This window comes from Pseudomonas hunanensis, assembly GCF_013393325.1.
In the GTDB taxonomy this organism is placed as follows: Bacteria; Pseudomonadota; Gammaproteobacteria; order Pseudomonadales; family Pseudomonadaceae; genus Aquipseudomonas; species Aquipseudomonas putida_P.
In genome coordinates, this window is the sequence record NZ_QJRC01000088.1 from 1 (window position 1) to 57671 (window position 57671).

Genomic DNA, 57671 nt, shown 5'->3' on the forward strand with positions numbered 1-57671 from the left:
TGAATCGCCCCTGGTTTCCTAGACACTCTCCAAGCTCAGAAAATAGCGTTTCTCATACTCTACTGGCGACAGCTGCATAGCACTGCTGTGTCTGCGCCTTGGGTTATAAAACATTTCAATGTAATCGAAAATATCACTTCGGGCTTCGTCACGTGTTGCGTAGATTTTTCGTCGGATTCGCTCCCGCTTCAAAAGCTGGAAAAAGCTTTCGGCTACGGCATTGTCGTGGCAATTTCCCCGCCGACTCATGCTGCTGATTATATTGTTGGCCTTCAAGAAGCTTTGCCAGTCTGAGCTACTGAATTGACTGCCTTGGTCTGAATGGATCATCACTTGCTGCCGTGGTTTGCGGCGCCACACGGCCATCAACATCGCGTCAAGCGCCAGGTCGCTGCACATGCGGGGCTTCATTGACCAGCCAATCACTTGGCGGGAAAACAGATCCAGGACTACCGCTAGGTACAGCCATCCTTCATAGGTGCGGATGTAAGTGATATCGGTTACCCAGACCTTATTCGGCTCACTGACTTTGAACTGCCGCGCGAGATGGTTGGGAGAGGCCACTGTTGGCTTTCCACCGTAAAACCCTGGACGCCGCCGATAGCCCGTTTGCGAACGCAACCCCTCTGCCTGCATCAAGCGTCCGACTCGATTGCGCCCGCATGTCTCTCCCAGCTCACGCAGGTCATCATGAATTTTGCGGTAGCCGTACACACCTCCGCTTTCGAGCCAAGCATGTTTGATCAAGCCAAGCAGACGATGATCTTCTTTTGCTCGGGCAGATTGAGGCTCGGTCAGCCAGGCGTAGTAGCCGCTGGGATGCACCTTTAGGGTTTGGCATAGGCGCCGCACCGGGTGATCCGTCGAGTGCTTCTTGATGAAGGCGTACTTCAGTTGCACTCCTTGGCAAAGTACGCGGCGGCCTTTTTTAAGATGTCTCGCTCTTCAGTCACGCGCTTGAGTTCTGCGCGAAGCTTGCGCAGTTCGGCTTGCTGCTCATCGTCTTGCTGACGCTGCTCTTGGGGTTTGCTGTAGAGCTTGATCCAGGCGTAGAGGCTGTGAACAGACATGCCCAGGCGCTGGGCAACATCGGCGACAGTCTTGCCTTTCTCGGTCACTTGCTTGACCGCTTCGATTTTGAATTCTTCGGGGTAACGCTGACGACTCATGACACCTCCTATTTGGGCCTCATTATGAGGCTTGGAGGTGTCTACGAAACCAGGGGCGATTCAGAAGGCAACCTCCTTGTAACCGACGCCCAGAAGAAGACCTTTGGAGGTAGCATTTCGCGCCTATCCAAAAGTGAACACATTCCTAATGACGTACTGGAGAGGTTCCAGGCCTTGTTAAAGGACCGAAACTGGTTGGTACATAGCTCAAACGCAGATAGCAAGAAAGCTCTGGATGACGACGTTGCCTACAGCGATCTTCACAGAAGGCTGCAATCTATGTTGGACGAAGCTGGGCGACTACTGAAGGAAATCTCCGCGCTTTCGGAAAAATTCGTGTTGAGCCATGGTGTATCAGTGGAGGCTCTAGAGGCCCGGATCGCCGAAAGACTGGGCGAATGGCAGAGCTAAATAAATGCCCCTGTAGACCTAGAGCCAGGCGTAAAGGCTGTGCACGGTGCATGTCCAAGCGCTGGGCGACATCTGCGGGGCACCTTCTATTTGGGCCTCTTATGAGGCTTAGAGATGTCTAAGGAAAGCACCTCACATACGATCAACGCATTCAGGTCCTGCGCCCAGCGTATGCACATGCAAAAGCATTAGCCGTATTAGGTTCACCCAACCTATCCGAGCAATGGCTCACTAAACCTGCCATGGGGCTTGACGGCAAAGGCCGATTGACCTGCTCGAAGACCAAGACAACCTAGAACTCCTTGATGACTTCCTGGGCCGACTTGAATACTGCGTTTACCAATAGCTCATGCGAGCCCAGACACATCGGGAGCATCAATTCTATCGTAGTCCTGCTGCCTTAGTTCATTGCGTCGCTGAATTAGGCTGTCCAAGAGTTGGTCTTCAAATGACTTGTAACGCTCAACTGCACCATCCTCACCGAAATATAATTTCTTGGGATCTGCGAAGCCACCATCTGGCTTTATTACCGAATAATGCACATGATCACGGATTTTTCGGAGAGGGTGAACATCTCCAATCACACCGATCGGATCACCTCTTTTTACATATTTACCGAGAGGGAAAACGCGCCCACCTATTGGCCCCTCAGAATCCAGATACATGTGAAGAATCCTGTGCTCATAACCATTCTTATCTTTTATACGCACAGTGCCATACTGACCGCCTGAAAAAATTACTTCTCCGCTAACCGGTGATCTAACGATAGGTCTCTCCCACGTTGGGAGATGCTCTGTATTATACCTGACGTCAATATCAATGCCTGGCGCGCCGGATGGTTTTTCTCGTGCTAAATGTTCAGCAAAGCCCTGCCCCACGACTTCGACTGAGTTTTCCAACAAATCAGTCGGTCGAAATCCCCATACACGAACAACATATGCATCAGATCGTTCCGGCGGCAGCGAATTTAGACCAGCCAAATAATTAAAGCGAAGCAAGTCATTACTATTATGGAGAGTCAAAGTCCTATCAGGCATAGCAGCCTACCTATAAGCAATAATATCGAGCTCAATTTTAATGTCATCAATCACAGAAAGAGGTTCGCCCTCATCAGACTGCGACGCCACCAAAGCAGTCCACTGACCAATAACAGATCTACCGACGACAGAGCGCCCGCCACAGCTTGCCTCTCTATGATCTGGGCGACGGGACGTCACACTCCCAAACCAAAGACAAGCGCTGTTATCTTGAGATAAAATTTTGCTTTTACCATCAAGCTGGATAATTTCAGCCGATGTCGGAAGATTGTAATTGAGGCACCAAGAACCTACAGCATTAGTCTTCAAGAAACTTCTTGCTCCCCTTATCCGGACGCACTTTAGATCGCCAAATTGCGAGGCTGGAACGTTAAATATAAAACTTCCCGTTGCTACGCCTTCTTGCCATCCTTGAGCACCACATAGTGTACGCAGTGAAAAAGAAATAGAGGTAACAATTTCGCGCCCTGAAAGACTAGCTAGATCCTCAGTACGCTCTCTGATCCAAACTATAAAATCGGAAAGCGAAGCCGCTGGACCAGGAATGGGAACTGAAATACCCAATATCGACTCAAAACCTTCCCTTACTGCCACCGCCCGACTGTAAGCACTTATAAAATCCCTTTCGAAGAGAGCCTGATTCTCAAGCATTCGCTCTCTATAGTTCAGACCAACTCCTGGCTGAACCGCAAATGCGGCCCGCTTTTTCCGCGCGCTGACTTCAATTTCGAATAGATCGCCTTTCGCCGCCTCATTAACTAGCTCGTATTTTACTCGGCTATCTGCTACCTCTTTCATTTTTGAGTGGAACACCACGCTTGGATTTGTAGAAAATGTATCTGCCTGAGCAGAAATCAACTCACAGCTCAAGGTATTCTCAGCTAGTTCTTCAGCAGCTTTTCTTACAGCTGCAAAATTAGTATATGCTGACAGAGATGCTACTGAACCCGAGAGCTGGACACGCTCCTGTCCCAGTCTACTTCCAGTACCCCGGATACTCTCGGCAATGCGCTTAAGTTTAAGCGCCTCTGAAAAGCTTTGTTCTGAGGTATCGTGAAGTTCAGCTTCTAATCGGCTCGTATGACCTGACAGCGAGAACTCTCCAGCGGCAATCTGCCGTCGGCGGACTAACTCTTGTGCCTCCAGACTCTCAACTTCAAGCCAAAAATCAAGCGCCTTGGCCTCAAGATCCAACTTGAGCTCTCTTGCCTGAGCACATCTTGATACCAAAACTGCAGCTTCTTCTAACAGTTGCTCCATTGCAAAGCAGGATAAACTAGCTCCCAAATTTACCTGTATGGCACGTTCTATCAATTGTGCTTCCGGTGCGTGGAAAGCTGGATAATCAGTATCTTCGCCAGGAAGCAGCGAAGGAAATTTTTCCCTAATTTTTTTTGCAATCGAATCGAGATCCTCCACCGCTAATCCGCACGATATATCACTCATATCAACCTCCCTATATCTCTTGCCTCGCAGTTTCTATCGCCAAGCAGGAATCAAATCTAGCCCCTGCCATCGAGTACTTACCTAGAGACTGGGTTTTATGAACACAGTCATGTCTTATCTCAACCTTGAATTCATGCCCATCAGGGACAAGATCAGTTGAATAAATATCTGTCAAAAGCATGACTTTTCGATATGGAGCAAGTATCGGCTCAGAGTGCAATAGCTGGTTATTTGTCCCATTTAATATATTTAAAATGAAATTACCAATCCCACCCTCTTGATCCTTCCAGATTGTTCCGGCAAGAGAAAAAACCATTAAAATATGCTTATCAGCAACACGACGCTGGCGCAGGGATAAGGTAATCGCCATGTCTCCTTCAGTATCCTGAACTCCGCCTTTACATCTCCGCCCCGCAGCTATCCCAAATGATTGAGAAACACTTATAAACTGCATATCAAAAAATAACGTATATCTAGTGTGATTCGCGTCACCTGAATACCACTCTTCGGAAAGAACCATTCTGAAACCCTTCACCTCCTCTACAAACCAAATCGAGGGCAATGCGGGCGTGTTTTGATTGCCAGGGCACTCATGGTCTGTTACGCCGTCATATCGGAATGCGCGCTTATCAAACGGCCCTTGCGTGTCTACAGATCGATTACTTTGGCTACCCTCCATCGACCAGCTTACCAAACCCCTTCGCACGCAACTATTAAGCGGAAATGCGTCATTCTGTGAGTCGATCAAATCTGACTCAATAATGTGTTGCGCCGAGCCAGTTGATAGATCGTTTTCTTTCCCCTCGCACACGGGAATAAGAGGCGCCAAAATGTTTCGACTCATAGCAACTCCTTGTAATCGATAACAGCTTTCTGATTTCGATTATTAAATCTTAGAAGTAAATCACCATTAAATATCTCTACTACACTTCATTTACTACCGATGGCGCATCGAGAAATTTTCATGACTTTCAGAATAGCACCACTTTCGAAAATCGCCAGTAGGATGAAATCATCGCCACCTTAAATTATAAAGCTGCAACTTACATGACTGAAAAAACCACTGGTACACCCAAGTCCGCCAGACAAGCTATAACTTTCACCAAGAATACGAACTGCTAAAAAATACTAGGGAACATTGCATTCTCACGTAAGCGAAGAGAGTTATGGGAGAGTGTGCCAAGGAACTGTTAGCTTGCATGGCCCAACACCCGATTGTACGATTCCCGGCTGATATCGTTCAGGCCAGGTGAATTCCAGAGCGAGTACGAATTTGACCGGACTAACCGCTATTTGGTGAGGGGATTTGGTACTCGTTGGCCATCTCCTGATGATCAGCAAGCGGCTGCCGAGAAAGCTGATGCGCGAGGCGGGAAACGGCATGCCAACAAAAAGGAAATAGGGGCGACGCTGGACTTCGTCCAGGATGCTTCGGGATAAGGGTCGCTGGCGAGCCACGCCTGCGAGCACGGCTGCCAAGTGGCAAGGCATTTGAGGAAGTAGAAGGGAATGAAAGGCTTCAAAAAGGACAACCATTACGTACCGCAGTCGTATCTGAAGCACTGGACGATAGAGGGAAAAGTCCTTGCCTATCGTCTGCTAGTACCCCATGAAAAAAGCGCGATTTGGAAGCCGCATTCAACCAAAAGCGTGGCGGTGCTTCGGCATCTTTATACTCGTTTGTCTGGCTCTGAAGCCAGCGACGAAGTCGAGCGATGGCTTGAACGTGACTTCGAAACTCCTGGACTGGCATCCATCGAAAAGGTAGTGAGCGAGTCGCGGTTGACCCGAGAGGATTGGAACAATTTGTTCCGCTTTGCTGTTGCGCAATCGGTCCGTACTCCTGCGCAAATGCAGATCTTTATCAAACGCCAAAATGAAACGCTTGAGGCATTGCTAACTGAGGTCATGGAATCGTCAGTGCGCAAAATCGAGGCAGCGTCAGCCGCTGGAGTTCAACTTGAACCCCCTCCGGTTTTAGACCCACACTGCAAACTTCCGCTGAAGATTCATCGTGTGAAGAATGAGGATGGCGAAGAAGGCATCAAAGCCGAGATTCTGGTCGGGCGGAAGTTTTGGCTCTGGCAGATTGAACAAGTGCTCAAGGGCACTATCAATCGGATGCCAAATCATCGTTGGACCATCCTCCACGCGCCGCCAGGAGTCACCTGGCCAACGTCCGATAACCCATTCATGAGGGTAGGAGCTGGAGCGAATGGAACATTTAGTCTTGAAGGCGGTTGGGATGTTCCAGGCACACAGCTGTTCATGCCACTCAGTCCCAAGCATCTTCTGTTCACGTGTGTTGGCTCACCGTGCCCTCGGCGCGGCACCACGCTGAGTCTGGCTGAAGCAGCTTTTTTTAGGACGATGATTTTGACCGGGGCCCATTACTACTTGTTTGCGACAGATACGCGAGATATTGAAGAGTACAGGCCCCGTACCGTCTGTCCCGAGCAATTTAAAGCAGTGCGGAAGCATTGGGAGGAATGGCATGAGACTCAGTCGAGAGAGGAAGCCAATTACCCCGACCTGTAATGCGTGCGAGTCGCCTACGCTTCTATAAGGAGAATCCCGCTTTCACAAAGGCGCCGCTGGGATCGGTATGCTGGCCACTGCTCCCCTAGCATTGCAGCAAGAAAGCAGAAAGCCCGCCATCTGGGCCGGGCTTACAAGGGTCTCTGAGGGGAGACCATTGCCAACAGAGTTTCAGAGCAGACCTCTTCAGGTTACGCATTCTGCGCGGCCTACCTGTTCATCGTCAGGCTGAGGGTTGCTTCTGGTTGGATGCGAGACAGTTTTTAATATTTTTCAGAACCGAAAAGCTTCCCCAGCGGTAGGGTGAGACAGACTTTAAAACTCATTCCACCACGCTACAGGCCCCAAGATTCGTGCTGATACGAGACAGACTTTAATGTCTACGATCACAAAATTGGGTTTAGAGAATTAAAGCTGTCGCAGGAGCCGGTGAGGTCCATCTCATCGTCTCCTGCGAGGCTTCCGGCCCTTCGTCTGAAGCTTCGCCCCTTACCTTTTCTGCTCTTCAGGGACCCGCAACCCGTGCTGTTGCGAATCCAACCTGATGAAATGCCCCTTTCGGATGTTGAACGAAACCTTTACTTACAGTTCCACGACTCTGACTTAGATATTCTGAGGTCTGCGAGAGTTTTGAAGATATTCTAGGTTTTGTACGAAATTCCGGAAACCCAATTACTACCCCGCTGAAGCATTTTGTAGAGTTCGCAGCGTCATACGTTTCAACGTGTACGTTCTGGACCAAGCTACTTGCCCCTATTCTCATTTAAATGCACCGCATCTTTCGAAGTGGTGCATTTTTTGTTCCGCAAAATTATAGCTTTCAATGCTTTCAAAATCCGCGATTTTATTTTTCGCACAAAAGAATAAGAAATACCCTACGTCTTTGAATATTGACCATGCCCAGCAAATTTCCTTATCGTAATTCTTACATCAAAACAACCGTGATTGGATATTTTTCGACATTAAATATAAGACAGAAAAGGTTGCCAATTTCCAAGTCTACGGTCAATCGAAGGACGTGGAGTCTTAAATTTCGACCAGTGCCTAAGATAGGTTTCGACAGGTTTGATCACAGATACGAAGGGGTAACATATTGTGGTGACTGAAGTAAAGAAGCTTGTTCTTACCCATTATGAAAAACTGCAAGTTCGGGGTTTGTTGGATGAGGTTATTAAAGAGCCCGGAATGACAAATCAGTACAGCTTTATGGAAAAAGCAGTTCTGTATGCCCAAGAATTGCCACGAAGCATTCGTAAAGTATTCTACGACTTCAAACGAAAAGAAGAATTTGCGGCTCTTCTAGTTTCCGGGAATCCCGTTCTTCGACATGGTGCAGGGGCAACGCCAAAAGGGTATATTGAATTAGAAGAAGACTATTGTTTGAGTGACGCAAAAATCTTGCATGGCCTATACGGGTCATTACTGGGCGAAGGTATCGGATTCACTTCGCAGCGCGGGGGTAGCCTGTATAACAATATTATACCGTTTAAAGGGTATGGATGCATTGCCAATTCAAGTTCTGGGTCTGTTCTCGATTTTGGATTCCATGTAGAAGATGCATTTCACCCTGCTCGACCAGAGTACTTAGGGCTCGTGTGCATGCGTAATGATGAACGTGCAGCGACAGTTCTTTCGAGCATTGATGGCATCAAGCTTAGCGAGGAAGAAATGAATGTGCTATTTGAGTCGAGGTTTAGAATTTCTCACAACCCAATACACAACACATCTGACGTGGTCGAAGAAAACGCCCAGACAATTCTATTTGGCCATAGAGACGCACCCTGTGTAAAAATTAATGCAGCCACTTTGGATGTCGGGGAATATGAAGGCATCGAACGTCAAGCGTTGGAAAAACTCTTAAATCACTTTTCAGAAAATCGCGTGACACTCATACTTGAGCAAGCGGATTGTGTCTTCATCGATAACTACCGGTGTGTACATGCACGTGATTCGTTCAATGCTAATTACGGTGGTGGCGCCCGTTGGCTATCTCGGGTTGTATTCGCATCAAGCCTGAGGAAGTCCCGAGAAATGCGGGACTCGGTAGATACTCGCGCTATCAATGCATAGGGTGAAGGCCGATGCATATCCTCAATAGTTCACTGGCGATTGCCTTCAGCTTTTGGCTGGATGACGAAAATAAACTATATAGCAGTCAATGGTTGAGTGCGAAGCGGCCAATTGTAGTATTGGATTCTGGCGTAGGGGGGCTAACACTGTCCCGGCAACTGGAACTTCTACTTCCTGAGGCAAGTATACTCTATGTGGTAGATAATGAATGGTTCCCGTACGGTAGCAAGTCCGGGGCTGAAATTTCTCAAAGGGTACAGCATTTAATTGATCAGCTCTATACACAAATTAGGCCGTTAGCTATCGTTGTAGCGTGTAATACCGCTTCCGTCGCTATGAAGGACTATGGTCTAGACTCATGTGTTCAGCACTGTTTCTTAATAACGCCCCCCTAGAGGAAGCTGTTGAAATTTCCGACCAAAAAAATATCGTATTACTTGCCACTCCCGGCACGGTTAAGAGTAGGTATATTCGCCGCGCGATGGCCATAACAAGAAATCGGGCCAATATATGGCCAATAGCTGCGCAGCCGTTGGTAGCACTGTCTGAAGCCCGATTGGCAGGGCAGGTAGCAAGTTTTGCTAGTTTCACTAAGCTTGTGGATGACCATCTCACTACAAAACAGCGATTTTCAATTGACACAGTTATCCTTGGTTGCACTCACTTCCCTCATGTAATTAAAGACTTGGAAGGGATATTCCCATCCGTTCAGAATTGGCTCGACCCTGCAAAAAAAGTTGCTCTGCGGGTCGCATCTACAGTGAAAAAAAAGCACGCTTCCATTAGCCAGCCTTTAAAAGCTGTTATCTTTACAAGTAAGCAAGATATTATTGGCTATCGCAAGGTGTTTTCGAAAAATGGCTTCTGCACAGACATCAAAACCTTGACCGCTAATTTTTGATCGTTGGTTGGTCAGTCAACTAACATACGTTGTTAGAAACTGGAAATTTCATTGGTGCAGGCAGAGAACTTCAAATGTCAACGCAACGTCTTAGTGTCAGGTTTTTAGAAGTGGGGGATTTGACGCATGAATTTTCCAAATAAGAATTATCGTTGGGTAATTTTAGCTGTGGCTACTTTTGCACAAGCTAGCGCTTGTTTTTTCGTTCAAGGCTTTGGGGCTATCGCGTTAAATGTTCAGTCCGAGATGGGCCTCAGTAATTGGCAGATCGGCACATTGGTTTCGGCAGCACAGTTGATTCCGCTTTTTGGTCTATTGATTGCTGGCGAGCTATTGGATAGGTACAGTGAGCGATTTGTTGTTGGTGTAGGAACAGTAATCGTTGGCGTTTCATTGTGCTGCGCAGCGCTGGCAAATTCTTACACTGAATTGCTTATGATCCTAGTACTATTAGGTTTTGGATACAGCACGGCTCAGCCCGGAGGAAGCAAGTCTGTATCTAATTGGTTTCAAGGTAGTCAGCTAGGTTTTGCAATGGGTATTCGACAAGCTGGATTACCCCTGGGCGGCGCCATGGCCGCGTTACTACTTCCATTTTTTGCCAGCCAATACTCTGTTCAAACAGCTTTTTTGGTGGGCGGACTTGTAGCGTTGTTTGGTGCCATCTTATTTGTTTTGCTGTATAAAAAACCTGAGATAAGTCAGGGCATCGAAAGAAAAAAAATCAATCTAAAATTGGCGGCTGTGTCCCGACTGTCTATGGTAACCGAACCTGCCATGAGAAAAATCATGGTGTCCGGTGCTAGTCTCACTGCCTCACAGTATGCCATTTCAGTCTTCTTAGTTTTGTATCTTTATACCTCAGTTGGGCTTGATAGATCTACTGCGACGATGATGTTCTTCGTGGTGCTAGGGGCAGGCATAGTCGGAAGGGTTGTCCTAGCGGCTTGGAGTGATCATTGTGAGTCAGGAAGGTACTACCCCGTGATGACTTGTCTCGGTGCGGTAGCGGCCATATTGATGCTGTTACCCTTTTTGAATACAAAAAATTTGTTAATGCTAAGTGTTTTTATGGCGTTCACTGGTTTTTTTGCATACGGATGGTACGGTCCATGGGTAGCTTACATTGCAGAAACTGCTCCTGCTGATCGCAAGGGTTTTGCGCTGGGAATGGCCATGACAGCTAATCAGCTCTCCGTTGTATTGATTCCCCCGATTATTGGCTTATCACGGGATAGCCTTGGTACCTATGCTTATGGTTGGGGAACTTTAGCAATAGTATCTGTCATTGTGCTATTTACTACTTTCAACAGAAAACAGGGGAAATTAGACAAGAGAATGTGCAATTGAGGCGAAAAAAACAAAGCAGATTTTTGTGAGTAATGAGGGTTCTAGGCTCTTTTTGAAGAGTCTGAGAAGATGGTCAGGCAAGGCGAAACCGCCGAGGAAGCGCAGTTTACTGGAGTAAATGAGCATTCCTGGGCGGTTTTCAAAGGAGCATCACCGAGAATCAAGGCTTTTCAGACAGGGGCTAGGCTCTGTACGAAAAGAGATGTCGCAAACACCGAATAGAGCAGGCCAGCTAGACCATAGCTGCATAGCTTTCCGCGACCTTTTCGAGGAAACAGCGCACCCAGGCATACGATCAGGATCGTCATTCACAATCAATGGCTACGTTAACCTGGCCGCTTGCATCCTGATCTTGAATGGCCACTGCTGCGAACAGCTGCGGTCAGATCTGCATCGCCATGCCGTCCACATTCATCGCTGCCTGGCGCAGGGCCTCGGAGCGCGTCGGGTGCGGGTGGCAGGTGAGGGCGATGTCTTCTGCCGAGGCCGAGAACTCCATGGCCACGCAGAACTCACCAATCATTTCACTGACGCTTGGCCCTACCAGGTGTACGCCCAGTACTTCATCGGTTTGGGCATCGGCGATGACCTTGGCGAAGCCTTCGGTCTCGTGGTTGATCTTGGCCCGGCTGTTGGCGGTGAAGGGGAACTTGCCGACCTTGTAGGCGCGTCCTTCTGCTTTGAGCTGCTCCTCGGTCTTGCCCACGGTGGCCAGCTCTGGGCGGGTGTAGATCACGCCAGGGATGAGGTTGTAGTTGACCTCGTGGGGCTTGCCGGCGATGCGCTCGATGCAGGCTACCGCTTCGTCTTCGGCCTTGTGCGCCAGCATCGGGCCGGACGTGACGTCGCCAATCACCCACACACCTGGCACTGAAGTGCGGTGGTGCTCGTTACCGAGCATGCCACGCTTGTCGGTTTCCAGGCCCACGCTTTCAAGGTTCAGCCCTTTGGTATAAGGGCGGCGGCCGATAGCCACCAGCACGTAATCGGCCTGCAGCGATTCTGCGGTGCCGCCAGCGGCAGGCTCCAGCGTCAGGCTCACGCCATCGGCACTTGCAGTAGCCTGGGTCACTTTACTGCCCAGCTTGAACACCATGCCTTGCTTGGCCAGTGCCTTCTGCAGGGTCTTGGCGGTTTCCGTGTCGGTGCCTGGGCAGATGCGGTCGAGGTATTCGATGACGGTGACCTGGCTACCCAGCCGGCGCCAGACCGAACCCAGCTCAAGGCCGATTACGCCGGCACCGATGACGACCAGGTGCTTGGGCACTTGCGGCAGCGACAGCGCACCGGTCGAGTCGATGATGCGCTGGTTGTCGATAGTCACGCCTGGCAGGGGGGTTGGCTCGGAGCCGGTGGCGATGACGATGTCCTTGGCCTGCAGCGCAGTTTCGCTGCCGTCTTCGGCCTTGACCACGACCTTGCCCACGCCATCCAGGCGCCCCCAGCCTTTGATCCAGTCGACTTTGTTCTTGCGGAACAGGTACTCGATGCCCTTTGTCAGGCCGGTCACGCTCTCATCCTTTTGTTTCATCATCTGGGCGAGATTGAGGGTGGGCTTGACTTCGATACCGAGGTGGGCGAATTCGTCACCGCTGGCGGCTTCGTAAAGCTCGGAAGCATGCAGCAGTGCCTTGGAAGGCATGCAACCAACGTTCAGGCAGGTGCCGCCCAAGGTCGAGCGGCCTTCCACGCAGGCGACGCTAAGGCCCAGCTGGCCAGCGCGGATGGCGGCGTTGTAGCCGCCAGGGCCACCGCCGATGATCACCACGTCATAAGATTTCATGGGTTCAACTCCAGGATGTAGAAGCGCGAGAGGGGCATAAGGTTAAGCTGAGAAGGAAAGATTGTATACAATCCACTGCATGGATAAGAACAGTTGGTTCTAGACCATGGTCTTGTTTAGAGGAAACATCCCACCAATGAACTACTCTGTTGCGGCGACGTTCGAAATATCAGGCGTCGTAGTCAATTAGGGATAGGAGGGTTGTTCATGCTTGCTCAACTTCCACCGGCATTGCAGAGCCTGCATCTGCCGCTGCGGCTGAAACTGTGGGACGGCAACCAGTTCGATCTGGGGCCTAGCCCGCAGGTCACCATCCTGGTCAAGGAACCACAGCTCATCAGCCAGTTGACCCATCCAAGCATGGATCAGCTAGGCACCGCATTTGTTGAAGGCAAGCTGGAGCTGGAGGGCGATATTGGCGAGGCCATCCGCGTGTGTGATGAGCTGAGCGAAGCATTGCTGGCCGGTGAGGAAGAAGTGCTGCCGCAGAGGCTTGCCCACGACAAGAGCACTGACGCCGAAGCCATCTCTTATCACTATGACGTCTCCAACGCGTTCTACCAGCTATGGCTGGATCAGGACATGGCCTATTCATGCGCTTACTTCCGCGAGCCCGACAACACGCTCGACCAGGCGCAGCAGGACAAGTTCGACCACTTGTGCCGCAAGCTGCGCCTCGATGCCGGCGACTACCTGCTCGACGTTGGCTGCGGCTGGGGAGGGCTGGCGCGTTTTGCGGCCCGCGAGTATGGCGCCAAGGTGTTCGGCATTACCTTGAGCAAGGAGCAGCTCAAGCTGGGTCGCCAGCGCGTCAAGGCCGAGGGGCTAGCCGACAAGGTCGACTTGCAGATTCTCGACTACCGTGACCTGCCCCAGGATGGCCGCTTCGACAAGGTTGTCAGCGTGGGCATGTTCGAACATGTCGGGCATGCCAACCTGGCGCTGTACTGCCAGAAGCTGTTCGGCGCTGTGAGGGAAGGGGGGCTGGTAATGAACCACGGCATTACCGCCAAGCACGTCGATGGCCGACCGGTGGGGCGAGGTGCTGGTGAGTTCATCGACCGCTATGTGTTCCCCCACGGCGAGTTGCCGCACCTGTCGATGATCAGCGCCAGTATTTGTGAAGCGGGGTTGGAAGTGGTGGATGTGGAAAGCCTGCGCCTTCACTACGCCAAGACCCTGCACCACTGGAGCGAGAACCTGGAAAACCAGTTGCACAAGGCGGCGGCGCTGGTGCCCGAGAAGACACTGCGTATTTGGCGGTTGTACCTGGCCGGGTGTGCCTATGCCTTCCAGAAGGGTTGGATCAACCTGCACCAAATCTTGGCGGTGAAGCCATACGCCGATGGGCACCATAACCTGCCCTGGACGCGTGAGGACCTGTATCGCTGATTACTCAAGTCCCAGTGGAAGTGAGCGAGTGCGCTTCCACTGGGACTTAAGTAAAAACACGCTTTTAGAGAATCGGTGAAATCAGCCGCGCAATGCGCATCCCCAGTTGTTGCAGTCGATGCGTATCGCGGCTGTCCTCTGCAGTAATCTCCCGTGCCTGTTCAAAGTCATCGTTCAGCATGTGCTCGACCTGGTCGGCGAAGCTGCGGTCGACTGTCAGCAGGGTAATTTCGAAGTTCAGGCGGAACGAGCGGTTGTCCAGGTTGGCACTGCCAATCGCACTGACGTCGTCATCCACCAACACCACCTTCTGATGCAGGAACCCTGGCTGGTAACGGAACACGCGCACCCCTGCGCGTACCGCTTCAAAGGCGAACAGGCTGGAGGCGGCATAGACAATGCGGTGGTCCGGCCGTGATGGAATCAGCACGCGCACATCGACCCCTCGCAACACCGCCAGGCGCAAGGCGGCGAACACGGCCTCGTCAGGAATGAAGTAAGGGCTGGTGATCCACACTCTGCGGGTGGCGGAGTGAATTGCTTCAAGGAAGAACAGCGAGCAGGTTTCCTGTGGGTCTGCCGGGCCGCTGGCCAAGGCCTGGCACAGGACACCGTTGTCCGGGTAGGCATCTGGCAGGATCAGTGGCGGTAGCTGGCGCGTGGCCCAGTACCAGTCTTCGGCGAACGATTCTTGCAGGCAGGCCAGCACCGGCCCGCTAATCTGCACATGGGTGTCGCGCCAGGGTGAAAGCTGCGGGTGCTTACCCAGGTACTCGTCACCCACGTTGTGCCCGCCGATGAAACCGACCAGGCCATCCACCACCACGATCTTGCGATGGTTGCGGAAGTTGACCTGGAAACGATTGAACCAGCCGCGGCGGGTGGCGAAGGCATGGATCTGCACACCACCGTCACGCAGCACCTGGCTGTAACTGGCCGGCAAGGCGTGGCTGCCGACACGGTCGTAGAGCACGAACACCTGCACCCCTTCGGCGGCCTTGCGTAACAACAGTTGCTGCAGCGCTTTGCCAAGGGTGTCGTCATGAATGATGAAGAACTGCACCAGCACCACATCGCGGGCTTTCTCGATGGCAGCGAAAATGGCATCAAATGTGGCCTGGCCATTGATCAGCAGTTTCACCTGGTTGTTTGCCAGGCATGGCATGCGACCCAGCTTGGGCATGGCGCGCAAGGCTGCGTAGCTTTCCGACTCACGGGCAGTAAGGGCTTCCTCAACCCAGGGCCGCCAGTTGAGGTTGGCCATGGCCACGTGCATTTCCTGGTTGGCCTGGCGCCGCGCCTTGATGTAGGCATAGAACGATCGGGCACCGAAGACCAGATAGGGAATCAAGGTGAGGTAGGGGATGAAGAACAAGGGCATGGCCCAGGCAATCGCGCCTTGGGCAGTCCGCACGGTGAACACCGCGTGCAGTGCGGCTACGATCCCCAGCAGATGTATCAGGCCGAGTAGGTAACCAAAGAAGTAGGGGCTGTGGTAATCCATATGCATCCTGCTTGCCGAGTACACTTGAGGTAACAGAACACGTTCCCGGTCCGCCTTGCAACCCGAAGGTGGATTTGGCGTCTAAGGCTCAGCCCGGCCCGCTTGGCCGGCTTTTTTCCAGGAGCGTTCGTCCATGAAGATTCGTCTGCCACTGTTGGCGTTGGCCCTAGGTATGAGCAGCCCGCTGGTGCATGCCCAGATGCTGCAACCAGGTTTGTGGGAGCTGACCACCAGCAATATGCAGGTCGATGGCAAGCCGCTACCCGACATGGAATTCATGCTCGGCCAGTTGAAGAACCTGCCGCCAGAGCAGCGCGCAATGATGGAAGGGGTGTTGGCCAAACAGGGGGTAAGCGTAGGCGGTAAGGGTGTACGTTCGTGCCTGACGCCAGAACAGGTGGCAACCAACGACATCCCGCTGCAGGACCCGAAGTCAGGTTGCACGCAGAAGATCACAGACCGCACCGGTAATGTGTGGAAGTTTCAGTTCAGTTGCCCGAAGGCCCAAGGGAGTGGCCAGGCCACATTCCTCAGTGATCGGGAATTCACTACCCAGGTAAGCGGCACATTCAACGCATCGGGTGTGCAGCAGCAAGGCAGCATGAACACCCGTGCGGTGTGGCTGGGCAATGACTGCGGCACGGTCAAACCGCGCAGCTGACGTCCCATTGCCACTGGCTGGTTGCTACAGCGTCGTGGGCATGCAGGCTCTCTGCATGTTCCACGCGTAGTTTGAAGGCTGTGCTCCATTCCATTTGCCGTAGAGCCTTATGCAGGCGGCGTGCGGCGTCTTCACAGAACATCAGGTTTTGCCCGTTGGCCAACGCGAAGGCTTGCTCGTCTGCGCGCTTTACGGCGGTTTGCACCGCTGTCCCCAGGCTAGCCTCTATGCGGTCGATCAACTCGGTGATGGGCAACACCTGCTGATTGCTGTTTAGCCGTACCTGAACCTGCGCGGTACTGCGTTGGCTATGAGGCGTAGCAACAATCCCTTCGGCACTGCCAAGCCATTGCAGTACTGCAGCTTTTTCGATTTTCTGTTCGCTGAAGTGCGTCTGAAACTGCTGCTGAATCAGCTGCCGTGCGAGTGCAGCCGAGCATGGGCAGGTTGAGGAGTAAGGAACAGAAACGGATAGTTCCACGTGGAACACTTCATTTTCGATCCTGGCATCTACCGTTACGGCGTAGCTTTTCCAGCCCGCCAATGGGCTGATCAAGGCGGGCCTGTTCAGCAGATGCTCGAAGCTGAAGCGCAAGTAGGCTGCGGAAGAAAGGCTTGCGTGGCTGCTGAGGAAATCCTCCAGAAGCTGCCGGATGGCGAGTGGTGTGAGAGGCTGGTGTTCCAATGACCCCAGCGCAAGGTAAAGCCGCGACATGTGTATGCCGCGTGAACTGCCGTCTACCAGGCTAACTCCTGCGTCGACTTTGGCAGCCGCGGTGCGCCCTTCGAATTGCACTGGCAGGGCGATTCCGCACATGCCAACCCAATTCAATGGCACGGCATACGCTTGAGTTTGTGCGGCGATATCGGGGAGCTTGAGCTGAGTCATTTGGCTTTCCAAGCAAGTAAAGGCATCAACGGCAACCGCCGATCAAACTGCAATGCAGATTGAAGCGCTGCCCGCTGGAGCTGGATACGCGGTTCAAAGTGGTCCAGCCAACGCGGCGGCTGTAACCCACCCAGGCCTCTCCATCGCTGGCCAGGCCGGTAAAAAAGGTCAATGTGCCGTAGCGGCTGTTGGTTTGTGCCCACAGGCGCCGGCTGTCGAAGTCGTAGCCGCGCAGGTAGAACGTGCTGCCTTCGGTGCGCACGCTGTAGTAACTGCCTTTGCCGTCCTGGCAGGCGAGCAGCGTGGCGCTTCGCGTACAAAGCGCCAATGCACTGCCTTTTGGCATAGCCAGCAGTGAAGTCGGCATGACCAGCATCAGCAACGCCAAGACGCTTGGCAGATTCATTTTTCATCCCCGGTGAGCACTCGTCCGTCGAGAACGGCTTGGCGAAATTGTATTGTTACTTTATAACATTGTGCAATGCATCGTTTCGAATGCGTCTGCCTGAAGAGGTTCGCCATGCCCAATCGTCTCCCCGTCACCGTGCTGTCCGGCTTCCTGGGCGCCGGCAAGAGCACACTGCTCAACCATGTGCTGCGCAACCGCGACAACCTGCGGGTCGCGGTCATCGTCAATGACATGAGTGAAATCAACATCGACGCCAGTGAGGTGCAGCGCAATGTCAGCCTCAACCGCGCTGAAGAGAAACTGGTCGAGATGAGCAACGGCTGCATCTGCTGCACGTTGCGTGAAGACCTGCTTGAAGAGGTGGCGCGGCTGGCCGAAGAAGGGCGTTTTGACTATTTGCTGATCGAGTCCACCGGTATCTCCGAACCATTACCGGTGGCCGAAACCTTCACTTTCCGCGACGAACAGGGCCGCAGTCTGTCCGATATGGCGCGCCTGGACACCATGGTCACCGTGGTCGATGGCCTGAACTTCCTGCGCGACTATCAGGCGGCAGACAGCCTGGCCAGCCGTGGCGAAACCTTGGGCGAAGAAGACGAGCGGTCAATCAGCGATCTGCTGATCGAGCAGGTCGAATTCGCCGATGTGCTGCTGCTGAGCAAGATCGACCTTATCAGCCAACATGAGCGCGAAGAACTCACCGCCATTCTGCGCAGCCTCAATGCCCGGGCTCAGATCGTACCCATGGTCATGGGGCAGGTGCCGCTGACGCGTATTCTGGACACTGGCCTGTTCGACTTCGATCAGGCAGCCCAGGCACCGGGTTGGTTGCAGGAGTTGCGCGGTGAGCATGTGCCCGAAACCGAAGAGTACGGTATCGCGGCCATGACCTGGCAGGCACGACGTCCGCTTCATCCACAGCGCTTTTTCGACTTTATCCACACTCACTGGACTAACGGGCGGTTACTGCGTTCCAAGGGTTTTTTCTGGTTGGCCAGCAAGTATCAGGAAGCCGGTAGCTGGTCGCAAGCGGGCGGCATGATGCGCCATGGCCTGGCTGGCCGGTGGTGGCGCTTCGTACCGCGCGATCAGTGGCCGCAGGATGTGGATAACACCAGCGCGATCTTGAAACACTGGACTGCTGAGACCGGTGATTGCCGCCAGGAGTTGGTGTTCATCGGGCAGAATATCGACTTCGGAAAATTATCCACAGCCCTTGATGGCTGCCTGTTGACGGATCAGGAAATGGACTTGGGCCACATGGGTTGGTTACGCCTGCCCGATCCGTTTGGCCCATGGCACGAGGAGGCGGCATGAACGCGGCAACTCGGGCTGTGGATATCTTTCAGGTGCACGGCGATAGCCCGCAAGTTCTGGCTGAAGTGCTGCAGGACGGCGTGAACCTGGCCGTTTGGCGCCGGCGCCTGCCGGCACAGTTACAGGACTTTTCTGAATTGGCCATAAGCCTTGGTCAGCCCCTGGCTGATCAGCGGGTAATCGATGTGGACGAGCAGCAGATGCCAGTACTGCCCGATCTGCTGCGTGAAGCGTCGGATTTACTTGGCTATGAGGCCTTCGTTGCCGATGTGACGTGGTTGGTGGCGGCGTACACCTGCCTGGTTGGCGCACGTCGGGTCGGTTTACGTCTGCGGGTACTGGACGGTCCTATGTGCCCGCGCTTCCATGTGGATAACGTGCCATTACGCCTGCTCACTACCTATGCGGGTCCGGGTAGTGAATGGTTGCAAGAGCAGGATAGCCGGCGTGGAGAGTTACACACAGCTGATCTTCCTGTGGATAACATAAAGCGCCTGCAGCCCGGCGAGGTAGGGATACTGAAAGGCGAGAAATGGCAGGGCAACGAGGGCGCAGGCCTGGTGCATCGGTCCCCTTCAGGGCAACAGGGGCGGCTACTGCTCAGCCTTGACTGGCTGGCCTGACGGCGCATAGTGAGGCATCACCACCGCCTGAAGTCGCCCCATGCTGCAGAACATTCCCACCCATGTAATTGCCGGCCCGCTGGGCGCTGGCAAAACCACCCTGATCCGTCATCTGCTGGCCCAGCGCCCAGCCAATGAACGCTGGGCTGTACTGATCAACGAATTTGGCCTGGTAGGCCTGGATGCGGCCTTGCTCAGCCGTGACGAAGACGGCATAGCCATCGGCGAGGTGGCAGGCGGCTGCCTGTGCTGCGTCAACGGCATGCCATTTCAGGTGGGCCTGGGGCGCTTGCTGCGTAAATCCCGGCCCGACAGGTTGTTTATCGAGCCTTCCGGCTTGGGCCACCCATTACAGCTGCTGGCTCAGCTACAGCAAGCCCCTTGGGCTGGAGTGCTGACAATTCAACCACTTCTGATGGTTGTGGATGCCCTGGCCATGGCTAGAAACGAGCCCCTCACGGAGGCTCAACAGCAGGCTTTCGATGGCTGTGAGAACGTGGTTTTCAACAAGTCAGAGCTTGTGGATGAATCAGATAAGTTGTTGATAACTAATGAATTTATAAACAAGAAAATCATATGGACAGTGCAAGGTTGGCTGCCTCTGTCGGGCCTTCCGCAGGCATCTTCCCAGATTGTTGACAGCCCATTCCTAGATAACAAGATTGTCGACAATCTTGAAAGTGCCCCAGCATTACTCTGGACAGACCCCAGGCAGCCCATCTGCCTTAGCCAACAGGGGGAAGGAGGTTGGAGTATTGGCTGGCGTTGGCACCCTGGCCAACAGTTTTATCCACAGCGGTTACAGGCGTTCTTGCGCGTCTGGCCATGGCGACGCGCCAAGGGAGTTATCCACAGTGTGGAAGGCTGGCAATCATTCAATGGGCTCAATGGAGGCATGCCCGCCTGGCAGCCCAGCGAATGGCGCAGGGATACGCGTATCGAGCTGATTTTCGATCAGCCGCAATCGCAACCCGCACTGCATGCCGGGTTGAGCGAATGCCAAGTCAGCTGATCAGTTGCGCCAGCGGTTGTGCTCCTGGCGCCACTGCTGCATTTCGATGACATTGTCGGCGCGCGGTGGGGTCTTGATTTCGAACGGGTAGGGTGCCAGCTCGATCTGCACGCTGTGGGCGCCGAACTGGGTCACGGTACCGGGGTGGCGCTGCTCGCCCGTGACGGTGAACTCGAAGGCATAGATGCGTGCCAGGCGTTTACGGCCATTGGCATCCCGGACAAAGGCGATGCGCTTGAGTGCGACGGCGTCGTCGAGCAGTTCGAGGTCGAGCTTGGCGCAATGCTGTTTGACCCGCTCCAGGGCTTTCTCGCGCAACCCATGGTTGTGCCACAACCAGGCGCCTGCCGTGGCTACCAGCATCAGGACGAAGAGGTTCTCCAGGGTCAACATTTGCATATGCTCCAAACAGGTGTATCCAGCTTAACTGCGTCCCTGGCCTGTCGTACAGGTGGCAATCGCGTTCATACTGCGCTGCGTACAATCCTTGAAACAGCTTTGGAAACCACCCGCATGAAACGTACCCCGCACCTGCTCGCCATTCAGTCTCATGTGGTGTTCGGCCACGCCGGCAACAGCGCCGCGGTGTTCCCCATGCAGCGTATCGGGGTCAATGTCTGGCCGCTCAATACCGTGCAGTTCTCCAATCACACACAGTATGGCCAGTGGGCGGGTGAAGTGCTTGCCCCGGCGCAAATTCCTGCGTTGGTGGAAGGTATTTCCAACATCGGCGAGCTGGGCCACTGCGATGCGGTGCTTTCCGGCTACCTGGGCAGTGCCGAACAGGGGCGAGCGATCCTGGCCGGCGTCGAGCGGATCAAGGCGGTGAACCCAAAGGCTTTGTACCTGTGCGACCCGGTCATGGGGCACCCGGAGAAGGGCTGCATCGTCCCGCCCGAAGTCAGTGCGTTTCTGCTCGAGGAGGCGGCGGTCAGGGCGGACATCCTGTGCCCCAACCAACTGGAGCTGGACAGCTTTTGTGGGCGCCGCGCGCAGTCACTGGAAGATTGCGTGAACATGGCGCGCAGCTTGCTGAAGCGTGGGCCGCAGGTGGTGGTGGTCAAGCACCTGGCCTACCCTGGGCGCGCCGAGGACCAGTTCGAAATGCTGCTGGTGACTGCCGAACACAGCTGGCACCTACGCCGCCCGCTGCTGGCGTTTCCACGCCAGCCGGTGGGGGTGGGTGACCTCACCTCCGGTTTGTTCCTGGCCCGTGTAATGCTGGGCGACAGCTGGGTGCAGGCATTCGAGTTCACGGCTGCAGCGGTGCATGAAGTGCTGCTGGAAACCCAGGCCTGCGCCAGCTACGAATTGCAGCTGGTGCGGGCTCAGGACCGCATTGCGCACCCACGGGTACGCTTCGAGGCGCAGTTGCTGGCGCTTTAGATCGCGTCGGTTTTCAGGTCCTGGTAGCGCTTCTCCAGCTCCTGGCGGATCTGGCGCCGCTGATGGCCTTGCAGGAAGCGACGCTTTTCCTCGCTGCTATGCGGCTGGCGCGGTGGCACCGGCACCGGGCGGCGATTGTCGTCGACTGCAACCATGGTGAAGAAGCAACTGTTGGAGTGGCGCACCGAGCGCTCGCGGATGTTCTCGGTCACCACTTTGATGCCGACCTCCATCGAGGTGTTGCCGGTGTAGTTGACCGACGCGAGGAAGGTCACCAGTTCACCTACGTGTACGGGTTCGCGGAAGATCACCTGGTCGACCGACAGGGTCACCACATAGCTACCGGCATAGCGGCTGGCGCAGGCGTAGGCCACTTCGTCGAGGTACTTGAGCAGGGTGCCGCCATGTACGTTGCCAGAAAAGTTGGCCATGTCCGGGGTCATCAGGACGGTCATGCTCAGCTGGGCGTTTCCAGGTTCCATAGTGTGCTCACGGTGAGGTTGCGCTGAATCGGGCGAATGGAGGGCGTTATCTGCTGACACTGCTGTTCCCCTCTTATGAATTTGCCTTGCTGATACGGGACGTTGGCTGACGCGCTGTCGTCACGCTGATCATGCCATCAGCGGCGCTTTTCTAGCCGATCTGTTTCTGCATATTGCACCGGCTTTTTGCGGCGGGGTGCGATGTTAACCTGAGTACGCCCATGCAACATGGGCGTTCCTGCATTCAATACAGTATGTACTTGCTGCTCCCTCAGGTTTGCCTTGGCAGAGGAGCGGTCTGCCCAGGCATCCAGAAAAAGACGAGAAAAGGAGTATCACGCCATGCATGCCATCAGCTTCATCCAGGACCTGGCGGTCATCATGCTGGTCGCTGGCGTGGTCACCATTCTCTTCCATCGCCTCAAGCAGCCGGTGGTGCTTGGGTACATTGTCGCGGGCTTCATCATTGGCCCGCACACCCCGCCGTTTGGCCTTATCCATGATGAAGACACCATCAAGACCCTCGCTGAACTGGGGGTGATCTTCCTGATGTTCTGCCTGGGGCTCGAGTTCAGCCTGCGCAAGCTGTTCAAGGTGGGTGCCACAGCGTTCATCGCAGCGTTCCTGGAAATCGTGCTGATGATCTGGATCGGCTTCGAGATCGGTCGCTGGTTCGGCTGGAATACCATGGACTCGCTGTTCCTTGGCGCCATCCTGGCCATATCCTCGACCACCATCATCGTCAAGGCGCTCAACGACCTGAAGATGAAGAACGAGCGCTTTGCCCAGCTGATCTTCGGCGTGCTGATTGTCGAGGACATCCTTGGCATCGGCATCATTGCCCTGCTGTCGGGTATCGCGGTCAGTGGCACGGTCAGCTCGGGTGAGGTGTTCTCCACTGTCGGCAAGCTGTCACTGTTCATGATCGTCGCCCTGGTCATCGGCATCTTGTTGGTGCCGCGTCTGCTGGCCTATGTGGCCAAGTTCGAAAGCAACGAGATGTTGCTGATCACCGTGCTGGGCCTGTGTTTCGGCTTCTGCCTGCTGGTGGTGAAGCTGGAGTACAGCATGGTGCTTGGCGCCTTCCTGATTGGTGCGATCATGGCTGAATCGCGCCAGTTGCTGAAAATAGAAAGCCTGATCGAACCGGTACGCGACCTCTTCAGCGCCATATTCTTCGTCGCCATCGGCCTGATGATCGACCCCCAGGTGCTCATAGACTACGCCTGGCCGATCGTGGTCATCACCTTGGCGGTGGTGCTGGGCAAGATGCTGTCTTGTGGCATGGGGGCGTTCATCGCCGGCAATGATGGGCGCACGTCGCTGCGCGTGGGCATGGGGCTATCGCAGATTGGCGAATTCTCTTTCATCATCGCCGCGCTGGGCATGACCCTGCAGGTAACCAGCGATTTCCTTTACCCGGTGGCTGTCGCGGTATCGGCAATCACCACGTTGCTGACGCCGTACCTGATCCGCGCGGCCGACCCGTTGTCGCAAAAGCTGGGCAATATAGTGCCGGGCCGCCTGGCGCGGGTGCTGTCGTTGTATGGCGAGTGGTTGCGCAACATCCAGCCGCAGGGCGAGAGCGCCATGCTGGCGGCGATGATTCGGCGCATCCTGTTGCAGGTGGGGGTAAACCTGGCGCTGGTAATCGCCATTTTCTTCAGTGGTGGCTACTTCGCAGGGCGAATCGGCAACTGGCTCAGTGAGTGGGTGAGCGATGCGAGCCAGCAGAAGGCTGTGATCTGGGGGGCGGCCTTGTTGCTGTCACTGCCATTCCTTATCGCCGCCTACCGCAAGCTCAAGGCACTTTCGATGTTGCTGGCAGAGATGGGCGTGAAGCCTGAAATGGCAGGGCGGCATACCCAGCGTGTGCGCCGTGTGATTGCTGAAGTTATCCCGCTGTTGTCGCTGCTGGTGATCTTCCTGCTGCTGTCGGCATTGTCGGCGAGCATTCTGCCGACCAGCGAGTTGTTGCTGGTGATTGCTGTAGTCGCTGCCGTGGTGGTGGCGTTGTTGTGGCGCTGGTTCATCCGCGTGCACACGCGCATGCAGATCGCCTTGTTGGAGACGCTAGAGAATAGTCGCGAGAACTCGCACTAAGGGGCAATGCTCCCTGCGCAAGATTTCACCGTCGTCCGAGGGGATGGAGCGGTAGCGATGTCGCCAGGCGCAGAAAGCCTGGCGATTTTAACTACATTGATGGCACTAAGCCATAAATATTCCTGTGGATATTTCAGCTTTCCAGCCAAACATCCCGCGCCCAGTGCCACACCGATTCCCAGCTGTCTTCGCCGACCAGTTCCTCATCGGCATCCCACAGCACCACGGTGCCATCTTCTTCTACGCAGTAGTAGTTTTCGCCGTCCTGGCACAGTGGGATCAGCTCACGCGGCACGCCGGCATCCCAAGCTGTGGCGGCAACTTCTGGCAGGTACGTGTGCGACTGCGGGTCGGTACAAGTGACAGGCTCAAGAGAGCCGTAAACAACATCACTTACGGTCAGCAGAAACTCTTTGAACACGAATGGAATATTGATGAACAGCTGCTCTTCGATCTCCACCAGCTGGTCCTCGTCGGGAAGCTCCAAGGGCACCGGTACGGGTTCATTGGCTTCACGGAGTTGTTCGATCACTTCTTCCACGGTTCACTTCCTCTGACCTAGATGACAACGCTGCGCGTTATACCCTAGTAGGCCAGTCTGGCAAAAGCAAAAACCCCGGGACAGGCCCGGGGTTTTTCATGCAGCACGTAGCGATTAGCCGTTTTGACGGATACCGGCAACCAGCCAAGGCTGGTTCTCGCCCTGGGCGCGAACCATGTGCCAGCTTTCGCTGAACACTTCGCCCTGGTCGAAGCGCGAGTTCTTCGACACGCCACGGAAGGTCAGGGTGGCGTCGGTGCGGTCGGTGCGGTCGTCGAGACCGTCCAGCTGCACTTCCAGGTTATCGATGTAGGTAGCCTGGAAGCCATCACCCAGCTCAGCACGCTCGCGCTTGAGGAACTCCAGCATTTGCGGAGTAACGAACTCGGCGATCTTGTCCATTTCGTTGGCATCCCAGTGCTGCTGCAGCGACTGGAAATGGTTACGGGCGGCAGCCAGGAAGTTCTGCTCGTTGAACCACGCCGGGGCGTTGATTACCGGAGCGGCTGCGGCGGCAGGTGCGGCCGAACCCCCGAAGATCGACGGCTGGGCAGGCTGGGCGTGAGCCTCACGCTGCATCGGCGCATGGCCTGGCATGGCCATTTGCGGCTGCTGCTGGCGGCGGCGCGCGGCGATGAAGCGGAACACCAGGAAGGCAATGAGCGCCACGATCAGGAAGTCCATGATCTGGAAGCCTTCGAAACCGTCGCCCATGAACATGGACGCCAGCAGGCCACCGGCGGCCAGGCCGGCCAATGGGCCCAACCAGCGCGAAGCACCGCTGGCGGCCGGGGCTGCACGACCAGGTGCGGTCGGCGCGGCGGCAGGCGTGGTTGGCGTAGCCTGGCGGGTCTGGTGAATAGGCGCGGAGCCCGAGCTCTTACCGCCGCCGAAACGCTTGGCGTTGGCGTCCAGGCTCAGCGTCAGGCCGACGCAGAGCGCCAGTGCGATGCTAAGAAAACGTTGCATAAGTGGGATATCCCCTGTTGTGGATTGCACGCGCGTCATGGTGCACAGGTTCCCGGGCACATGACCAGCGACATAATGTTTCGAGCTTTTGCCTGAATGTTACAAGGCCGCCCCGGCAGGGCGGCCTTGCGCTTTCAGATGGCCTCGAGCTTGGCATACCCCAGCATCAGCCACTTGCTGCCTTCGGCAAAGTTCACCTGCACCCGCGCCTGCGCACCCGAGCCCTCGAAGTTGAGGATCACACCTTCGCCAAACACTGCATGTTGTACACGCTGGCCAAGGTTGAACGCGGTCTGCGGAATACTGGCATTGGCAAACAGGTTGCTGTTGGTGGCGGTCTTGGCCCCACCGAACGGGCGGCTGACGCTGTTGGACAGGCGCACTTCCTGAACCAAGCCTGGCGGAATTTCGCGCACGAAACGCGACACCTTGTTGTAGGTCTCGCTGCCATACAGGCGACGGGTTTCGGCATAGGTCATGACCAGCTGGCGCATGGCGCGGGTGATGCCCACGTAGGCCAGGCGCCGTTCCTCTTCCAGGCGGCCGGGTTCTTCCAGGCTCATCTTGTGCGGGAACAGGCCTTCTTCCATGCCCACCAGGAACACATACGGGAACTCCAGGCCTTTGGCGCTGTGCAGGGTCATCAGCTGGATGCTGTCTTCATGCTCATCAGCCTGGGTATCGCCCGCTTCAAGCGAGGCATGCCCCAAGAAGGCTGACAGTGGCGAGAGGTCGGCATCTTCGTCGGCGGATTCGAAGTTGCGTGCAGCGCTGACCAGTTCCTCAAGGTTTTCTACCCGTGCCTGGCCCTTTTCACCTTTTTCTTCCTGGTGATAGAGGATTAGCCCGGACTGCTCGATGGTGGTCTGGGTCATGGTATGCAGCGGCATGTCCACGACCTTGGCGGCCAGCCCCTCGATCAGCTCGATGAAAGCCCCCAGGGCACTGGCGGCGCGGCCCTTCAGGGCCTTGGCGGCGAGCAGCTGGCACATGGCTTCCCACATCGACAGCTGGCTGTGACGGGCGTGTTCACGGATGGCTTCGACGGTTTTTTCGCCAATACCGCGCGGCGGCACGTTGATCACCCGCTCCAGGGCGGCATCGTTGCCACGCCCTTCGATCAGCCGCAGGTAAGCCATGGCGTTCTTGATTTCGGCGCGTTCGAAGAAGCGTTGGCCGCCATAGATGCGGTAGGGGATGCGCTCGCGCAACAGGGCCTCTTCCAGCACCCGCGACTGGGCGTTGGAACGGTACAGGATGGCGATCTCGTTACGCGCATTGCCCTGCTTGACCAGGCTTTCGATGGTTTCCACCACGTAGCGTGCTTCGTCGTGCTCGTTGTAGGCCGCGTACAGGGTCAGCGGTTCACCTTCGCCCATGTCGGTCCACAGCTCTTTGCCCAGGCGCCCGCTGTTGTTGGCGATCAGGGCGTTGGCAGCCTTGAGGATGCCGCCGGTGGAGCGGTAGTTCTGCTCCAGGCGGATCATCTCGGCGTCGGGGAAGTCGGCGGTGTACTGGTGAATGTTTTCGATCTTGGCGCCGCGCCAGCCGTAGATCGACTGGTCGTCATCGCCTACCGCCATCAAGCTGGCGCCACCGCGCGCCAACAGGCGCAGCCAGGCGTACTGCACGGCGTTGGTATCCTGGAACTCGTCCACCAGCACGTGCTGGAAGCGCCGCTGGTAGTGCTCCAGCAAGCCCGGGTGGTCGCGCCACAGGTCCAGGGCGCGCAGCAGCAGTTCGGAGAAGTCGATGACCCCGGCGCGCTCGCAGGCCTGCTCGTAGGCGGTATAGACCTCGCGCATGGTCGCCAGGAACAGGTCGCCACCGGCCTGGATATGCTGCGGGCGCAGGCCCTCGTCCTTCTGCCCGTTGATGAACCACTGGGCCTGGCGCGCCGGCCACTTCTGCTCGTCCAGGCCCAGCTCGCGCATCACCCGCTTGATCAGGCGCTGCTGGTCGTCGCTGTCGAGGATCTGGAAGTTCTGAACCAACCGTGCTTCCTGCCAGTGGGCCCGCAGCAGGCGATGGGCCAGGCCGTGGAAGGTGCCTACCCACATACCCGCCGGGTTGATCCCCAGCAGCTGCTCGATCCGCTGGCGCATTTCTGCAGCAGCCTTGTTGGTGAAGGTCACCGACAGGATCGAATGCGGCGACGCCTGCTCTACCTGGATAAGCCAGGCGATGCGGTGCACCAGCACGCGGGTTTTACCGGAACCGGCGCCGGCAAGCACCAATTGACGCCCGAGCGTGGCCGCTACGGCCTGGCGTTGGGCATCGTTGAGGGAATTAAGCAGGAGGGAGAGGTCATCTGTGTGCATCGGGCCATTCTAGGGCGCAGCAGGGGAAGGGTAAATGGCACTGTATGAATATTCACCCTTGCGCAACTGCAAAGCGGCCCCTGCAGGCCGTGCGCCTGCAGGGGCCGTCACGTCTACATCAATGGGTTTCCACGATGTCGGTGATGCAAGTGATCAGTTGGCCGTCGTGGAAAATATCTGCAGCGCATACCTGCGATGCAGCGCGAAGCGCTTCAGCTGTGCCAGTGCCTGCCATGCCGCGCCAGTAGGCTGTTGGCCTGCTCCGGGCCGTTGTTGCCCGCCGGGTAATGGCGTGGCGCCTGAAAGTGCTCTTCCCAGCCCTTGATGATCGGGTCGACCCACGCCCAGGCCGCTTCCACTTCATCACGCCGCATGAACAGCGTCGAGTCGCCTTCCAGGATGTCCAGCAGCAGGCGTTCGTAAGCACCCCAACGACGGGTCTGGCCGAACACCTGGGCCAGGTTGAGGTCCAGGTCCACCGGCTCCAGTCGCATGCCTTTGCCGGGGCTTTTGGTCATCATGCGCAGGCTGATGCGTTCGTCCGGTTGCAGCTGGATCAACAGCTGGTTGACCTGGCCGCCGCTGAAAAGCTCATGGGGCACAGGCTTGAACTGGATGACGATCTGCGAAGTGCGCCGCGCCATGCGCTTGCCGGTGCGCAGGTAGAACGGCACGCCAGCCCAGCGCCAATTGTCGATGTGCGCCTGAACGGCCACAAAGGTTTCGGTATCGCTGTCGTTGTCCACGTCCTTTTCGAAGTAATAGGCCGGCACTTCCTGGCCACCGATGTAGCCGGCACCGTACTGACCACGCACGGTCTTGTCCTGTACGTCCTGCCCAGTAATGGGCTTGAGGGCACGCAGGACCTTCACTTTCTCGTCGCGCACGGCCTCGGCTTCGAACTGCGCGGGTGGCTCCATGGCCACCAGGCACAGCAGCTGCAGCAAGTGGTTCTGGAGCATGTCGCGGGTTGCCCCGGCACGGTCGTAGTACCCGCCGCGGTTCTCTACACCGAGGGTTTCGCAGGCGCTGATCTGCACATGATCGACCTGGCCGTTGCGCCACACAGGTTCAAGCAGGGCGTTGGCAAAGCGCAGCGCCATGAGGTTCTGCACGGTTTCCTTGCCCAGGTAGTGATCAATGCGAAACACCTGGGGTTCTTCGAATACGGCGCCGATCGCTTCGTTGATGGCGGTGGCCGAGTGCTGTGAATGGCCAATGGGCTTTTCCAGCACAATGCGCGCCTCGCTGTCGGCCAGCCCGGAAATACGCAAGTGGTTGGCGATTGGCACGAACAGGGAGGGCGCGGTGGCCAGGTAGAAGACGCGGGTCAGCCCGCCAGGCTCGCCGAGGTAGCGCGCCAGGCGACCGAAGTCGGCGCTTTGCGAGGCATCCATGGGGAAGTAGTCGAGGCGCGCGGCAAAGCGTTGCCACACATCTTCGTCGAAGTCGGTGCGGGCAATCTGCGCCCGGCAATGCCGTTCTGCGAGCTTGAGGTATTCGTTACGGCTGATGTTGCGGCGGGCGAGGGCAATGATGCGTACCGCGTTGTTCAGGCGCGCCTCGCGATACAAATGGTAGAGCGCCGGAAGCAATTTGTGCAGGGCCAGGTCGCCCGTGCCACCGAACACCAGAATGTCGCAAGGAATAGTCAAACCACCACTCTCCACGTTCGTTTAACTGGGCGGGTTGGCGTCCATGTAGTATAACTACAAGAAAGCTACAACCCGGCCAGCCGATCATAACCGAGTCCAGCCCGTGAATCTGTTGCAACATATCGCCCAATCGCGCCACCTGCTGCGCAAATCGGAACTCAAAGTGGCCGACCACGTGCTGCTCGACCCGGCTGCCGTCATGCACAGCTCCATGGCCGATCTGGCGCACAGTGTGGGCATCAGCGAGCCGACCATCGTACGTTTCTGCCGGGCGATCGGTTGCTCGGGCTTCCAGGACCTGAAACTCAAGCTGGCGCAGAGCCTGGCGGCTGGGGCCAGTTTTGGCCAGTTTGCCATCCATGAAGACGACTCGGTCGCCGACTACAGCCTGAAGATCTTCGACACCACCCTGCACACCCTGATGGAAGTGCGCGAGCACCTCGACCCGCATGCGCTTCAGCAGGCGGTGAGCGCCATGGCCCAGGCACAGCGTGTCGAGTTCTATGGCTTTGGTGCCTCTGGTGCGGTGGCGGCCGATGCCCAGCACAAGTTCTTCCGCCTGCTGCTCAGTGCCGCTGCTTATTCCGACCCGCACATGCAGGCGATGTCGGCGGTAACCTTGAAGCCGGGCGATGTGGCCGTGTGTATTTCCCAGTCGGGTCGCTCCAAGGACTTGCTGATCACCGCCAACCTGGTGCGTGAGAGCGGCGCCAACCTGATTACCCTGTGCCCCAGCCAGACGCCGCTGGCCGAGCTGTCGACGGTCAACCTGGCGATCGACGTGCATGAGGACACCGAAATCTATACCCCGCTGACCTCGCGTATCGCCCACCTTGTGGTGATTGACGTGCTGGCCATGGGCGTGGCCATGGCACGGGGCCCGAGCCTGGTCAACCACCTGAAAAGCGTGAAGCGCAGCTTGCGCAGCCTGCGTTTGTCGCCCAAGTCGATCAAGGCTACAGATGACTGAATTCAGCCTGTAATGGCCTTTACGCGAGTTCATCCGTGAAAAGGCCGGCAAAGGCGAAGCAAATTTCACTGTTTTGTCACCATTCCACAGCCAAACCGTAAACCATCAAGGCCAGTCTGAAACTCCCGCATCCTATCTGGGAGACAGGCAATGGCTCGTGACTTCGATGGTACGTACCAACCCAACGCCAAGGCTCGCAAACAGCAGGAAAAGGATCAGCGCCGCATGGAATACCGCCGCGCGATCGAAAGCTATTGCGACCAACGTCAGCTGCTGCGCGACCTGGTGGATTACCCCGAGTTGCAAGAACTCACGGTGTGGCAGGCGTCGGCGGCAACTTCCCCGAAAAACGCTCAACAAGCGCGCTGATCAACGCACGTTCGCCGCGGATGAATGCCAGAAAGGCCAAGGCCACCGGCGACTGTCGCTTGGCCTTGGACTGCACCACGCACCAGCTGCGGTACAGCGGCAGTTCCTCCACCGGTAATTCCTTCAGCACCCCGGTGGCCAGTTCCAGGTTGACTGCGTGGCGGGTGAGCAGGGCGATCCCAAGGCCGGCGATCACGCATTCGCGCTGGGCATCGGCCGATGCAACCTCCAGGGTCTGGGTGAAATGCACGCGCTTGTCCTTGAAGTACTCTTCGCAAGCCTTGCGCGTCCCTGAACCTTGCTCACGGACCAACAGGGTATGAGGCTCCAGGTCCTGCAGGCGCAGCTGCTCGAGCTTGCACAGCGGGTGCTCGGGCGGCGCCACGGCAACGATTGGGTTGTTGAGGAATGGCAGAAACTCCAGACCCATGTCCTGCGGCACCATCGACATGATGATCAGGTCGTCGCGGTTGTCGGAAAGACGGCGAATGGCCTGGGCGCGGTTGACCACTGTCAGGGTCAGGTTGACCTCCGGGTGACGCTGCTTGAAGGCGGCGAACAGGTGTGGCACGAAGTACTTGGCACTGGACTCGATCGCCAGCTTCAACTGACCCTGCAATGAGCCCTGCATGTCCGACAGCTGCATGTCCAGGCTCTCCAGGCGCCCGAAAATGTCGTGGCTGGCGCGTTGCAAGGCTTCGGCCGCCTCGGTGAGGTAGAGCTTCTTGCCCACATACTCGAACAGCGGCTGGCCGATCAGCTCTTCAAGCTGGCGGATCTGTAGACTAACGGCGGGTTGCGTCAGCGACATCTCTTCCGCCGCACGGCTGTAAGAACGTAAATCACACACCTCATTGAAGATCTGCAATTGACGCAAAGTCATACGCATCAAGGACTTACGCATTTCTTGTCTCGCCTTCGGCAACACCTTGTTACCGCACTATAAGCTTTTGCTAATACAGCCCCTAACAAATATTGATTTTTGTTTATCGACCTACAGCGCTAGGGTGAATGTGCGACTGGCCAGCAACGCCTGGTCACGCGCCGACCGGTAGAACCGGCTCGACTGTTCCTACGGCTTTGGGAAGACTCCAGTGATAAAAAAAATCCTGATCGCCAACCGAGGTGAAATCGCAGTTCGGATCGTGCGTGCCTGCGCCGAGATGGGCATACGCTCGGTAGCGATCTTTTCCGACGCCGACCGGCATGCCTTGCACGTCAAGCGCGCCGACGAAGCCCACAGCATTGGTGCCGAGCCGCTGGCCGGCTACCTGAACCCGCGCAAGCTGGTGAACCTGGCTGTGGAAACCGGTTGTGATGCCCTGCACCCGGGCTATGGTTTTTTGTCGGAAAACGCTGAACTGGCAGAGATCTGCGCCGAGCGCGGGATCAAGTTCATCGGCCCGGCCGCCGACGTGATTCGCCGCATGGGCGACAAGACCGAAGCGCGCCGCACCATGATCGCCGCTGGTGTGCCGGTCACCCCTGGCACCGAAGGCAACGTTGCCGATATTCATGAAGCCTTGAGCGAAGGCGAGCGCATCGGTTACCCGGTGATGCTCAAGGCCACCTCCGGTGGTGGCGGTCGCGGTATTCGCCGTTGCAACAGCCGCGAAGAACTGGAACAGAACTTCCCACGGGTGATTTCCGAGGCGACCAAGGCCTTTGGTTCGGCTGAAGTGTTCCTGGAAAAGTGCATCGTCAACCCCAAGCACATCGAGGCGCAGATCCTCGGTGACAGCTTTGGCAACGTGGTTCACCTGTTCGAGCGCGACTGCTCGATCCAGCGCCGTAACCAGAAACTCATCGAAATCGCCCCAAGCCCCCAGCTCACCCCCGAGCAGCGCGCCTACATTGGCGACCTGGCAGTGCGTGCGGCCAAGGCGGTGAACTACGAGAACGCCGGTACCGTGGAGTTTCTGCTCGCCGATGGCGAGGTGTACTTCATGGAAATGAACACCCGGGTGCAGGTGGAACACACCATCACCGAGGAAATCACCGGTATCGACATCGTCCGTGAGCAGATTCGCATAGCCTCGGGCTTGCCGCTGTCGGTCAAGCAAGAAGACATTCAGCACCGCGGTTACGCGTTGCAGTTCCGTATCAACGCCGAAGACCCGAAGAACAACTTCCTACCAAGTTTCGGCAAGATCACCCGTTACTACGCCCCCGGCGGCCCCGGCGTGCGTACCGACACGGCGATCTACACCGGCTACACCATTCCGCCGTTCTACGACTCCATGTGCCTGAAACTGGTGGTGTGGGCGTTGACCTGGGAAGAAGCCATGGACCGCGGCCTGCGGGCCCTGGACGACATGCGCGTGCAAGGTGTGAAGACCACCGCCGCGTACTACCAGGAAATCCTGCGCAATCCGGAATTCCGTAGCGGCCAGTTCAATACCAGCTTCGTCGAAAGCCACCCTGAACTGACCAACTACTCGATCAAGCGCAAACCCGAAGAGCTGGCCCTGGCCATCGCCGCCGCCATCGCCGCCCACGCAGGCCTGTGAGGAACCCCATAATGTCCAAGAAAATTCACGTAACCGACACGATCCTGCGCGACGCCCACCAGTCCCTGCTGGCCACCCGCATGCGTACCGAAGACATGCTGCCGATCTGCGACAAGCTCGACAAAGTCGGCTACTGGTCGCTGGAAGTCTGGGGTGGCGCCACCTTCGACGCCTGCGTGCGCTTCCTCAAGGAAGACCCGTGGGAGCGCCTGCGCAAGCTGCGTGCAGCACTGCCCAATACTCGCCTGCAAATGCTGCTGCGCGGCCAAAACCTGCTGGGTTACCGCCACTACAGCGACGACGTGGTCAAAGCTTTCGTCGCCAAGGCTGCGGTCAACGGCATCGATGTTTTCCGTATTTTTGACGCCATGAACGACGTGCGTAACCTGCGCGTGGCCATCGAAGCGGTCAAGGCCGCCGGCAAGCACGCCCAGGGCACCATCGCCTACACCACCAGCCCGGTGCACACCATCGAAGCCTTCGTGAACCAAGCCAAGCAGATGGAAGCCATGGGTTGCGACTCGGTAGCGATCAAGGACATGGCCGGCCTGCTGACCCCATTCGCCACTGGCGAGCTGGTCAAGGCGCTGAAGGCCGAGCAGTCGCTGCCGGTGTTCATCCACTCCCACGACACCGCCGGCCTGGCGGCCATGTGCCAGCTCAAGGCTGTGGAAAACGGTGCAGACCACATCGACACCGCCATTTCCAGCTTCGCCTGGGGCACCAGCCACCCGGGTACCGAGTCGATGGTTGCCGCGCTCAAGGGCAGTGAGTTCGATACCGGCCTGGACCTGGAACTGCTGCAGGAAATCGGCCTGTACTTCTACGCCGTGCGCAAGAAGTACCACCAGTTCGAAAGCGAGTTCACCGCCGTGGACACCCGCGTGCAGGTCAACCAGGTGCCGGGCGGCATGATTTCCAACCTGGCCAACCAGTTGAAAGAGCAGGGCGCGCTCAACCGCATGAACGAAGTGCTGGCTGAGATCCCACGTGTGCGTGAAGACCTTGGTTACCCGCCGCTGGTAACGCCGACCTCGCAGATCGTCGGCACCCAGGCGTTCTTCAACGTGCTGGCCGGCGAGCGCTACAAGACCATCACCAACGAGGTGAAGCTGTACCTGCAAGGCGGTTACGGCAAGGCGCCAGGTGTGGTCAACGAGCAACTGCGCCGCCAGGCGATCGGCAGCGAAGAAGTGATCGACGTGCGCCCGGCCGACCTGCTGAAGCCGGAGATGGCCAAGCTGCGTACCGACATCGGCGCCCTGGCCCGCTGTGAAGAGGACGTGCTGACCTTTGCCATGTTCCCGGACATTGGCCGCAAGTTCCTCGAAGAACGCGAAGCCGGCACGCTCACCCCGGAAGCCCTGCTGCCGATTCCAGAAGCTGGCGCCGTTTCTGCCCCTGGCGGTGAAGGCGTGCCGACCGAGTTCGTCATCGACGTGCACGGCGAAACCTACCGCGTCGACATCACGGGTGTGGGTGTGAAGGCCGAAGGCAAGCGCCACTTCTACCTGTCCATCGACGGCATGCCGGAAGAAGTGGTGTTCGAACCACTCAACGAATTCGTCGGCGGCGGCGGCAGCAAACGCAAGCAAGCCACCGACCCAGGCCACGTCAGCACCACCATGCCAGGCAACATCGTCGATGTGCTGGTCAAGGAAGGTGACGTGGTCAAGGCCGGTCAGGCCGTGCTGATCACCGAAGCCATGAAGATGGAGACCGAAGTGCAGGCGGCCATCGCCGGCAAGGTCGTCGCCATCCATGTGGCCAAGGGCGATCGCGTGACGCCGGGTGAAATCCTGATCGAGATCGAGGGCTGATTCAGGCCTTCATCCACAAGCGGTTTACCTCTGGGGAGCGGATGCTCCCCTTTTTTTTTTGCTGCATTTGATGGCCCTGTCGCCAGCAAGCCAATACAAAAATCAACCGTTGCGGCACGCTTCCAATGTTTGTCGCTGCCCGCCTGGCTGCTGATTATCCTCACCCAGCCACCGCTCGAAGCCGGCAGCCACCGCCGGCCATTCATCATCGGTAATCGAATACCAGGCCGTATCGCGGTTGTGGTCCTTCACCACCAGGTGTTTGCGGAAAACCCCTTCGTAGGTGAAGCCAAATCGCTCCGCTGCACGCTTCGAGCGGGCGTTGGCGTTATTGCATTTCCACTCCAGCCGGCGGTTGCCCAGTTCGAAGCCGAGCTTGCCCAGCAGGTACACCGCCTCGGTGCTCTTGGGCGTGCGCTGCATGGGGGCGCCGAAAGCGATATGGCCGATTTCGATTCGGCCGTGGTCGGGCACGATCGACATCAGGGTGAGGATGCCCTGGGCCTGGCCACTAGCGCGGTCGATGACGGTGTAGTACAGCGGGTCCTGGCCTGCAGCGTTGCCTTCCAGCCAGCGATCGAAGGCGGCACGTTCGGCGAATGGGCCGTAGGGCAGGTAGTCCCACAGCACTGGGTCGGAGGCTGGCCCCTGCAGTACCTCCCAGAGGTCGTTGCCATGGCGCACCGGGTCGAGCTTTTCCAGGCGGATGAAGCGGCCTTCGATTGGCTCGGCCTTGGGTGTTGCGGCGGGTTTCCAGTTCAATGCGTCAGTCATATCTGGCCTACAAACCTTTGCGGAATTGGATGAAGCCCGAGCGCTCGGCAACCTGCTGATACAGGCTGATGGCGGTGGCGTTGGTTTCGTGGGTCAGCCAGTGCACCTTGCTGCAGTTATCGGCCTTGGCGGTGGTGTAGACGTGTTCGATCAGTTGCCGACCGATGCCCAGGCCACGCTGCGTGCTGTCCACGTACAGGTCTTGCAGGTAGCAGGCATTCTCGATGCTCCAGTTGGAGCGATGGTAGATGAAGTTGACCATCCCCACGGCCTTGCCATCGACCCAGGCCAGTGCCGAATGGGTTGGCTCGTTAGGGTCGAGCAGGCGCTGCCAGGTGCTCTGGCTGACTTCATCGGCCAACTCGGTTTCGTAGAAGTGCAAGTAGGCCTGCCACAGGGCCTGCCAGGCGGCGTGATCTTGGGCGGTGACAGGGCGCAGGGTAACGCTAGACATGGGGCTATTCCTTCAGAGTTGGCGCATGTGCGCCGCGAGTTGGTTGTCTTGTTGATCGGTACTGGCGCTCAGGCTTTCGCACACACCGGCGATGTCTTGCTCGGAGCGGTTCTGGCTGAGCTTGCGCGCGCCTTGCAGGCGGGCGATGGGCAGGCGGACCCCGACGATGGCGCGGAGCATGCCGTCGAGGTAGTCAGCAGGGGCATCGGTGACCTTCCACGGTTCGCTGCGCCCCTGTTCGTGTCGGTCGGTCAGGCGGCTTACGATCGCCAGCAGCGGCTCGGCCTCATGGATAACATCGGCCGGGCCATAGGCGTGCACAGCCAGGTAGTTCCAGGTCGGCACCACCTTGGGGTTATCGGCCTTGCTTGGGTAGTAGCTGGGGCTGACATAGGCATCGGCGCCGGGGAACACCAGCAGCGCTTCGCCGCCTTGCTCGAGGTCTTGCCATTGGCGGTTGGCCCGGGCCAGGTGGGCATACACTGTGCCGAACTCGCCCTCAGCGGTATCGACCAGCACCGGCAGGTGCGTGGCCAGCAGGCCCTGCTCGCCGTGGCTGACCAGAACGGCCAGACGGGTGTCCAGCATGTGTTGGTGCAGGCGGGCGAGGTCGTGTTCCTGGTGGGGTTTGCTGTTGTACATGGGCGGGATCCTTGTCGAATGGCTTCATCCTAGGCAGGCTATTGGTTCTGGGTAAGAGCCATTACTGTCTGATTTGATAGGTCCAATGCCATGAGCCAGCAGCCCCTCATACTGCCTTTCGACCCTGCCGGCATCGCCCTTGATCGCCGTCGCGGGCTTAGCCAGCAGCTTTATCAGGCGTTAAGGGCGCGGGTGCTGGATGGGCGCCTGAGCAGTGGCACGCGGCTGCCGGCCACACGTGACCTGGCGGGCATGCTGGCGCTGTCACGCAACAGCGTGGTGCGTGCCTATGACCAACTGTATGCCGAAGGCTACATCGAAAGCCGCGTCGGTGATGGCACGTACGTTAGCCAGCTTCCGAAACTATCCACACAAGTATCCACAGGGTTATCCCTGGGTTTATCAACAGGGTTATCCACATTTTCCGTTGGAAATACTGATGATTTATCCAGCGATCGACGTTTGAGCGAGCCTTTGCAGCGCTTGAAAAGTGGTCATTTGCCCTCGCCAAGAAGCGGTGCGCCTCGTGCTTTTCGCGTCGGTATTCCGGCATTCGACCTGTTCCCATTTGACGTCTGGGCCAAGCTGCAGGCGGGTTTCTGGCGCAACCCTTCCCCTGAACAGCTGGGCTACGGTGATCCGGCAGGTGAGCCGGCTTTACGCGAGTTGATCGCGGCTTACCTGCGCCGCTCGCGCGGGCTGAGCTGCACGGCTGAACAAATTGTGATCACCAGTGGTGCGCAGCAGGCCATCAGCCTTTGTGCACAGCTGCTGCTGCAACCTGGCGACGGTGTGGCTGTGGAAAACCCAGGCTATCGGGCGGCCGGTCATGCTTTCACGCTGGCGGGTGGCCGAGTGTTTGGCGTGCCGGTGGATGAAGACGGCATGGATTGCGGCCGGCTCGAGCAACGGCCGGATTGCCGGCTGGCCTATGTCACGCCTGCTCACCAGTACCCGACCGGGGTGACCATGAGCCTGGCGCGCCGCCTGGCATTGCTGGCCTGGGCGGAACGCAGCGATGGCTGGGTCATCGAGGACGACTACGACGGCGAGTATCGCTACAGTGGCGCGCCGCTGGCCCCGCTGGCAGCGCTCGACCGGCACGGGCGGGTGCTGTATGTCGGCACCTTTGGCAAGATCGCCTTCCCGGCGTTACGCCTGGGCTATCTGGTGCTCCCGCCGCAGCTGGCGCAGGCGTTCAGCCAGGGCAAGGCGCTAGCGGTGCGGCATTCGGAGGTCAGCAGCCAGTGCGTGATGGCCGAGTTCATGGCCCGCGGGCATTTTCAGCGGCATATCCGCCGTATGCGCAAGGCGGCGTTGAACCGGCGCAATGTGCTCAAGGCCGGTTGGCCAGTGGATGTTCCGGGGTTGGGCGCAATGCCGGAAGTGGCGGCTGGGCTGCATGTGAAGGTCGATGTGGATAACTTTGCGAAAGAGCAGGAACTGGTGGCAAGAGCGGAGGCGGTGGGCGTGGAGGTAACACCGCTGAGCAATTTCTGGTTGGCGGATAGCGATGTGCCTGTGGATAAGCGAGCGGGCTTGGTGCTGGGGTTTGCGGCGGTGCCGGAGGGTGAGATTGCCGAGGCCCTGATGAAGCTGCGCAAAGCCTGGAGAAAGTGAATGGGGCCGCTGTGCGGCCCTTCGTGGGTGACTCAGGTGCCGGACTTGATCCGCGTCCAGGCCCGGGTTCGCGCCCGTTCGGCATCCCGTGCCAGGGGCTTGAGGGTATACAGCTTGGCCATCGCCTCGGTCGTCGGGTACAGGTTGGGGTTGTTGCGAATCGTCGGGTTCACCTTGGCGGTCGCATCTTTGTTCGGGTTCGGATACCCAACGAAGTCGCTGATGGGTGCGATCACCTCGGGTCGCAGCAGGTAGTTGATGAACGCATGCGCATCTTCCGGGTTGGCCGCGCCCTTCGGAATCGACAGCATGTCGAACCAGATCGGCGCGCCTTCCTTGGGCAGGCGCATGTCCACCACCACGCCATTTTTCGCCTCACGGGCGCGGTTGGCGGCCTGCGAGAAGCTGCCGCTGTAGCCTACCGCCACGCAGATGTCGCCATTGGCAATATCTGCCATGTACTTCGAGGAATGGAAGTAGGTGATATGCGGGCGAATCTTCAGCATCAGTTCCTCGGCCTTCTTGTAGTCGGCCGGTTTGTCGCTGTTCGGCGGCAAGCCCAGGTACTGCAGGGCCAGAGGCATGATCTCCGATGGCGAGTCGAGCAGGGCTACGCCGCACTGCTTGAGCTTGGCGATGTTCTCTTCCTTGAAGATCAGGTCCCAGCTGTCCACCGGCGCATTGTCGCCCAGCGCCGCCTTGACCTTGGCCGGGTTGAAGCCGATCAACACGGTGCCATACATATACGGCACGGCAAACTTGTTGCCCGGGTCGTTGGCTTCGATCAGCTTCATCAGCGCCGGGTCCAGGTGTTGCCAGTTCGGCAGCTTGCTGCGGTCCAGCGGCTGGAAAACCCCGGCTTCGATCTGTTTGGCGAGGAACACGTTGGACGGTACCACCACGTCATAGCCGGAGTTGCCGGTGAGCAGCTTGGCCTCCAGTGCTTCGTTGGTGTCGAAGATGTCGTACACCAGTTTGACGCCGCTGTCCTTCTGGAAGTCGGTCAAGGTCTGCGGGGTGATGTAATCGAACCAGTTATACACACGCAGGGTGCGCTGCTCCGCTTGGGCGTGCAGGGCACCGGTGAACAGGGTGGCAGCGATGAACGGGGTGAGCAGACGCTTGAGTCGGACCATTACCGGGCTCCTGGCTGGGCGCGCTGGAAGCCTTCCAGCACATTGACCGCGTTGATACCGATTTCTTCCACAGCGTAGCCGCCTTCCATCACGAACAAGGTCGGCTTGCCCAGCTGGCCGATGCGCTGGCCCATCTCCAGGTAGTCCGGGCTGTCCAACTTGAACTGCGAGATGGGGTCATCCTTGAAGGTGTCCACACCCAGGGAGATCACCAGTACGTCGGCGTCATAGCGGGCGATGCGCTGGCAGGCGTCTTCCAGGGCGGCACTCCAGGCAGCCCAGTCGCTACCGGCCGGCAAGGGGTAGTTGATGTTGCAGCCCTCGCCGGCGCCTTCGCCGGTTTCATCGGCATAGCCGAGGAAGAACGGGAATTCATCCTGCGGGTCGCCGTGGATCGAGGCAAAGAACACATCGTCGCGGCTGTAGAAGATGTCCTGGGTTCCGTTGCCGTGGTGGTAGTCGACGTCGAGGATGGCAACCTTGCGCCGGCCTTGGTCGAGGAAGGCCTGAGCGGCGATGGCGGCGTTGTTGAGGTAGCAGTAGCCACCCATCACTTCGCCAGCGGCGTGGTGCCCTGGCGGACGGCACAGCGCGAAGGCCGAATGGGCACCTTGCTGGATCGCTGCCTGGGCGGTAAGGGCGACCTGGGCGGCGCTGTAGGCCGCTTGCCAAGTGCCGGCGGTGATCGGTGCACCGGCATCGAAACTGTAGTAGCCCAGCTCACCGTGCAGGCCAGTGGGTTTTACCTGGCGCAGGGTGCGCGCAGGCCAGGTGAAGGGCAGCAGGTCGCCCTCATGGCCCAATGCGGCCCAGCGGGCCCAGGCGCCCTCGAAGAAGTTCAGGTAGTCGGCGCTGTGGATGCGAAGCAACGGCGCGCGGCCGAAATCGGTAGGGCCTTGGATATCGCCGAGGTTGCGCTTTTTTACCTGGTCGAGCACATGGTCTGCACGCGAAGGCATTTCGAAGCAGGGCATCAGCTTGCCGTCGATCAGCTCGCAGCGGCCGTGGTGCAGGCGGTGGTCATCGGAATAGATCGTCAGCATTGTTGTTCTCCGGTGGGTACTGGCGTGGGTCCATTGTCATGGGCGGATCAGTACGGGAGAACGACGCAAATGGCCAAAAGGGGATCGATATGGCCAAGCGCTTTGGCCGCAGCAGCTCAACCGCGAAAGTGGCTGGGCGCCACACCACTCCAGCGTTGGAACGCATGCCGAAAGCTGGCCGTCTCACTGAAGCCCAAGGTCTCGGCAATCCGGTAAATCGGCATTTGCTCGTCTGCCAACAACTGCTTGGCCCGTTCGAACCTTAGCTCGTCCAGCAGCTGTTGATAACTGCAGCCCAACGCCTGTAAATGCCGACGCAGGGTGCGCGACGAGCAGTTCATCTGCCTCGCCAGCCCTTCCAGCCCCGGTGCTGCGTCCAACTGCTGCACCAGCAGCTGGCGAATCCGCCCTAGCCAGGCCTGGCGGCCCGTGAACTCCAGGTTCAGGCGTCGGCAGCGTTCACTCATGGCCTTGTGGGTAATCGGGTCGGCCAGCGGCAGCGGCATATCCAGCCAGCGCCTTTCGAAGGCAAAGGCATTGTCCTCGGCGGAGAAGCCGATCGGGCATTGGAACGCATCGGCATAGCGTGTGTGGTAACCAGGACGAGGGTGCTCGAAACGGGTGCCCAGCAGCGGCAACGGGCGGCCAAGCAGGTCGTCGCAGATGACTTTCAGCGAAACCAGGCAGAACTCTGCGTTGAACGCGCTCAGCGCAGGGCTGTCGTGATAGTCGCTGGCGCTGAACCAGACGCGCTGGCCGTCGTCGAGCAAACGCAGCTTGAAGACTGTTCCCAGCAGTGCCGGATACTGCAGCGCCAGGCGCAAGGCGTCACCCAAAGTGGCACTGGAGAGCAGGGCGTAACCGAGCATGCCGTAGCACGACACATGCATGCGCCGGCCCAGCTCCAGGCCGATGTCCTCACGCCGGGCCACTGCGTTGGCGCACACCTGCAGTTCCTGCTGGGTGGTGATGCGCGCATCGGCGTGGCCCAGGTCTGCCGGGCCGATGCCGCTGCCGGCCAGCAGTGCCGAGGCCTCGCAACCGTCTGCCTGAAAGACATTGAGGATCAGCGAAACCGCATTGAGGGTGGTCAGGTGACTGTGCAGCATGCTGGGTAATCCCGTTGGCCTGGGACGCATTATGGAGCAAGTTGTGTGCCGATATCCGAGGCCGCCTGGTGGCGGCAAAACCATCAGGCAAAAAAAAGGCCCGAAGCATAGGCTCGGGCCTTGAAAGGTTGAGAGGTGTCTAGTCCCTTAACCTGGTGAGACTGTTTGCAGCGGGCTGGTTACGACTTCAGCGGAACCAGGCGCGGGGCGATCATGTTTTCTGGACGCAGGATGTCGTCGAGCATCGCGTCGTCCAGCAGCTTCTCTTCACGCACCAGTTCCAGCACGCCGCGGCCGCTTTCCAGGGCAACGCGGGCGATACGGGTGGCGTTTTCGTAGCCGATGTACGGGTTCAGTGCAGTGACCAGGCCGATCGAGTGCTCGACCAGTTCACGGCAGCGCTGTTCGTTGGCGGTGATGCCGACGATGCAGTGCTCGCGCAGCATGTCCATGGCGCGTTGCAGCAGGCGGATCGAGTCGAAGATCTTGTAGGCGATCAGCGGCTCCATCACGTTCAGCTGCAGCTGGCCACCTTCGGCGGCGACGGTCAGGGCCAGGTCGTTGCCCATGATGGCGAAGGCCACCTGGTTGACGGCTTCCGGGATAACCGGGTTGACCTTGCCTGGCATGATCGAGCTGCCTGGCTGACGCGCTGGCAGGTTGATCTCGTTGATGCCGGTGCGCGGGCCGCTGGACAGCAGACGCAAGTCGTTACAGATTTTCGAGAGCTTGACCGCGGTACGCTTGAGCATGCCGGAGAACAGCACGAAGGCGCCCATGTCGGAAGTGGCTTCGATCAGGTCGGCAGCCGGTACCAGCGGCTGGCCACTGATGGCGGCCAGGCGCTGTACGGCCAGAGCCTGGTAGCCAGGGTCGGCGTTGATGCCGGTGCCGATGGCGGTACCGCCCAGGTTGATTTCGGTCAGCAGTTCCGGGGCCAGCGAGCGCAGGCGCTGCAGGTCTTCGGTCATGGTGGTGGCGAAGGCGCGGAATTCCTGGCCCAGGGTCATCGGTACGGCGTCCTGCAGCTGGGTACGGCCCATCTTCAGTACGTGGTCGAATTCTTTACCCTTGGCAGCGAAGGCCTGAATCAGGCTGTCGAGGCTGGCCAGCAGTGCGTCGTGACCCAGCAGCAGGCCCAGACGGATAGCGGTCGGGTAGGCGTCGTTGGTCGACTGCGCCATGTTCACGTCGTTGTTCGGGTGCAGGTACTGGTACTCACCCTTCTGGTGGCCCATGGCCTCCAGCGCAACGTTGGCAATGACTTCGTTGGCGTTCATGTTGGTAGAAGTACCAGCACCGCCTTGGATCATGTCCACCACGAACTGGTCGTGGTAATCGCCTTTGATCAGGCGGGCGCAGGCTGCGGTGATGGCAGCGTGCTTGGCATCGCTCAGGTGACCCAGCTCACGGTTGGCGTCGGCAGCGGCCTGCTTGACCATGGCCAGGGCCACGACCAGCTTCGGGTAGTGCGACAGTGGAACACCGGAGAGGTGGAAGTTGTTGGCAGCGCGCAGGGTCTGGATGCCGTAGTAGGCATCTGCAGGAACTTCAAGGGTACCCAACAAGTCTTTTTCGACGCGGAACGATGCAGCGGAGGACATGATGTATATCATCTCGATTTTGACCCGGCACATGCCGGAATGGCGCCAATCCTAGGCCTGAAGGTGATTTTGCGGCCAATGCTGTTGCACGCTAACCTATGCACAAACGGCATAGTGTTTCGTGTGACGCCAATTGACATTCGAGCGTGTTCCATTTTGGTGCATGCCGGGAGATGTGCTTCGTGAACCTTGAAAGCAAATGGCTGGAAGACTTCAGTGCGCTGGCCGCTACCCGCAGTTTTTCCCAGGCGGCAGAGCGGCGTTTCGTGACCCAACCGGCCTTCAGCCGGCGCATTCGCAGCCTTGAAGCGGCGCTGGGCCTGCAACTGGTGAACCGTTCCCGCACACCGATCGAACTGACCGAAGCCGGGCAGCTTTTTCTCGTCACAGCGCGCACCGTTGTCGACCAGTTGGGCGAAATTCTCCGCCATTTACATCACCTTGAGGGTGGGCAGGGCGAGGTGGTTCAGGTAGCGGCGGCACACTCCTTGGCATCAGGCTTTTTCCCCCGTTGGGTTGCCCAGTTGCGCAACGACGGTTTGAACATCGCCACCCGCCTGGTTGCGACTAACGTCGGAGATGCCGTGCACGCATTGCGCGAGGGCGGCTGTGACCTGATGCTGGCTTTCTACGACCCGGATGCGGCCCTGCAGATGGATGCCGAGATCTTCCCGTCGCTGCACATGGGCACTACGGAAATGCTGCCGGTGTGTGCAGTGGATGCTGAAGGCAAGCCATTGTTCGACCTGGAAGGCGAGGGCAGCGTGCCGCTGCTGGCCTATACCGCGGGTGCATTCCTCGGGCGGTCGGTGAATTTGCTGCTGCGCCAGCGCAACCTGCGCTATACCACCGTCTATGAAACCGCCATGGCCGACAGCCTTAAAAGCATGGCGTTGGAAGGCCTGGGCATCGCCTGGGTGCCGCGCCTGTCGATGCGAGGCGAGCTGGAACGGGGCGAACTGGCTGTCTGCGGCGGCAGCCAGTGGCATGTGCCACTGGAAATTCGCCTGTACCGCTGCGCCCTGGTGCGCAAGGCCAACGTCAGGCTGTTGTGGCGCAAGCTCGAGGGGGCGGCGGCGGTTGACCCAAAAGTCAGCCAAAGCCCCGAAAAATAAGGCCCGACAGTTGGTCGCCGGGGTGCCTTAATCGCACTACCTTACGGTATACTGCGCGGCCTTTCGACCGGATGCATCCGGTCCTGATCAGCAAACAAGCCACGCCGGTCGTCCCGCGTGGCTTGTTGTTTTTTGACGCGCCTGCGGGCGCACAAGCGAAGAGGCTCGACGATGAGTGCACTGGTTGGCGTGATCATGGGCTCCAAGTCCGATTGGTCCACCCTTAGCCACACCGCCGATATGCTGGAAAAACTCGGCATTCCCTACGAAGTGAAGGTGGTTTCCGCTCACCGCACCCCGGATCTGCTGTTCCAGTATGCCGAGGAGGCCGAGGGCCGTGGCATCGAGGTGATCATCGCCGGTGCCGGTGGCGCAGCCCACCTGCCAGGCATGTGCGCCGCCAAGACCCATCTGCCGGTGCTGGGCGTGCCGGTGCAGTCGTCGATGCTGTCGGGCGTCGATTCGCTGCTGTCGATCGTGCAGATGCCTGCTGGCGTGCCGGTTGCCACCCTGGCCATCGGCCGTGCCGGTGCGGTCAACGCTGCATTGCTGTCGGCCAGTATCCTTGGCGCCAAGTACCCGCAGTACCACGCGGCGTTGAAGCAGTTCCGCACGGAACAGACCGACACCGTGCTGGACAACCCAGACCCGCGCCAGGCTTGAGGCTCAACCCATGAAGATCGGTGTAATCGGTGGCGGCCAGCTGGGCCGCATGCTGGCCCTGGCGGGCACCCCGCTGGGCATGAACTTCGCCTTCCTCGACCCGGCGCCGGACGCTTGCGCCGCGCCCCTGGGCGAGCACCTGCGTGCCGACTACGGCGACCAGGACCACCTGCGCCAGTTGGCCGACGAAGTCGACCTGGTCACCTTCGAGTTCGAAAGCGTCCCGGCCGAGACCGTGGCCTTCCTCTCGCAGTTCGTGCCGGTGTACCCCAGCGCCGAAGCGCTGCGCATCGCCCGTGACCGCCTGTTCGAAAAGAGCATGTTCCGCGACCTGGGCATTCCCACCCCGGCCTTCGCCGACATCCTCTCGCAGGCAGACCTGGAGGCGGCGGTGGCCAGCATCGGCCTGCCAGCCGTACTGAAAACCCGCACCCTGGGTTACGACGGCAAGGGCCAGAAGGTGCTGCGCACGCCAGAAGACGTGGTCGGTACCTTCGCCGAGCTGGGCAGCGTGCCATGCCTGCTGGAAGGCTTCGTGCCGTTCACTGGCGAGGTGTCGCTGGTGGCTGTACGTGCCCGCGATGGCGAAACCCGCTTCTACCCGCTGGTGCACAATACGCACGAAAGCGGCATCCTGCGCCTGTCGGTGGCCAGCCAGGCACACCCGCTGCAGGCCCTGGCCGAAGACTACGTCGGCCGTGTGTTGCAGAAGCTGGATTACGTTGGCGTGATGGCCTTCGAGTTCTTCGAGGTAGACGGCGGCCTGAAGGCCAACGAAATCGCCCCGCGCGTGCACAACTCCGGGCACTGGACCATCGAAGGCGCCGAGTGCAGCCAGTTCGAGAACCACCTGCGCGCCGTTGCCGGCCTGCCGCTGGGCTCGACCGCCAAGGTGGGCGAGAGCGCGATGCTCAACTTCATCGGTGAAGTGCCGGCCGTGGACAAAGTCGTCGCCATCGCCGACTGCCACCTGCACCACTATGGCAAGGCCTTCAAGGTTGGCCGCAAGGTTGGCCATGCCACGCTGCGCTGCCATGACATGGCCACCCTTGAACGCAAGATTGCCGAAGTAGAGGCACTGATCAGCAACTGATCGGGCTGCAAATCGAACTTCTGCAAGCGGCTTGCCCTCTGAACATGGCAACAAGCCAAAGGCCGTCTAGGCTTTGGCTTGTTCCATATTCACTGCAGAGGGATTGCCATGGGCATCATTGGAACCATCTTCATCGGCCTCATCGTCGGCCTGCTGGCCCGCTTCATCAAGCCGGGCGACGACAGCATGGGCTGGATCATGACCATCCTGCTGGGTATTGCCGGCTCCCTGTTGGCCACCTATGGCGGCCAGGCGCTGGGCATTTACCAGGCTGGGCAGGCAGCAGGCTTCCTTGGCGCCTTGATTGGTGCGGTCATCCTTCTGGTGATCTACGGATTCATCAAGAAACGCTGAATACTGGTTAGAATGCCCGGCAATTCATCCGAGTTGCCGAGCATTTCCATGCGTGCCTTTTTCCTTGTCCCCCTGCTGTTGGCCAGCGCCCTGGCCCATGCTGAACTGCCTGAAACCGACTGGCTGGAGCTGATGCCCAAGTCGGACCAGAAGGCGCTCGAGCAAATGCCCGAAATCGACCACAACTCGCCAGAAGCCATGGGCACCTTTACCGACAAGGGTGGCCTCAAGCAGAGCAAGGGCTTGCCGGCGGTGATGTACTCGACCAAGACCGTGGCGGCCATGAACGGCAAAGACATCCGCTTGGGCGGTTACCCGGTGCCGCTGGAAAGCGATGCCAAGGGCAACAGCACGCTGTTTTTCCTGGTGCCGTACCCAGGTGCGTGCATCCATGTGCCGCCACCGCCGCCGAACCAGCTGGTGCTGGTGCGCTACCCGAAAGGGTTGAAGATCGATGACATCTACACACCGCTGTGGGTCAGCGGCAAGCTGAAGGTGGAAAAGGTCAGCAACGACCTGGCCGATGCGGCCTATGCACTGGATGCGGGGAAGGTGAGGGTGGTGGAAGACGCAGACCTCTGATTATCTGCACGGGCCCCTTCGCGGGTAAACCCGCGAAGGGGCCCGAAAAACCACGGCAAAACTCAGATCATTTCACAACCGATCTGCAGTCCCAGCGAATGACTTGCCCCCGGCTTCAGTTCCACCAGGTCATCCCACACATTCGCCGTTTCGATGCACAGCATTCGCTGCCAGCCATCGTCGGCCATATCTGCCAGCTCCCGCGCCCGCTCGGTCCAGGGGTTCCAGATCACCGCCGAACGTGATCCATTGCTGGTCAAGGTAACTCGCCGATTCCAATGCGGGTCGACAATGCTCAGTCGCGATGGAGTGTCGAGGTAAATCCGGTCAGTCTCCCCGGTAAACGCCAGTGCTCCCAGCTGCTGGCGCTGTTCCCAGTCCGCCAGGGTTTCGATATAACCCAGCCCCTCGACCCCTTCGACCCGTGCCTGGCGTACATCGCTGACGGCAAAGTAGCTGTGCAGGGCTTGGCTGATAGTAACGGAGGTATTGCCCATGTTGCGGCTGGTCAGGTTCAGCTTCAGCGCCTCGCCCAGCTCCACCACCAGCTTCAACTCGACGTCATGAGGCCAGCCGGGCAGGTCGCCCTGCGCTTCAGGCAGTTCGAATTCAATGCGCAGGCCGCCGCCCACCTCCTCGATGCCCAGCAACTGCCAGTCACGCGAGCGCGCCAGCCCGTGAGCAGGTGCCTGCTCAGCGTGGTACATGGCCTGCACGGCCTCGGGGTTGCGTTGCAGGTTGCCAAACCACGGCCAGCACACCGGTACCCCGGCGCGTACCGACTTGCCCTGGCGGAAGATGGCCTGGTCGCTCAGCCACAGCAGCGGTGGTTCGCCCACCCGCTGGTAGCTGAGGATCTGTGCGCCCTGCTGGGCGATCAGGAGTTCGGCGCGGTCGCTGCTGATACGCCAGCAGTTGAGTTCGCCATGTTGCTCGGTTACGACCTGGAAGGTAGCCATTGCGTTCATCTCATTGATTGCCAGTGGGCCTTGGACCCGGGCACATGCAATGAGTTTACCGCCGGCGTGGCTCAGCGACGAGGCACGGAGCGGGTGCGGCCACTGCCGTCGATGGCGACGAAGACGAATGCCGCTTCGGTGACCTTGCGCCATTCGCTGGACAGCGGGTCGTCGCTCCACACTTCGACCATCATCTGGATCGAGCTGCGGCCGATTTCCAGGGTCTGGGTGTAGAACGACAGCTGCGCGCCTACTGCCACCGGTACCAGGAAGGCCATGCGGTCGATGGCCACGGTGGCCACGCGGCCGCCAGCAACACGGCTGGCCATGGCGGTGCCGGCCAAATCCATTTGGGCAACCAGCCAGCCGCCGAAGATGTCGCCAAACCCGTTGGTCTCGCGCGGCAGTGCGGTGATCTGCAAGGCCAGGTCGCCTTGCGGGATCGGATCTTCTTGTTCGAGCTCAATCATGCGATGGGGCCTCTGACCCGTGACGCTTTCGTTGGTGTGGCGCAAAGGCCGGGTAAACGATTCAGCTTGAAACATACTACGCCGATTTCGTTTCACTGGGCGGCCGTAGGGAAACTCTGCGAAACCGCCTGACATAAAGACCGGAGTTTTCGCACAACATCCCACGCTAGCAGCAACCTTTTCCTACGAACTGCCAGTATATAGAGCATAACGGCCAGCGACGACCGTGCATTCATGAATATCTGTAGGGATTTTGTATCGCTTTCGGCGCAGCTCGGCAATTTGCTATCTTCGCTTGTCTCCCAATCCAGAAGCCGCGTGCCAAGCGGCCTGCATGCCCTACAAAGAGAACAACGAGCGATGACTTCCGTGCCGAGCAGTATCGAGCAGCCCTCGCGGCCGCTGACCCGCAGTGACTACAAGACCCTCTCACTGTCCGCCCTGGGCGGCGCGCTGGAGTTCTACGACTTCATTATTTTCGTGTTCTTCGCCACGGTGGTGGGCAAGTTGTTCTTCCCGGCCGACATGCCGGAGTGGCTGCGCCTGATGCAAACGTTCGGCATCTTCGCCGCTGGCTACCTGGCGCGGCCGTTGGGCGGCATCATCATGGCCCATTTCGGCGACCTGCTCGGGCGCAAGAAGATGTTCACCCTGAGCATTTTCATGATGGCCGTGCCGACCCTGATCATGGGCCTGCTGCCGACGTATGCACAAATCGGCATGTGGGCACCTATCCTGCTGTTGCTGATGCGCGTGATCCAAGGCGCGGCGATCGGCGGCGAGGTGCCGGGTGCCTGGGTGTTCGTCTCCGAGCATGTGCCAGCGCGCAACACTGGCTACGCCTGCGGTACCCTGACGGCAGGCCTGACCGCCGGCATTCTGCTTGGCTCGCTGGTAGCGACACTGATCAACAGTGTGTACAGCGTGGAAGAAGTGGCCGATTACGCCTGGCGTATCCCGTTCCTGCTGGGTGGCGTGTTCGGCCTGTTCTCGGTCTACCTGCGCCGCTGGCTGCACGAAACCCCGGTGTTCGCCGAAATGCAGCAACGTAAGGCACTGGCCGAGGAGCTGCCACTGCGCGCCGTGCTGCGTGACCACCGTGGCCCGATCATCCTGTCGATGTTGCTGACCTGGATGCTGTCGGCCGGGATCGTGGTGGTCATCCTGATGACCCCGGCGCTGCTGCAGAGCTTCTACCACATCAGCCCGACCGACTCGCTCAAGGCCAACAGCCTGGCCATTGTATTGCTTAGCTTTGGCTGCATCGGCGCCGGCAGCCTGGCCGACCGCTTTGGTGCGGGCCGGGTGTTCGTGATCGGCAGCCTGCTGCTGCTGGCCAGCTCCTGGACCTTCTACCACAGCCTGCCAACCCGGCCCGAGCTGCTGTTCCCGCTGTATGCCGTGACCGGCCTGTGCGTGGGCGTGATTGGCGCGGTGCCTTATGTAATGGTCAAGGCATTCCCGGCGGCGGTGCGCTTCAGCGGGCTGTCGTTCTCGTACAACGTGGCCTACGCGATCTTCGGCGGTTTGACGCCGATGGTGGTGACCGCGCTGCTGAAGGTGAGCCCGATGGCGCCTGCCTACTATGTGGCAGGCTTGTGCGCCGTTGGTCTGGCTGTGGGGCTGTACCTGCTCGCCAACAAGCGCTGATCTGCGCTGGGGCTGACTCTCGTTTGCTGCAACATGTTGAAAGACGTGAACAAGGACAGAGGAATAAGTAACGCAGTGACCGACGGCTAGATCGTCAGCCTGAGCCATACAGAGAAGGAGAATCTGTATGGCTCAAAACACACTTCATGACAGTTCCACGGGTGATGTTGTCATCACCCCTGGCTCCTCAGGTTCCAGTAGCGGCGGGGGCGGCTTCTTCAGCATTGGCGGCGGCGGTGGCTTCGGTGGTGGCTTTGGCGGTTCCAGCCGACGTCGCAAGAAGAAGCGTGCCAGAGCGCGTGCTGCTGCCTTGGCGCAAGCAAGAGCCCAGGAGCAGGCTCGCCAAGCGGCAGCCGCAAGGGCTCATGCCGAAATGCTGGCTGCATTACATAGGCAGCAAGTGGAGGCTCATAGCCAGGCACGTGAAGTTCGGCGCGTGCAGCTTGATGCGCATTTCGCTGGCCAGGCGCAAGGCTTGGCACAGGCGCTACAGCAGGAGATCAACGCAGCGCGCAAACGCCCGGAATACGACGGCAGTGAGCGTTGGCAGCTTTACCAGATCACCAAAGCGCAAAACGAAACCAAAGGGCTTATAGCCGCCAAGCAGCTTGAGTTGGCGAATCGGCAGGCGTTGGCCGGGGCTTTTGCTGGCCATGATGCTGATGCAGGTACATACGCCGCCCGACTGGCCGGGCTGGCGACCGCGCAACACATGCAGCAACTGCATCAGGGCTGGGAAACAGCGTACGTAGCGGCCTCAGAGGCTCGTTTGCTGCAGGAGGCAATTGCCCAGCTGTCGCAGCGCTCAGCCGAGCTGGCTGTAGAACATGCCCAACAGGAACAGCTCTGGCGCGCCAGGGAGGCGGAATGGGAGCGTCAGCGGCAATACGCTGAGCTGCGCGAATCCAGAATTCGCTACAAGCAGCAGGTTGACGAAGACCGGCGCCTTGTTCGGCTGAAGGAGGCCGCCACGCTGACCGTGCCAGTAGCGGCTGCGTCGGCTGGGGGCGTGTTGCTTGGTCAGGCAGGCGCGCAGGTTGCGGCTGAGCTGGCAACGGCTATCGAGCAGGCGATTGCTAGCGCGGCCAAGGAAGTGCTGAGGGTTGCAGCTATCCGCCTTGGTCAGGCGGTCGGTCTCTCGGCCACGGCCATGCTGTATTCGCCGGCGCTGGGGAATGGCGAACTGACCGAAGCCCAGCGCAGGCGTCACTTCGAAGGTTTGGGCATACATGCAGACCTGCTGGGCATTGCGCCAGGGCAGGATCTTCAGGCTATCGCCGATGCGGGTGGGTCGGCCCGCATGGGTCAGCGCATCAAGATCGAGCATCTTCCAGGTGGCAGTGCGATAGCGGTGGCCGCCACAGGCGCCGGAATCGCCCCGGAGGTCCGGGTCAGGAATGCCGTTTACGACCCCGTCACCGATACCTACCGAGTCGAGGCACAGACGCCCGACGGGAAAACCATCGTTCTGGGTAACGCTACCCCGGTGGCGGAAAGCCCGTCCAACGGCCGGATGCTCGCGCTTGAGCCACAAGCTGCAGAGGTTGGCGCTGGCGTGGACCTTCGCTTCGATGACTGCATCGTCTGTATCCCTGGTCAACTGCCCCAGTACTTTTCATTCGTAGTTTCGCCGGCGGGTACTGGTGTTGTCAGCGGTAATGGCCAAGTCGCTGGCGCTGACTGGTGGCCCGCGAATGGCGCTGCCGCTGGCGTAGCAATGCCGGTGCAGGTTGGTAACCAGCTACGCGGCCGCTTGTTCACCGGCATGCCGGCATTCGAAAGCGCGGTATGGCGGGCCATTGCGGCGGAGCAGGGGTTGCTCGGTCAATTCGATGAGGTGAATCAGCGTCGAATCATCAGGGGTTTTCCACCCGTGGCCCCGCGAGCAAGTTGGAGCGGCGCGCGACACGAGTTTGAGCTTCGTCATGTTGGAGCTGTTGATGTTGGCTCTGGGTTGTACAACCTTGACCAGCTAAGAATCCACACACCAGCGGACACTCTAGGCGTGCCGGCAGTGGTCCTGCCGTTTGAGCCGTGGTTCGCCGCCAGTCTGGCCCTTGAGTTCGATGCTGGCATTGTTCAGGGCCAACCATCACGCACCTGGACGCCGTTGGTGGCCCCAGGCGCGGAGCTGCTCGGCCCGACACCCTTGCCGGAGGGGCCGTTACTGCCGGGCATTCTGCCAGGCGATACCTTGGATCCTGTGGGGCCAAGTCTTGAAATACTTCCTGGCGAGAATCCGGACGAGACAGGGGCCATAATTCCTGGATTCGGTGGTGATGTAGATCTGCCGGAGCCTGGGCTGGTTAATAATGAACCTGCAGAAGTCGGAGAAACTGGGAATTTTAATGACTTGGAGCGTCGCAGCATAAGGGATGACATGGACGTGGACCACATTCCATCTCAATCCGCATTGAAACGATGGTTACAGAAAAATTTTCCAGACCTGCAACTGTATGAAATATACCAAATACTAAGGCGTGCACCTGCTGTCGTTATTCCTACAGAAGTGCATCGAAAGTACAGCGAAACGTACGGCGGGCGTAACACCAAAGCTAAACAAGCTCTAGATGCCAAAGATCCCTTGTCAGCTATTGGCAGTAATGTTGAAGCACTAAAGAAAGGTTTAATAGAAAATGGAATTTCGCCTGAACGTGTTGAGGGTATCAAGGTGGAGCTTACAGAATTGCTCAAGAAACTGATTAATAAAAGGTGACGCATGAAAAGGATTGTAGCAGTTGAGCCTTGGCTGGAAAGCGTTAACAGGACTTATGCTGATTTAGTTGAGAATGGGCTTGATCCGAATCTGCGACATATCAAGCTTTACCCGGGGGCGGAGGATTTTTACCTAGAGCCGGAGCCGGGTGTTAGTTTTGAGTTTGATTCAGACAGCAAAATGTTAAAAGCGGTGGCTATAACTATCATAAGGCGAGTGGATTTGGCGCCTGAATTTAAAGATTGTTTATCTGAGCCCTACGGTTGTTTAGATAAGAGCGCTGTTAGAGCTGCTTGGGGTAGTCCTCTAAGAACGAGCGAGCCGTTGGTAATGCCGGAACCGATAGGTAAGACGGGTGGGTGGGATATGTATCGACTCTCCGGTGCGGGCTTTGGGTATATTGATTTGATTTATTCGTACACTAAGGATTTTGTTGTGTCCGGTCTGGTTTTAAGGGGCACGGAAGATGAAGCTTGAAAGTCGACTACAAGATCACGACGAGCAAAGTTTCTTATCGCTAGTCACTACGCTATGGAACGTTGAGACTCAGAGGTCTGAGCACAACGCTCTCATCGATCATTTCGACCAGATAGTCGGCCACCCCGCCGGTAGTGACCTTTTGTTCTACTCAAACGCCGATGCCGTCGGCGCTATAAACTCGCCAGAGCATATCGTTGCAACAATCAAATCGTGGCACCAGAGAAATGGCTTTCCGGCCTTCAAGGGGCAGCATTTACAGCCGTCAAGAGCGCTTCGAAGCATGGCGAGCGAACAGCGTGCCAGCCAGTCTTCCACTCGCAACCTGGAGAAAGTGCGCAAGTTGGTGGCGCAGGTTCATGCCGCTGAGCAGCAGGCAACGCTGCAGCTTGCTGCACTTGAGCAACAGCTAACCATTGACCCAGTGGCCAGCACGCCGGAACAGCAACTGGCTTTCAGCCTTGCTACGCTGCGTGCTCTGGAATCCATTCAGCACCAAGCTGCGCAGGCAGTGTTTCAACTTGAGCGGTTGCACATGTCGGTCAAGTTCGCACTCGACGCTGCCGTGCGTGATGCTACCAGCCCCTTCCTGGACGCAGCGATTCAGGCCGTGGCGCTGCAAGAAATGAATGCCGGTAGCCAGCGTCATGCTGCGGCCTTGGCCATGGCGCAAGGGCGTCATTCCGTGTTGTACGCTCGCGGTGTGACACTGATAGAACACCTGGAAGCACGTATTGCCCAGTTGGCCAGAGCGACCGGGGCTGGCCCAGGGCATGGACCTTTGACGTTGGTAGCGGCAGCTGATGCCTCAAACCTGCACCCGGCATTGCTGATGTCGCAGGGCTTGAACGGTGACGTTGCCCAACAGCAACGCCATCTGATCAAGACCGTGCGCTCGGCGGTGGCAGAGCTGGAGTGGCAGGCGACCTCCTTGCAAGGTGACCACCCCGGTACGTATGCGGATTTAATCGAGTTTGTGCAGGGAACCCCAAGCGATGACCCGCGTTTCGGGCTGACGGTGCCACTTGCTGAAATACTCGACGAAGATCGGCAGGATTGGGCCGATCTGGCCGCTGAACGGGCAGAGGTGGATCTGCCCATGCGTCTGTGCTCGATGGTGCGTGGTGCCCGCTCCGGCAGCACCAAAGGTGTAAAACCCTTTACCCGTTACTGTCATGTGCTGATGACCTCGACGCAGGGCCCCATCGTGCCTTCGCGCGTGCGGGTGCGGGAAGCTGGTTGGGATGCGGGTCGGCGGGCTTTCGCATTCACTAGCGAGACCGGGGCGCCTGTTACCGTTCTGTGGCAGAAGGGCAGCGCGCCCTATCCGCCGATAGACATCTCCCGGCCGCCGAGCATTAGCTATCTGCACATGCCCAATGTGCCTATCATAGAGCGCTTCATGGACCTGACGCAGGTTCAATTCGATGACTACATCGTGGTGTTTCCGCCGCAGGCTGGGCTGGCACCGGTATACGTCATGTTCAGGGATCGCCGCGAGCTTTAGCGCCGCCAGTTTCCCAGCGATATCAAGTCAGGCCATCCCGGATAACCGATGATGGCCTTTCATCCAATTGTCACAATGAAGTCATATCGTGTTCATGCGGCCTGCCGATACTTGGGCCCGTTCCATCCAACACCCCAATATTCCTGCTAGGAGCAAGGCATGAAACTGAAGCGTTTGATGGCGGCCCTCACCTTTGCCGCCGCTGGCGTTGCAACCGCCAACGCGGTAGCCGCTGTCGATCCTGCGATCCCGACCTACACCAAGACCACCGGTGTATCGGGCAACCTCTCCAGCGTTGGTTCCGACACCCTGGCGAACCTGATGACGCTGTGGGCCGAGGCCTACAAGAAGGAATATCCGAACGTAAACATCCAGATCCAGGCAGCCGGCTCCTCCACCGCGCCACCCGCGCTGACCGAAGGCACCGCCAACCTCGGCCCGATGAGCCGCAAGATGAAAGACGTCGAGCTGCAGGCCTTCGAGCAGAAGTACGGCTACAAGCCGACCGCAATCCCGGTCGCCGTCGATGCCCTGGCCGTGTTCGTGCACAAAGACAACCCGATCAAGGGCCTGACCATGGCTCAGGTCGACGCCATCTTCTCCTCCACCCGCCTGTGCGGTGGCAAGGCCGAGATCAAGACCTGGGGTGACGTCGGTGTGACCGGCGACCTGGCCAACAAGCCAATCCAGCTGTTCGGCCGCAACTCGGTCTCGGGCACCTACGGCTACTTCAAGGAAGAAGCCCTGTGCAAAGGCGACTTCAAGCCTAACGTCAACGAGCAGCCTGGCTCGGCTTCGGTCGTGCAGTCGATCAGCTCTTCGCTGAACGGCATCGGTTACTCGGGCATTGGTTACAAGACTGCCAGCGTCAAGACCGTGGCCCTGGCCAAGAAGGAAGGCGGCGAGTTCGTCGAAGACAACGAAACCAACGCCCTGAATGGCAGCTACCCGCTGTCGCGCTTCCTGTACGTTTACGTCAACAAGGCGCCGAACAAGCCTCTGGCTCCGCTGGAAGCCGAGTTCGTCAAGCTGGTGCTGTCGCAAGCTGGCCAGCAGGTCGTGGTGAAGGATGGCTACATTCCGCTGCCGGCCAAAGTCGTCGACAAGACCCTGGCTGACCTGGGCCTGTCCCACGCGGGTAACGTTGCAAAGAAGTAAGTAATTAAGAAGAGGCCGGAGCCACTGCCCGGCCTCTTCCACGAATTTCCAGTCCGAAGCCAGGTTCCCTGTGCGGCGGGCTTTCGCGCGTCACCACTTTGTAATGTTTTTGTCACACGGGACCGCTAGGGTGTGCGCATGAATGATCTGGCCAATTCCAACATGACCCAAAACTCCCAGCCCGTGCGCATTGATTTCAATACGCCCGAGTTGCAACGCAAGCGCCGCATGCGCGCGCTCAAGGACCGCCTGACCCGCTGGTATGTGCTGGTCGGCGGTCTTGCCGTACTGGCGGCAATCACCCTGATCTTCTTCTACCTGGCGTACGTGGTACTGCCACTGTTCCAGGGCGCCCAGCTGACCAGCAAGAAAGCCCTGGAGCCGACCTGGCTGCAGCAGGATGCCGGCAACCCGCTGATGATCGCGCTTGAAGAGCAGAACCTGGTGGGGATGCGGGTTTCGGACAAGGGCCAGGCATTGTTCTTCGATACCAAAACCGGCAACGCGCTCAAGCGGGTCGACCTGCCGGTGCCGGCAGACACCCAGGTCACGTCGATCAGTACCGACCAGCCGGGCAGCCCGCTGGTGGTGCTTGGCTTGTCCAATGGCCAGGTGCTGGTGTTCCACCACACCTACAAGATCACCTACCCCGACAACAAGAAAACCATCGCCCCCGGCATCGACTACCCGTACGGCGAGCAGCCGTTCGTGCTCGACGAACAGGGCCGCGCGCTGGAGCACGTGAGCGTCAACGTCAATGGCGACACCTTGCTGCTGGCCGGTTCCACTGGCGCGCACCTGCAGGTGGTCGAGCTGACTCGCACGGAAAACATGATGACCGAAGAGGTCACCACCGAGCAGAACCGTATCGCCCTGCCGCAGATGACCGAAACGGTGAAGAACATCT

The 57671-nt window shown here is 58.2% G+C and carries 51 protein-coding genes (1 of these 51 running past the window's edge); 27 read left to right on the forward strand and 24 right to left on the reverse strand.

From position 1 onward, the window contains the following. Positions 1 to 18 precede the first annotated feature (18 nt). The 4 genes from DM807_RS13225 to DM807_RS13240 all read right to left on the reverse strand — a co-directional run bounded on the left by DM807_RS13225 (position 19) and on the right by DM807_RS13240 (position 4907). Positions 19 to 1169, reverse strand: a protein-coding gene (locus DM807_RS13225; RefSeq protein WP_085985440.1) for an IS3-like element ISPpu22 family transposase whose coding sequence is annotated in 2 segments (ribosomal slippage) — positions 19 to 935 and positions 935 to 1169 — 1152 coding nt in all. Because the reading frame shifts where the segments join, the coding sequence is not laid out codon by codon here. A gap of 758 nt (positions 1170 to 1927) precedes the next feature. Next, on the reverse strand, positions 1928 to 2617 hold the full coding sequence (locus tag DM807_RS13230; protein WP_012274902.1) for a M23 family metallopeptidase: 690 nt from the start codon (positions 2615 to 2617) through the stop codon (positions 1928 to 1930). A 6-nt stretch (positions 2618 to 2623) separates the two neighbouring features. Continuing rightward, a complete protein-coding gene (locus DM807_RS13235) occupies positions 2624 to 4063 on the reverse strand; it encodes a hypothetical protein (protein ID WP_012274901.1) in 1440 nt (479 codons plus the stop codon). A gap of 10 nt (positions 4064 to 4073) precedes the next feature. Next, on the reverse strand, positions 4074 to 4907 hold the full coding sequence (locus DM807_RS13240; RefSeq protein WP_148043760.1) for a hypothetical protein: 834 nt from the start codon (positions 4905 to 4907) through the stop codon (positions 4074 to 4076). A 665-nt stretch (positions 4908 to 5572) separates the two neighbouring features. On the opposite strand from DM807_RS13240, the gene DM807_RS13245 reads away from it, so the two are divergent. From DM807_RS13245 to DM807_RS13260, 4 genes are all read left to right on the forward strand, one after another. Further along, positions 5573 to 6601 (forward strand): DUF4238 domain-containing protein, encoded by a 1029-nt coding sequence (locus tag DM807_RS13245; protein ID WP_060514735.1) that lies wholly within the window; start codon positions 5573 to 5575, stop codon positions 6599 to 6601. A gap of 1098 nt (positions 6602 to 7699) precedes the next feature. Then, positions 7700 to 8671: a TauD/TfdA family dioxygenase gene (locus tag DM807_RS27940; RefSeq protein WP_179027449.1), complete on the forward strand. Its 972-nt coding sequence runs from the start codon at positions 7700 to 7702 to the stop codon at positions 8669 to 8671. Between the two features lie 358 nt (positions 8672 to 9029). After that, positions 9030 to 9572: an aspartate/glutamate racemase family protein gene (locus tag DM807_RS13255; RefSeq protein WP_179027450.1), complete on the forward strand. Its 543-nt coding sequence runs from the start codon at positions 9030 to 9032 to the stop codon at positions 9570 to 9572. A 126-nt stretch (positions 9573 to 9698) separates the two neighbouring features. Continuing rightward, on the forward strand, positions 9699 to 10922 hold the full coding sequence (locus tag DM807_RS13260) for an MFS transporter (RefSeq protein WP_179027451.1): 1224 nt from the start codon (positions 9699 to 9701) through the stop codon (positions 10920 to 10922). Positions 10923 to 11304: 382 nt separating this feature from the next. On the opposite strand, the gene lpdA is transcribed toward DM807_RS13260, so the two are convergent. Continuing rightward, complete coding sequence (lpdA, locus tag DM807_RS13265) at positions 11305 to 12705, reverse strand: dihydrolipoyl dehydrogenase (RefSeq protein ID WP_012274895.1); 1401 nt, start codon at positions 12703 to 12705, stop codon at positions 11305 to 11307. 207 nt (positions 12706 to 12912) lie between these two features. Between lpdA and cfaB the strand changes: the two genes are divergently transcribed. Further along, on the forward strand, positions 12913 to 14097 hold the full coding sequence (cfaB, locus tag DM807_RS13270) for a C17 cyclopropane fatty acid synthase CfaB (protein WP_179027452.1): 1185 nt from the start codon (positions 12913 to 12915) through the stop codon (positions 14095 to 14097). Positions 14098 to 14161: 64 nt separating this feature from the next. Here the strand turns inward: cfaB and cls are convergent, their stop codons facing one another. Further along, positions 14162 to 15601: a cardiolipin synthase gene (gene cls / locus DM807_RS13275; protein ID WP_060494493.1), complete on the reverse strand. Its 1440-nt coding sequence runs from the start codon at positions 15599 to 15601 to the stop codon at positions 14162 to 14164. A gap of 133 nt (positions 15602 to 15734) precedes the next feature. Here cls and DM807_RS13280 point away from each other — a divergent pair, with 133 nt between their 5' ends. Next, complete coding sequence (locus tag DM807_RS13280; RefSeq protein ID WP_179027453.1) at positions 15735 to 16262, forward strand: DUF3617 domain-containing protein; 528 nt, start codon at positions 15735 to 15737, stop codon at positions 16260 to 16262. Here DM807_RS13280 and folE2 read toward each other — a convergent pair. Further along, on the reverse strand, positions 16246 to 17151 hold the full coding sequence (folE2, locus tag DM807_RS13285) for a GTP cyclohydrolase FolE2 (protein ID WP_179027454.1): 906 nt from the start codon (positions 17149 to 17151) through the stop codon (positions 16246 to 16248). The two genes, DM807_RS13280 and folE2, sit on opposite strands and share 17 nt — an antisense overlap. Before the next feature lie 25 nt (positions 17152 to 17176). Beyond that, a complete protein-coding gene (locus DM807_RS13290; protein WP_060494496.1) occupies positions 17177 to 17557 on the reverse strand; it encodes a hypothetical protein in 381 nt (126 codons plus the stop codon). Between the two features lie 114 nt (positions 17558 to 17671). On the opposite strand from DM807_RS13290, the gene zigA reads away from it, so the two are divergent. Genes zigA through DM807_RS13305 form a run of 3 tightly spaced genes read left to right on the forward strand, consistent with a single transcriptional unit; the run spans position 17672 to position 20512 of the window. Next, positions 17672 to 18877: a zinc metallochaperone GTPase ZigA gene (gene zigA / locus DM807_RS13295; protein WP_060494497.1), complete on the forward strand. Its 1206-nt coding sequence runs from the start codon at positions 17672 to 17674 to the stop codon at positions 18875 to 18877. Continuing rightward, positions 18874 to 19500 (forward strand): DUF1826 domain-containing protein, encoded by a 627-nt coding sequence (locus tag DM807_RS13300; RefSeq protein ID WP_012274888.1) that lies wholly within the window; start codon positions 18874 to 18876, stop codon positions 19498 to 19500. Before zigA ends, DM807_RS13300 begins: the two co-directional genes overlap by 4 nt. Positions 19501 to 19540: 40 nt before the next feature. Continuing rightward, positions 19541 to 20512, forward strand: a complete 972-nt coding sequence (locus DM807_RS13305) for a CobW family GTP-binding protein (RefSeq protein WP_179027455.1) — start codon at positions 19541 to 19543, stop codon at positions 20510 to 20512. Here the strand turns inward: DM807_RS13305 and DM807_RS13310 are convergent, their stop codons facing one another. Beyond that, positions 20513 to 20905, reverse strand: coding sequence for a DUF3301 domain-containing protein (locus DM807_RS13310; protein ID WP_012274886.1), 393 nt, complete (start codon positions 20903 to 20905; stop codon positions 20513 to 20515). Between the two features lie 120 nt (positions 20906 to 21025). Here DM807_RS13310 and pdxY point away from each other — a divergent pair, with 120 nt between their 5' ends. Continuing rightward, a complete protein-coding gene (pdxY, locus tag DM807_RS13315) occupies positions 21026 to 21898 on the forward strand; it encodes a pyridoxal kinase PdxY (RefSeq protein WP_060494501.1) in 873 nt (290 codons plus the stop codon). Here the strand turns inward: pdxY and DM807_RS13320 are convergent. Further along, positions 21895 to 22380: an acyl-CoA thioesterase gene (locus DM807_RS13320; protein WP_012274884.1), complete on the reverse strand. Its 486-nt coding sequence runs from the start codon at positions 22378 to 22380 to the stop codon at positions 21895 to 21897. The genes pdxY and DM807_RS13320 overlap by 4 nt on opposite strands. A gap of 342 nt (positions 22381 to 22722) precedes the next feature. Between DM807_RS13320 and DM807_RS13325 the strand changes: the two genes are divergently transcribed. After that, a complete protein-coding gene (locus tag DM807_RS13325; RefSeq protein ID WP_012274883.1) occupies positions 22723 to 24483 on the forward strand; it encodes a cation:proton antiporter in 1761 nt (586 codons plus the stop codon). Positions 24484 to 24616: 133 nt separating this feature from the next. Here DM807_RS13325 and DM807_RS13330 read toward each other — a convergent pair whose 3' ends face one another. The 4 genes from DM807_RS13330 to zwf all read right to left on the reverse strand — a co-directional run bounded on the left by DM807_RS13330 (position 24617) and on the right by zwf (position 29969). Next, positions 24617 to 25024, reverse strand: coding sequence for an SMI1/KNR4 family protein (locus DM807_RS13330; RefSeq protein ID WP_069943009.1), 408 nt, complete (start codon positions 25022 to 25024; stop codon positions 24617 to 24619). A gap of 114 nt (positions 25025 to 25138) precedes the next feature. Beyond that, complete coding sequence (locus tag DM807_RS13335) at positions 25139 to 25993, reverse strand: Tim44 domain-containing protein (RefSeq protein WP_012274881.1); 855 nt, start codon at positions 25991 to 25993, stop codon at positions 25139 to 25141. 134 nt (positions 25994 to 26127) lie between these two features. Next, entirely contained in the window at positions 26128 to 28314 is a 2187-nt protein-coding gene (gene uvrD / locus DM807_RS13340; protein WP_012274880.1) for a DNA helicase II, read from the reverse strand. A 212-nt stretch (positions 28315 to 28526) separates the two neighbouring features. Beyond that, on the reverse strand, positions 28527 to 29969 hold the full coding sequence (gene zwf, locus DM807_RS13345) for a glucose-6-phosphate dehydrogenase (RefSeq protein ID WP_012274879.1): 1443 nt from the start codon (positions 29967 to 29969) through the stop codon (positions 28527 to 28529). 103 nt (positions 29970 to 30072) lie between these two features. Here zwf and hexR point away from each other — a divergent pair, with 103 nt between their 5' ends. Both hexR and DM807_RS13355 read left to right on the forward strand, forming a co-directional pair. After that, complete coding sequence (gene hexR / locus DM807_RS13350; protein WP_012274878.1) at positions 30073 to 30939, forward strand: transcriptional regulator HexR; 867 nt, start codon at positions 30073 to 30075, stop codon at positions 30937 to 30939. A 150-nt stretch (positions 30940 to 31089) separates the two neighbouring features. Next, positions 31090 to 31308, forward strand: a complete 219-nt coding sequence (locus DM807_RS13355) for a PA3496 family putative envelope integrity protein (RefSeq protein WP_012274877.1) — start codon at positions 31090 to 31092, stop codon at positions 31306 to 31308. On the opposite strand, the gene DM807_RS13360 is transcribed toward DM807_RS13355, so the two are convergent. Next, positions 31250 to 32212: a LysR family transcriptional regulator gene (locus tag DM807_RS13360; RefSeq protein WP_012274876.1), complete on the reverse strand. Its 963-nt coding sequence runs from the start codon at positions 32210 to 32212 to the stop codon at positions 31250 to 31252. The genes DM807_RS13355 and DM807_RS13360 overlap by 59 nt on opposite strands. 190 nt (positions 32213 to 32402) lie before the next feature. On the opposite strand from DM807_RS13360, the gene DM807_RS13365 reads away from it, so the two are divergent. Both DM807_RS13365 and oadA read left to right on the forward strand, forming a co-directional pair. Next, positions 32403 to 33818, forward strand: a complete 1416-nt coding sequence (locus DM807_RS13365) for an acetyl-CoA carboxylase biotin carboxylase subunit (RefSeq protein WP_012274875.1) — start codon at positions 32403 to 32405, stop codon at positions 33816 to 33818. Between the two features lie 11 nt (positions 33819 to 33829). Further along, positions 33830 to 35638, forward strand: coding sequence for a sodium-extruding oxaloacetate decarboxylase subunit alpha (gene oadA, locus DM807_RS13370; RefSeq protein ID WP_012274874.1), 1809 nt, complete (start codon positions 33830 to 33832; stop codon positions 35636 to 35638). A gap of 102 nt (positions 35639 to 35740) precedes the next feature. On the opposite strand, the gene DM807_RS13375 is transcribed toward oadA, so the two are convergent. From DM807_RS13375 to DM807_RS13385, 3 genes are read right to left on the reverse strand one after another with little or no spacing between them, the layout of a single operon-like run. Next, the gene (locus tag DM807_RS13375; protein WP_012274873.1) at positions 35741 to 36412 is read right to left on the reverse strand and encodes a GNAT family N-acetyltransferase; all 672 of its coding nucleotides are present in this window, start codon (positions 36410 to 36412) and stop codon (positions 35741 to 35743) included. Between the two features lie 7 nt (positions 36413 to 36419). Beyond that, the gene (locus DM807_RS13380) at positions 36420 to 36866 is read right to left on the reverse strand and encodes a GNAT family N-acetyltransferase (protein WP_012274872.1); all 447 of its coding nucleotides are present in this window, start codon (positions 36864 to 36866) and stop codon (positions 36420 to 36422) included. A 12-nt stretch (positions 36867 to 36878) separates the two neighbouring features. Next, positions 36879 to 37508, reverse strand: coding sequence for an FMN-binding negative transcriptional regulator (locus DM807_RS13385; RefSeq protein WP_012274871.1), 630 nt, complete (start codon positions 37506 to 37508; stop codon positions 36879 to 36881). Between the two features lie 90 nt (positions 37509 to 37598). On the opposite strand from DM807_RS13385, the gene pdxR reads away from it, so the two are divergent. After that, a complete protein-coding gene (gene pdxR, locus DM807_RS13390) occupies positions 37599 to 39128 on the forward strand; it encodes a MocR-like pyridoxine biosynthesis transcription factor PdxR (RefSeq protein WP_012274870.1) in 1530 nt (509 codons plus the stop codon). A 32-nt stretch (positions 39129 to 39160) separates the two neighbouring features. Here the strand turns inward: pdxR and DM807_RS13395 are convergent, their stop codons facing one another. The 4 genes from DM807_RS13395 to aspA form a co-directional block, all read right to left on the reverse strand. After that, on the reverse strand, positions 39161 to 40264 hold the full coding sequence (locus DM807_RS13395) for a polyamine ABC transporter substrate-binding protein (protein WP_060514729.1): 1104 nt from the start codon (positions 40262 to 40264) through the stop codon (positions 39161 to 39163). Then, the gene (locus tag DM807_RS13400) at positions 40264 to 41307 is read right to left on the reverse strand and encodes a histone deacetylase family protein (RefSeq protein ID WP_012274868.1); all 1044 of its coding nucleotides are present in this window, start codon (positions 41305 to 41307) and stop codon (positions 40264 to 40266) included. The genes DM807_RS13395 and DM807_RS13400 overlap by 1 nt, the downstream gene beginning before the upstream one ends. Positions 41308 to 41423: 116 nt before the next feature. Then, a complete protein-coding gene (locus DM807_RS13405) occupies positions 41424 to 42416 on the reverse strand; it encodes an AraC family transcriptional regulator (protein WP_012274867.1) in 993 nt (330 codons plus the stop codon). 179 nt (positions 42417 to 42595) lie between these two features. Then, entirely contained in the window at positions 42596 to 44020 is a 1425-nt protein-coding gene (gene aspA, locus DM807_RS13410; protein WP_041166808.1) for an aspartate ammonia-lyase, read from the reverse strand. 182 nt (positions 44021 to 44202) lie between these two features. On the opposite strand from aspA, the gene DM807_RS13415 reads away from it, so the two are divergent. From DM807_RS13415 to DM807_RS13435, 5 genes are all read left to right on the forward strand, one after another. Then, positions 44203 to 45135, forward strand: coding sequence for a LysR substrate-binding domain-containing protein (locus DM807_RS13415; RefSeq protein ID WP_012274865.1), 933 nt, complete (start codon positions 44203 to 44205; stop codon positions 45133 to 45135). Between the two features lie 171 nt (positions 45136 to 45306). Beyond that, entirely contained in the window at positions 45307 to 45798 is a 492-nt protein-coding gene (gene purE / locus DM807_RS13420) for a 5-(carboxyamino)imidazole ribonucleotide mutase (protein ID WP_003253304.1), read from the forward strand. 10 nt (positions 45799 to 45808) lie between these two features. Next, positions 45809 to 46891, forward strand: a complete 1083-nt coding sequence (locus tag DM807_RS13425) for a 5-(carboxyamino)imidazole ribonucleotide synthase (protein WP_012274864.1) — start codon at positions 45809 to 45811, stop codon at positions 46889 to 46891. A 108-nt stretch (positions 46892 to 46999) separates the two neighbouring features. Further along, positions 47000 to 47245, forward strand: coding sequence for a GlsB/YeaQ/YmgE family stress response membrane protein (locus DM807_RS13430; protein WP_012274863.1), 246 nt, complete (start codon positions 47000 to 47002; stop codon positions 47243 to 47245). A 48-nt stretch (positions 47246 to 47293) separates the two neighbouring features. Next, positions 47294 to 47827 carry a DUF3299 domain-containing protein gene (locus DM807_RS13435; protein WP_012274862.1) on the forward strand — a complete coding sequence of 178 codons (534 nt, stop codon included), beginning with the start codon at positions 47294 to 47296 and terminating at the stop codon, positions 47825 to 47827. 62 nt (positions 47828 to 47889) lie between these two features. Here DM807_RS13435 and DM807_RS13440 read toward each other — a convergent pair whose 3' ends face one another. Further along, the gene (locus tag DM807_RS13440; RefSeq protein WP_060493964.1) at positions 47890 to 48786 is read right to left on the reverse strand and encodes a D-hexose-6-phosphate mutarotase; all 897 of its coding nucleotides are present in this window, start codon (positions 48784 to 48786) and stop codon (positions 47890 to 47892) included. A gap of 71 nt (positions 48787 to 48857) precedes the next feature. Then, complete coding sequence (locus tag DM807_RS13445; protein WP_012274860.1) at positions 48858 to 49256, reverse strand: acyl-CoA thioesterase; 399 nt, start codon at positions 49254 to 49256, stop codon at positions 48858 to 48860. A gap of 360 nt (positions 49257 to 49616) precedes the next feature. Between DM807_RS13445 and DM807_RS13450 the strand changes: the two genes are divergently transcribed. The 6 genes from DM807_RS13450 to DM807_RS13475 form a co-directional block, all read left to right on the forward strand. Continuing rightward, the gene (locus tag DM807_RS13450; RefSeq protein WP_012274859.1) at positions 49617 to 50906 is read left to right on the forward strand and encodes an MFS transporter; all 1290 of its coding nucleotides are present in this window, start codon (positions 49617 to 49619) and stop codon (positions 50904 to 50906) included. 127 nt (positions 50907 to 51033) lie between these two features. Next, complete coding sequence (locus DM807_RS27705; RefSeq protein ID WP_244965032.1) at positions 51034 to 53622, forward strand: S-type pyocin domain-containing protein; 2589 nt, start codon at positions 51034 to 51036, stop codon at positions 53620 to 53622. Positions 53623 to 53625: 3 nt separating this feature from the next. Further along, positions 53626 to 54099, forward strand: coding sequence for a DUF6392 family protein (locus DM807_RS13460; protein WP_179027456.1), 474 nt, complete (start codon positions 53626 to 53628; stop codon positions 54097 to 54099). Continuing rightward, positions 54089 to 55606, forward strand: a complete 1518-nt coding sequence (locus tag DM807_RS13465; RefSeq protein ID WP_179027457.1) for an S-type pyocin domain-containing protein — start codon at positions 54089 to 54091, stop codon at positions 55604 to 55606. The genes DM807_RS13460 and DM807_RS13465 overlap by 11 nt, the downstream gene beginning before the upstream one ends. Before the next feature lie 159 nt (positions 55607 to 55765). Continuing rightward, entirely contained in the window at positions 55766 to 56764 is a 999-nt protein-coding gene (locus DM807_RS13470) for a phosphate ABC transporter substrate-binding protein PstS (RefSeq protein ID WP_012274856.1), read from the forward strand. Between the two features lie 138 nt (positions 56765 to 56902). Continuing rightward, positions 56903 to 57671, forward strand: the 5' end (the start) of a protein-coding gene (locus DM807_RS13475) for an ABC transporter permease subunit (RefSeq protein ID WP_179027458.1). The gene runs 1520 nt beyond the window's last position; the window shows 769 of its 2289 coding nt (coding positions 1-769); the start codon lies at positions 56903 to 56905; the stop codon falls past the right edge of the window.

Coding starts and splice junctions, on each gene's coding strand:
- DM807_RS13240 (WP_148043760.1), bottom strand. CDS start 4,907: ATGAGTCGAAACATTTTGGCGCCTCTTATTCCCGTGTGCGAGGGGAAA.
- DM807_RS13300 (WP_012274888.1), top strand. CDS start 18,874: ATGAACGCGGCAACTCGGGCTGTGGATATCTTTCAGGTGCACGGCGAT.
- DM807_RS13445 (WP_012274860.1), bottom strand. CDS start 49,256: ATGATTGAGCTCGAACAAGAAGATCCGATCCCGCAAGGCGACCTGGCC.
- DM807_RS13325 (WP_012274883.1), top strand. CDS start 22,723: ATGCATGCCATCAGCTTCATCCAGGACCTGGCGGTCATCATGCTGGTC.
- purE (WP_003253304.1), top strand. CDS start 45,307: ATGAGTGCACTGGTTGGCGTGATCATGGGCTCCAAGTCCGATTGGTCC.
- DM807_RS13320 (WP_012274884.1), bottom strand. CDS start 22,380: ATGGAACCTGGAAACGCCCAGCTGAGCATGACCGTCCTGATGACCCCG.
- aspA (WP_041166808.1), bottom strand. CDS start 44,020: ATGTCCTCCGCTGCATCGTTCCGCGTCGAAAAAGACTTGTTGGGTACC.
- pdxR (WP_012274870.1), top strand. CDS start 37,599: ATGAGCCAGCAGCCCCTCATACTGCCTTTCGACCCTGCCGGCATCGCC.
- DM807_RS13465 (WP_179027457.1), top strand. CDS start 54,089: ATGAAGCTTGAAAGTCGACTACAAGATCACGACGAGCAAAGTTTCTTA.
- DM807_RS13260 (WP_179027451.1), top strand. CDS start 9,699: ATGAATTTTCCAAATAAGAATTATCGTTGGGTAATTTTAGCTGTGGCT.
- DM807_RS13360 (WP_012274876.1), bottom strand. CDS start 32,212: ATGCGTAAGTCCTTGATGCGTATGACTTTGCGTCAATTGCAGATCTTC.
- DM807_RS13230 (WP_012274902.1), bottom strand. CDS start 2,617: ATGCCTGATAGGACTTTGACTCTCCATAATAGTAATGACTTGCTTCGC.
- DM807_RS13440 (WP_060493964.1), bottom strand. CDS start 48,786: ATGGCTACCTTCCAGGTCGTAACCGAGCAACATGGCGAACTCAACTGC.
- lpdA (WP_012274895.1), bottom strand. CDS start 12,705: ATGAAATCTTATGACGTGGTGATCATCGGCGGTGGCCCTGGCGGCTAC.
- DM807_RS13425 (WP_012274864.1), top strand. CDS start 45,809: ATGAAGATCGGTGTAATCGGTGGCGGCCAGCTGGGCCGCATGCTGGCC.
- DM807_RS13435 (WP_012274862.1), top strand. CDS start 47,294: ATGCGTGCCTTTTTCCTTGTCCCCCTGCTGTTGGCCAGCGCCCTGGCC.
- DM807_RS13235 (WP_012274901.1), bottom strand. CDS start 4,063: ATGAGTGATATATCGTGCGGATTAGCGGTGGAGGATCTCGATTCGATT.
- DM807_RS13430 (WP_012274863.1), top strand. CDS start 47,000: ATGGGCATCATTGGAACCATCTTCATCGGCCTCATCGTCGGCCTGCTG.
- pdxY (WP_060494501.1), top strand. CDS start 21,026: ATGAAACGTACCCCGCACCTGCTCGCCATTCAGTCTCATGTGGTGTTC.
- uvrD (WP_012274880.1), bottom strand. CDS start 28,314: ATGCACACAGATGACCTCTCCCTCCTGCTTAATTCCCTCAACGATGCC.
- DM807_RS13355 (WP_012274877.1), top strand. CDS start 31,090: ATGGCTCGTGACTTCGATGGTACGTACCAACCCAACGCCAAGGCTCGC.
- DM807_RS13245 (WP_060514735.1), top strand. CDS start 5,573: ATGAAAGGCTTCAAAAAGGACAACCATTACGTACCGCAGTCGTATCTG.
- DM807_RS13380 (WP_012274872.1), bottom strand. CDS start 36,866: ATGTCTAGCGTTACCCTGCGCCCTGTCACCGCCCAAGATCACGCCGCC.
- DM807_RS13335 (WP_012274881.1), bottom strand. CDS start 25,993: ATGCAACGTTTTCTTAGCATCGCACTGGCGCTCTGCGTCGGCCTGACG.
- folE2 (WP_179027454.1), bottom strand. CDS start 17,151: ATGACTCAGCTCAAGCTCCCCGATATCGCCGCACAAACTCAAGCGTAT.
- DM807_RS13395 (WP_060514729.1), bottom strand. CDS start 40,264: ATGGTCCGACTCAAGCGTCTGCTCACCCCGTTCATCGCTGCCACCCTG.
- DM807_RS13450 (WP_012274859.1), top strand. CDS start 49,617: ATGACTTCCGTGCCGAGCAGTATCGAGCAGCCCTCGCGGCCGCTGACC.
- DM807_RS13470 (WP_012274856.1), top strand. CDS start 55,766: ATGAAACTGAAGCGTTTGATGGCGGCCCTCACCTTTGCCGCCGCTGGC.
- DM807_RS13310 (WP_012274886.1), bottom strand. CDS start 20,905: ATGTTGACCCTGGAGAACCTCTTCGTCCTGATGCTGGTAGCCACGGCA.
- zigA (WP_060494497.1), top strand. CDS start 17,672: ATGCCCAATCGTCTCCCCGTCACCGTGCTGTCCGGCTTCCTGGGCGCC.
- DM807_RS13255 (WP_179027450.1), top strand. CDS start 9,030: ATGTGTTCAGCACTGTTTCTTAATAACGCCCCCCTAGAGGAAGCTGTT.
- DM807_RS27705 (WP_244965032.1), top strand. CDS start 51,034: ATGGCTCAAAACACACTTCATGACAGTTCCACGGGTGATGTTGTCATC.
- DM807_RS13400 (WP_012274868.1), bottom strand. CDS start 41,307: ATGCTGACGATCTATTCCGATGACCACCGCCTGCACCACGGCCGCTGC.
- DM807_RS13385 (WP_012274871.1), bottom strand. CDS start 37,508: ATGTACAACAGCAAACCCCACCAGGAACACGACCTCGCCCGCCTGCAC.
- cfaB (WP_179027452.1), top strand. CDS start 12,913: ATGCTTGCTCAACTTCCACCGGCATTGCAGAGCCTGCATCTGCCGCTG.
- DM807_RS13375 (WP_012274873.1), bottom strand. CDS start 36,412: ATGACTGACGCATTGAACTGGAAACCCGCCGCAACACCCAAGGCCGAG.
- cls (WP_060494493.1), bottom strand. CDS start 15,601: ATGGATTACCACAGCCCCTACTTCTTTGGTTACCTACTCGGCCTGATA.
- DM807_RS13290 (WP_060494496.1), bottom strand. CDS start 17,557: ATGAATCTGCCAAGCGTCTTGGCGTTGCTGATGCTGGTCATGCCGACT.
- DM807_RS13305 (WP_179027455.1), top strand. CDS start 19,541: ATGCTGCAGAACATTCCCACCCATGTAATTGCCGGCCCGCTGGGCGCT.
- oadA (WP_012274874.1), top strand. CDS start 33,830: ATGTCCAAGAAAATTCACGTAACCGACACGATCCTGCGCGACGCCCAC.
- DM807_RS13405 (WP_012274867.1), bottom strand. CDS start 42,416: ATGCTGCACAGTCACCTGACCACCCTCAATGCGGTTTCGCTGATCCTC.
- DM807_RS13280 (WP_179027453.1), top strand. CDS start 15,735: ATGAAGATTCGTCTGCCACTGTTGGCGTTGGCCCTAGGTATGAGCAGC.
- DM807_RS13460 (WP_179027456.1), top strand. CDS start 53,626: ATGAAAAGGATTGTAGCAGTTGAGCCTTGGCTGGAAAGCGTTAACAGG.